55 protein-coding genes and 1 pseudogene (2 of these 56 cut by a window edge) are annotated in these 55,087 nt (G+C 72.0%); 32 read left to right on the forward strand and 24 right to left on the reverse strand.

The window, feature by feature from the left end:
• On the forward strand, window positions 1-221 hold the 3' portion of the coding sequence (locus BV907_RS07210; RefSeq protein WP_077489045.1) for a rhamnulokinase. The gene continues 1,276 nt to the left of window position 1, outside the view; the window shows 221 of its 1,497 coding nt (coding positions 1,277-1,497); its start codon lies off the left edge, out of view; the stop codon is at window positions 219-221.
• Window positions 222-227: 6 nt separating this feature from the next.
• Here the strand turns inward: BV907_RS07210 and BV907_RS18785 are convergent, their stop codons facing one another.
• Together BV907_RS18785 and BV907_RS07215 are read right to left on the reverse strand one after the other, a co-directional pair.
• Complete coding sequence (locus BV907_RS18785; RefSeq protein ID WP_175637401.1) at window positions 228-365, reverse strand: hypothetical protein; 138 nt, start codon at window positions 363-365, stop codon at window positions 228-230.
• Window positions 366-475: 110 nt separating this feature from the next.
• Window positions 476-1,204, reverse strand: a complete 729-nt coding sequence (locus tag BV907_RS07215) for a GntR family transcriptional regulator (protein WP_077489046.1) — start codon at window positions 1,202-1,204, stop codon at window positions 476-478.
• A 127-nt stretch (window positions 1,205-1,331) separates the two neighbouring features.
• Between BV907_RS07215 and BV907_RS07220 the strand changes: the two genes are divergently transcribed.
• From BV907_RS07220 to eda, 6 genes are read left to right on the forward strand one after another with little or no spacing between them, the layout of a single operon-like run.
• Entirely contained in the window at window positions 1,332-2,699 is a 1,368-nt protein-coding gene (locus BV907_RS07220) for an MFS transporter (protein ID WP_077489047.1), read from the forward strand.
• Window positions 2,696-3,757 carry an L-idonate 5-dehydrogenase gene (locus BV907_RS07225; RefSeq protein ID WP_077489048.1) on the forward strand — a complete coding sequence of 354 codons (1,062 nt, stop codon included), beginning with the start codon at window positions 2,696-2,698 and terminating at the stop codon, window positions 3,755-3,757. The genes BV907_RS07220 and BV907_RS07225 overlap by 4 nt, the downstream gene beginning before the upstream one ends.
• Before the next feature lie 18 nt (window positions 3,758-3,775).
• Window positions 3,776-4,984, forward strand: a complete 1,209-nt coding sequence (gene manD / locus BV907_RS07230; protein WP_077489049.1) for a D-mannonate dehydratase ManD — start codon at window positions 3,776-3,778, stop codon at window positions 4,982-4,984.
• Entirely contained in the window at window positions 4,981-5,991 is a 1,011-nt protein-coding gene (locus tag BV907_RS07235; RefSeq protein ID WP_077489050.1) for a PfkB family carbohydrate kinase, read from the forward strand. The genes manD and BV907_RS07235 overlap by 4 nt, the downstream gene beginning before the upstream one ends.
• Window positions 5,979-7,454, forward strand: a complete 1,476-nt coding sequence (locus BV907_RS07240; RefSeq protein WP_077489051.1) for a mannitol dehydrogenase family protein — start codon at window positions 5,979-5,981, stop codon at window positions 7,452-7,454. Before BV907_RS07235 ends, BV907_RS07240 begins: the two co-directional genes overlap by 13 nt.
• On the forward strand, window positions 7,447-8,100 hold the full coding sequence (eda, locus tag BV907_RS07245; RefSeq protein WP_077489052.1) for a bifunctional 4-hydroxy-2-oxoglutarate aldolase/2-dehydro-3-deoxy-phosphogluconate aldolase: 654 nt from the start codon (window positions 7,447-7,449) through the stop codon (window positions 8,098-8,100). The genes BV907_RS07240 and eda overlap by 8 nt, the downstream gene beginning before the upstream one ends.
• A gap of 43 nt (window positions 8,101-8,143) precedes the next feature.
• On the opposite strand, the gene mmsB is transcribed toward eda, so the two are convergent.
• From mmsB to chvE, 3 genes are all read right to left on the reverse strand, one after another.
• Window positions 8,144-9,421: a multiple monosaccharide ABC transporter permease gene (mmsB, locus tag BV907_RS07250; protein ID WP_077489053.1), complete on the reverse strand. Its 1,278-nt coding sequence runs from the start codon at window positions 9,419-9,421 to the stop codon at window positions 8,144-8,146.
• A 3-nt stretch (window positions 9,422-9,424) separates the two neighbouring features.
• Entirely contained in the window at window positions 9,425-10,951 is a 1,527-nt protein-coding gene (gene mmsA, locus BV907_RS07255) for a multiple monosaccharide ABC transporter ATP-binding protein (protein ID WP_077489054.1), read from the reverse strand.
• 73 nt (window positions 10,952-11,024) lie between these two features.
• Window positions 11,025-12,155, reverse strand: a complete 1,131-nt coding sequence (chvE, locus tag BV907_RS07260) for a multiple monosaccharide ABC transporter substrate-binding protein (protein ID WP_425441613.1) — start codon at window positions 12,153-12,155, stop codon at window positions 11,025-11,027.
• A 310-nt stretch (window positions 12,156-12,465) separates the two neighbouring features.
• Between chvE and araB the strand changes: the two genes are divergently transcribed.
• From araB to BV907_RS07295, 7 genes are all read left to right on the forward strand, one after another.
• Window positions 12,466-14,178: a ribulokinase gene (araB, locus tag BV907_RS07265; RefSeq protein WP_077489055.1), complete on the forward strand. Its 1,713-nt coding sequence runs from the start codon at window positions 12,466-12,468 to the stop codon at window positions 14,176-14,178.
• A complete protein-coding gene (locus tag BV907_RS07270; protein ID WP_077489056.1) occupies window positions 14,175-14,855 on the forward strand; it encodes an L-ribulose-5-phosphate 4-epimerase in 681 nt (226 codons plus the stop codon). The genes araB and BV907_RS07270 overlap by 4 nt, the downstream gene beginning before the upstream one ends.
• A 26-nt stretch (window positions 14,856-14,881) precedes the next feature.
• Window positions 14,882-16,411: an L-arabinose isomerase gene (gene araA / locus BV907_RS07275; RefSeq protein WP_077489057.1), complete on the forward strand. Its 1,530-nt coding sequence runs from the start codon at window positions 14,882-14,884 to the stop codon at window positions 16,409-16,411.
• Window positions 16,412-16,437: 26 nt separating this feature from the next.
• A complete protein-coding gene (locus BV907_RS07280) occupies window positions 16,438-17,349 on the forward strand; it encodes an aldose 1-epimerase family protein (protein ID WP_077489058.1) in 912 nt (303 codons plus the stop codon).
• Between the two features lie 31 nt (window positions 17,350-17,380).
• Window positions 17,381-18,406: a LacI family DNA-binding transcriptional regulator gene (locus BV907_RS07285; protein WP_245827836.1), complete on the forward strand. Its 1,026-nt coding sequence runs from the start codon at window positions 17,381-17,383 to the stop codon at window positions 18,404-18,406.
• 100 nt (window positions 18,407-18,506) lie between these two features.
• Window positions 18,507-18,986 (forward strand): hemerythrin domain-containing protein, encoded by a 480-nt coding sequence (locus BV907_RS07290; RefSeq protein ID WP_245827837.1) that lies wholly within the window; start codon window positions 18,507-18,509, stop codon window positions 18,984-18,986.
• 149 nt (window positions 18,987-19,135) lie between these two features.
• Entirely contained in the window at window positions 19,136-21,838 is a 2,703-nt protein-coding gene (locus BV907_RS07295; RefSeq protein WP_077489059.1) for a trehalase-like domain-containing protein, read from the forward strand.
• 91 nt (window positions 21,839-21,929) lie between these two features.
• Here the strand turns inward: BV907_RS07295 and BV907_RS07300 are convergent, their stop codons facing one another.
• The 4 genes and pseudogenes from BV907_RS07300 to BV907_RS07315 all read right to left on the reverse strand — a co-directional run bounded on the left by BV907_RS07300 (window position 21,930) and on the right by BV907_RS07315 (window position 25,196).
• On the reverse strand, window positions 21,930-22,574 hold the full coding sequence (locus BV907_RS07300; RefSeq protein WP_175637402.1) for a hypothetical protein: 645 nt from the start codon (window positions 22,572-22,574) through the stop codon (window positions 21,930-21,932).
• A 112-nt stretch (window positions 22,575-22,686) separates the two neighbouring features.
• Window positions 22,687-23,397, reverse strand: coding sequence for an ANTAR domain-containing protein (locus tag BV907_RS07305; RefSeq protein ID WP_077489060.1), 711 nt, complete (start codon window positions 23,395-23,397; stop codon window positions 22,687-22,689).
• A 293-nt stretch (window positions 23,398-23,690) separates the two neighbouring features.
• Window positions 23,691-24,047 (reverse strand): annotated as a pseudogene (locus BV907_RS19320) (IS481 family transposase); the annotation flags it as partial.
• Between the two features lie 126 nt (window positions 24,048-24,173).
• Entirely contained in the window at window positions 24,174-25,196 is a 1,023-nt protein-coding gene (locus BV907_RS07315) for a LacI family DNA-binding transcriptional regulator (protein WP_077489061.1), read from the reverse strand.
• A 510-nt stretch (window positions 25,197-25,706) separates the two neighbouring features.
• Between BV907_RS07315 and BV907_RS07320 the strand changes: the two genes are divergently transcribed.
• The 3 genes from BV907_RS07320 to BV907_RS07330 all read left to right on the forward strand — a co-directional run bounded on the left by BV907_RS07320 (window position 25,707) and on the right by BV907_RS07330 (window position 27,282).
• The gene (locus tag BV907_RS07320) at window positions 25,707-26,843 is read left to right on the forward strand and encodes a 3-deoxy-7-phosphoheptulonate synthase (protein ID WP_077489062.1); all 1,137 of its coding nucleotides are present in this window, start codon (window positions 25,707-25,709) and stop codon (window positions 26,841-26,843) included.
• A 10-nt stretch (window positions 26,844-26,853) separates the two neighbouring features.
• Complete coding sequence (locus BV907_RS07325; RefSeq protein ID WP_077489063.1) at window positions 26,854-27,066, forward strand: helix-turn-helix domain-containing protein; 213 nt, start codon at window positions 26,854-26,856, stop codon at window positions 27,064-27,066.
• Window positions 27,067-27,183: 117 nt separating this feature from the next.
• Window positions 27,184-27,282 carry a 30S ribosomal protein bS22 gene (locus BV907_RS07330; protein ID WP_003792170.1) on the forward strand — a complete coding sequence of 33 codons (99 nt, stop codon included), beginning with the start codon at window positions 27,184-27,186 and terminating at the stop codon, window positions 27,280-27,282.
• Between the two features lie 322 nt (window positions 27,283-27,604).
• On the opposite strand, the gene BV907_RS07335 is transcribed toward BV907_RS07330, so the two are convergent.
• Window positions 27,605-28,414, reverse strand: coding sequence for an HAD family hydrolase (locus tag BV907_RS07335; RefSeq protein ID WP_077489064.1), 810 nt, complete (start codon window positions 28,412-28,414; stop codon window positions 27,605-27,607).
• Window positions 28,415-28,493: 79 nt separating this feature from the next.
• Here BV907_RS07335 and BV907_RS07340 point away from each other — a divergent pair, with 79 nt between their 5' ends.
• Together BV907_RS07340 and BV907_RS07345 are read left to right on the forward strand one after the other, a co-directional pair.
• Entirely contained in the window at window positions 28,494-28,748 is a 255-nt protein-coding gene (locus BV907_RS07340; protein ID WP_077489065.1) for a glutaredoxin family protein, read from the forward strand.
• An 88-nt stretch (window positions 28,749-28,836) separates the two neighbouring features.
• A complete protein-coding gene (locus BV907_RS07345; RefSeq protein WP_077489066.1) occupies window positions 28,837-29,589 on the forward strand; it encodes a redox-sensing transcriptional repressor Rex in 753 nt (250 codons plus the stop codon).
• 3 nt (window positions 29,590-29,592) lie between these two features.
• Here the strand turns inward: BV907_RS07345 and BV907_RS07350 are convergent, their stop codons facing one another.
• From BV907_RS07350 to BV907_RS07365, 4 genes are all read right to left on the reverse strand, one after another.
• On the reverse strand, window positions 29,593-30,276 hold the full coding sequence (locus tag BV907_RS07350) for a hypothetical protein (protein WP_077489067.1): 684 nt from the start codon (window positions 30,274-30,276) through the stop codon (window positions 29,593-29,595).
• 30 nt (window positions 30,277-30,306) lie between these two features.
• The gene (locus BV907_RS19100) at window positions 30,307-31,185 is read right to left on the reverse strand and encodes a hypothetical protein (RefSeq protein ID WP_077489068.1); all 879 of its coding nucleotides are present in this window, start codon (window positions 31,183-31,185) and stop codon (window positions 30,307-30,309) included.
• 5 nt (window positions 31,186-31,190) lie between these two features.
• Window positions 31,191-31,907: a hypothetical protein gene (locus BV907_RS18795; protein ID WP_175637404.1), complete on the reverse strand. Its 717-nt coding sequence runs from the start codon at window positions 31,905-31,907 to the stop codon at window positions 31,191-31,193.
• A 119-nt stretch (window positions 31,908-32,026) separates the two neighbouring features.
• Window positions 32,027-32,575, reverse strand: coding sequence for a YceI family protein (locus tag BV907_RS07365; protein WP_077489069.1), 549 nt, complete (start codon window positions 32,573-32,575; stop codon window positions 32,027-32,029).
• Between the two features lie 202 nt (window positions 32,576-32,777).
• Here BV907_RS07365 and BV907_RS07370 point away from each other — a divergent pair, with 202 nt between their 5' ends.
• Genes BV907_RS07370 through ccsB form a run of 5 tightly spaced genes read left to right on the forward strand, consistent with a single transcriptional unit; the run spans window position 32,778 to window position 37,580 of the window.
• Window positions 32,778-33,446 carry a histidine phosphatase family protein gene (locus BV907_RS07370; protein WP_077489070.1) on the forward strand — a complete coding sequence of 223 codons (669 nt, stop codon included), beginning with the start codon at window positions 32,778-32,780 and terminating at the stop codon, window positions 33,444-33,446.
• 19 nt (window positions 33,447-33,465) lie between these two features.
• Entirely contained in the window at window positions 33,466-34,101 is a 636-nt protein-coding gene (locus BV907_RS07375) for a TlpA family protein disulfide reductase (protein ID WP_175637405.1), read from the forward strand.
• A gap of 1 nt (window position 34,102) precedes the next feature.
• On the forward strand, window positions 34,103-34,861 hold the full coding sequence (locus BV907_RS07380; RefSeq protein ID WP_245827838.1) for a cytochrome c biogenesis CcdA family protein: 759 nt from the start codon (window positions 34,103-34,105) through the stop codon (window positions 34,859-34,861).
• Entirely contained in the window at window positions 34,861-36,588 is a 1,728-nt protein-coding gene (resB, locus tag BV907_RS07385) for a cytochrome c biogenesis protein ResB (RefSeq protein ID WP_077489071.1), read from the forward strand. The genes BV907_RS07380 and resB overlap by 1 nt, the downstream gene beginning before the upstream one ends.
• On the forward strand, window positions 36,588-37,580 hold the full coding sequence (gene ccsB, locus BV907_RS07390) for a c-type cytochrome biogenesis protein CcsB (protein WP_077489072.1): 993 nt from the start codon (window positions 36,588-36,590) through the stop codon (window positions 37,578-37,580). Before resB ends, ccsB begins: the two co-directional genes overlap by 1 nt.
• A 142-nt stretch (window positions 37,581-37,722) precedes the next feature.
• On the opposite strand, the gene BV907_RS07400 is transcribed toward ccsB, so the two are convergent.
• Window positions 37,723-37,989 carry a PLD nuclease N-terminal domain-containing protein gene (locus BV907_RS07400; RefSeq protein WP_077489074.1) on the reverse strand — a complete coding sequence of 89 codons (267 nt, stop codon included), beginning with the start codon at window positions 37,987-37,989 and terminating at the stop codon, window positions 37,723-37,725.
• Window positions 37,990-38,014: 25 nt separating this feature from the next.
• Between BV907_RS07400 and BV907_RS07405 the strand changes: the two genes are divergently transcribed.
• Window positions 38,015-38,359, forward strand: a complete 345-nt coding sequence (locus tag BV907_RS07405; protein ID WP_077489075.1) for a DUF4229 domain-containing protein — start codon at window positions 38,015-38,017, stop codon at window positions 38,357-38,359.
• Window positions 38,360-38,550: 191 nt separating this feature from the next.
• Here BV907_RS07405 and BV907_RS07410 read toward each other — a convergent pair whose 3' ends face one another.
• The 5 genes from BV907_RS07410 to BV907_RS07430 form a co-directional block, all read right to left on the reverse strand.
• Window positions 38,551-39,471: a 1,4-dihydroxy-2-naphthoate polyprenyltransferase gene (locus tag BV907_RS07410; protein WP_281250850.1), complete on the reverse strand. Its 921-nt coding sequence runs from the start codon at window positions 39,469-39,471 to the stop codon at window positions 38,551-38,553.
• A 23-nt stretch (window positions 39,472-39,494) separates the two neighbouring features.
• A complete protein-coding gene (locus tag BV907_RS07415) occupies window positions 39,495-40,676 on the reverse strand; it encodes an AMP-binding protein (protein WP_077489077.1) in 1,182 nt (393 codons plus the stop codon).
• Between the two features lie 20 nt (window positions 40,677-40,696).
• Complete coding sequence (locus tag BV907_RS07420; protein ID WP_077489078.1) at window positions 40,697-41,659, reverse strand: 1,4-dihydroxy-2-naphthoyl-CoA synthase; 963 nt, start codon at window positions 41,657-41,659, stop codon at window positions 40,697-40,699.
• An 84-nt stretch (window positions 41,660-41,743) separates the two neighbouring features.
• Window positions 41,744-42,304, reverse strand: a complete 561-nt coding sequence (locus BV907_RS07425; protein WP_077489114.1) for a dihydrofolate reductase family protein — start codon at window positions 42,302-42,304, stop codon at window positions 41,744-41,746.
• Window positions 42,301-42,846 carry a TetR/AcrR family transcriptional regulator gene (locus BV907_RS07430; RefSeq protein ID WP_077489079.1) on the reverse strand — a complete coding sequence of 182 codons (546 nt, stop codon included), beginning with the start codon at window positions 42,844-42,846 and terminating at the stop codon, window positions 42,301-42,303. The genes BV907_RS07425 and BV907_RS07430 overlap by 4 nt, the downstream gene beginning before the upstream one ends.
• A 70-nt stretch (window positions 42,847-42,916) precedes the next feature.
• On the opposite strand from BV907_RS07430, the gene BV907_RS07435 reads away from it, so the two are divergent.
• Both BV907_RS07435 and BV907_RS07440 read left to right on the forward strand, forming a co-directional pair.
• Window positions 42,917-44,269, forward strand: coding sequence for an MBL fold metallo-hydrolase (locus tag BV907_RS07435; RefSeq protein WP_077489080.1), 1,353 nt, complete (start codon window positions 42,917-42,919; stop codon window positions 44,267-44,269).
• A 245-nt stretch (window positions 44,270-44,514) separates the two neighbouring features.
• Window positions 44,515-46,212 (forward strand): ATP-binding cassette domain-containing protein, encoded by a 1,698-nt coding sequence (locus tag BV907_RS07440; RefSeq protein WP_077489081.1) that lies wholly within the window; start codon window positions 44,515-44,517, stop codon window positions 46,210-46,212.
• Here the strand turns inward: BV907_RS07440 and BV907_RS07445 are convergent.
• Complete coding sequence (locus BV907_RS07445) at window positions 46,157-46,861, reverse strand: YceI family protein (protein WP_139346655.1); 705 nt, start codon at window positions 46,859-46,861, stop codon at window positions 46,157-46,159. The genes BV907_RS07440 and BV907_RS07445 overlap by 56 nt on opposite strands.
• An 83-nt stretch (window positions 46,862-46,944) precedes the next feature.
• Window positions 46,945-47,679 carry a CPBP family intramembrane glutamic endopeptidase gene (locus BV907_RS07450; RefSeq protein ID WP_077489082.1) on the reverse strand — a complete coding sequence of 245 codons (735 nt, stop codon included), beginning with the start codon at window positions 47,677-47,679 and terminating at the stop codon, window positions 46,945-46,947.
• 157 nt (window positions 47,680-47,836) lie between these two features.
• Here BV907_RS07450 and BV907_RS07455 point away from each other — a divergent pair, with 157 nt between their 5' ends.
• Genes BV907_RS07455 through BV907_RS07465 form a run of 3 tightly spaced genes read left to right on the forward strand, consistent with a single transcriptional unit; the run spans window position 47,837 to window position 50,771 of the window.
• Window positions 47,837-49,063 carry an acetyl-CoA C-acyltransferase gene (locus BV907_RS07455; protein ID WP_077489083.1) on the forward strand — a complete coding sequence of 409 codons (1,227 nt, stop codon included), beginning with the start codon at window positions 47,837-47,839 and terminating at the stop codon, window positions 49,061-49,063.
• Complete coding sequence (locus BV907_RS07460; protein ID WP_077489084.1) at window positions 49,063-49,896, forward strand: enoyl-CoA hydratase/isomerase family protein; 834 nt, start codon at window positions 49,063-49,065, stop codon at window positions 49,894-49,896. The genes BV907_RS07455 and BV907_RS07460 overlap by 1 nt, the downstream gene beginning before the upstream one ends.
• A 5-nt stretch (window positions 49,897-49,901) precedes the next feature.
• Window positions 49,902-50,771 carry a 3-hydroxyacyl-CoA dehydrogenase family protein gene (locus BV907_RS07465; protein ID WP_077489085.1) on the forward strand — a complete coding sequence of 290 codons (870 nt, stop codon included), beginning with the start codon at window positions 49,902-49,904 and terminating at the stop codon, window positions 50,769-50,771.
• A 383-nt stretch (window positions 50,772-51,154) separates the two neighbouring features.
• Here the strand turns inward: BV907_RS07465 and BV907_RS07470 are convergent, their stop codons facing one another.
• The gene (locus tag BV907_RS07470) at window positions 51,155-51,904 is read right to left on the reverse strand and encodes a GDSL-type esterase/lipase family protein (protein WP_077489086.1); all 750 of its coding nucleotides are present in this window, start codon (window positions 51,902-51,904) and stop codon (window positions 51,155-51,157) included.
• Between the two features lie 174 nt (window positions 51,905-52,078).
• On the opposite strand from BV907_RS07470, the gene BV907_RS07475 reads away from it, so the two are divergent.
• A complete protein-coding gene (locus BV907_RS07475; RefSeq protein ID WP_077489087.1) occupies window positions 52,079-52,804 on the forward strand; it encodes a tyrosine-protein phosphatase in 726 nt (241 codons plus the stop codon).
• 10 nt (window positions 52,805-52,814) lie between these two features.
• Here BV907_RS07475 and BV907_RS07480 read toward each other — a convergent pair whose 3' ends face one another.
• Window positions 52,815-53,609 (reverse strand): SGNH/GDSL hydrolase family protein, encoded by a 795-nt coding sequence (locus BV907_RS07480; protein WP_077489088.1) that lies wholly within the window; start codon window positions 53,607-53,609, stop codon window positions 52,815-52,817.
• 169 nt (window positions 53,610-53,778) lie between these two features.
• Between BV907_RS07480 and paaZ the strand changes: the two genes are divergently transcribed.
• A protein-coding gene (gene paaZ, locus BV907_RS07485) for a phenylacetic acid degradation bifunctional protein PaaZ (protein ID WP_077489089.1) crosses the window boundary here: on the forward strand, window positions 53,779-55,087 show its 5' portion. The gene runs 815 nt beyond the window's last position; 1,309 of the gene's 2,124 nt are visible here — the first part of the coding sequence; the start codon lies at window positions 53,779-53,781; its stop codon lies off the right edge, out of view.

The following is a 55,087-nucleotide window of genomic DNA, read 5'->3' on the forward strand; positions in this document are numbered from 1 at the left end:
TGCACGTCGTCGGCGGGGGATCGCAGAACGAGCTCCTGTGCCGGCTCACCGCCGCCGCGACGGGCCTGCCCGTCCTGGCCGGGCCGGTCGAGGCGACGGCTCTCGGGAACGTGCTCGTCCAGGCCCGCGCGGCCGGGGCGCTCGACGGCGGGCTGGCCGCCCTGCGCTCGGCGGTGCGCTCGAGCGTCGGGCTGCGGGAGTACGCGCCCGCGGGGGTGTAGCCCGGGCTAGTGCGCCTCGCCGATCCGGCGGGGACTCACCCGCTGGTGCGCCATGCCGTCTCTGCCGGCGAGGTTCTCCGTCGAGTGGTGGTAGCGCGTGCCGGCCACGTCTACCCAGGCGTGCGGCGAATGCTCGCTGGCCACAACCCACAGCCCCTTGCCGTCCGCGGCAAGGGCCCGTGCTCTCTGACGCTACTCCTCGGAGCGCGCGGCCAGAAGGCCTGCCGCGACGGCGCGACAGGCCGCGGGCGGACTCAGGCGAGGCGCGCCACAGTGCGCCGCGTGGGCCGGGCCGGCTCGCTGCCCGCGAAGAGCTCGGGGGAGGCGGCCTGGATGCGCTCGATGTCGTCGAAGACCGCGCGCAGGTGCGTCCGGAGCGCGTCGATCGCGCCCGAGGTCTCCTGCGCCTCGATGCCGTCGACGACGGCGGTGTGCTGCTCGAGCAGGACGGCGAGCGGGCGCGTCCCGGACAGGCTCAGGCGGCGGGCCCGGTCGAGGTGCGCCTTGGCGGAGTTCACGGCCGCCCACGCCGAGACGTGGCCGCCGAGCCGGAGGAGCTCGCGGTGGAACTCCTCGTCGAGCTCGAAGAACCGCTCGGCGTCGCTCGCGTCGACGGCCTCGCGCTGACGGGCGAGGTTGCCGCGCAGGGCGGCAAGCTCGTCGGGGCCGCGCCCGGTCGTGTCCGCGAGCGAGGCACACTCGATCGCCTCGCGGACGAACTGGGCCTGCGAGACCCGCGCGATGTCCACGAGCGAGACGAAGGACCCCACCTGCGGGTAGACCTCGATGAGCCCCTCCTCGCGCAGGAGGATGAGGCTCTCGCGCACCGGCGTCCTGCTCACGCCGAGCTCCTTGGCCAGGTCGTTCTCGGAGAGGGGCTGGCCGGGCGGGAGCTCGAGCGAGATGATGCGCCGGCGCAGGGTGTCGAGCACGCTGTCCCGGGTCGAGGAGCGCGACGACCGCTGCTCGGCTGGTGTTCGCATGCAACGAGTCTAACCTGTTGACACACTAGAATGGTAGTGCTTGTATGGTAGTCGTCAGCGCCCTCAGGGGCCAGATGTCCGTTCCCAGACCCCGCACCCAGACTCATCGCCTGCAAAGGAGCACCTGATGACCAAAAGCATCGCGCCGCCCACTGTGGCAGAGCGCAGGAGTACCCGCGAGCTTGCGAAGGTCGCAGCCTCGGGCTGGCTGGGCACCGCCATGGAGTTCATGGATTTCCAGCTCTACTCGCTCGCCGCTGCCATCGTCTTCAACAAGATCTTCTTCCCCGACGTCAGCCCGGTGATCGGCCTCATCGCCGCTATGGCCACCTACGGGGTGGGATACGTGGCCCGCCTCGCCGGCGGCATCTACTTCGGCCGCATGGGCGACCGGCTGGGCCGGAAGAAGGTGCTGGTCATCACGATCGCGCTCATGGGCCTGTCGACCACGCTCATCGGCGTGCTGCCGACCTACGCGATGATCGGCATCTGGGCGCCGATCCTCCTGGTCGCCCTCCGTCTGGCCCAGGGCTTCGGCGCCGGCGCCGAGATCGCCGGTGCCACGGTGATGCTCGCCGAGTTCGCCCCAGTGCGGCGCCGCGGCCTGATCGCCTCCCTCGTGTGCCTCGGCACGAACTCCGGCACGCTCGCCGCCTCAGCCCTCTGGGCGATCCTCGTGGCCGTGCTCTCCGAGGAACAGCTCCTGAGCTGGGGTTGGCGCATTCCGTTCCTCGGCAGCCTCCTCATCCTCGTCTTCGCCCTGTGGATCCGCCGCTCGCTCAAGGAGAGCCCCGTCTTCGAGCAGCGCGAGGACGTCGTCGACGGCGTTGCCCTCTCCCGCAAGGAGGCCGTCGCCGCCCATGAGGGAACCCTCGAGAAGGCGCTCCACCAGCGCAAGGGCAAGGCCTTCCTCATCGCGCTCGCCCTGCGCTTCGGCCAGGCCGGCAACTCCGGGCTCGTGCAGACGTTCCTCGTCGGCTACCTCGCGACCGTGCTGCTCATGGACAAGACTGTCGGAACGACGGCCATCATGTATGGCTCCATCATCGGCTTCGCCACGATCCCGCTCGTCGGCATCCTCGGCGACCGGTACGGGCGCCGTCCCCTCTACCTCGCCCTCACCGCGGCGACTGCCGTGTTCGCGATCCCGATGATCCTGATGATCACGAGCGGCAATACCGTCCTCGCCACCGTCGCGATGATCGTCGGCCTGAACCTCGGCGTGCTGAGCCTGTTCTCGATGGAGAGCGTCACGATGGCCGAGTTCTTCGGCGCCCGCACGCGCTTCACGCAGCTCGCGCTCGCCAAGGAGATCGGCGGCATCCTCGCCACGGCCATCGGCCCGCTCCTCGCCGCGACCCTCACCGCCGTCACGAGCCACTGGTGGCCGCTGGCCGCGATGCTCATCGGCTACTCGCTCATAACCCTCGTCGCCGCCTTGGTCGGCCCCGAGGTCCGCGGGCGCGACCTCGTCCGCCTCGAGGACGCCGTATGAGGGCCGTCGTCGTCCACGGCCCCCGCGACCTGCGCGTCGAGGAGCGGCCGGACCCCGTGCCCGGACCGGGCGAGGTGGCCATCGCGGTCGAGTGGGGCGGAATCTGCGGCTCGGACCTCGCCTATTTCAAGCACGGCGCCTCCGGCACTGCCAAGCTCACGTCCCCGCTGGTCCTGGGCCACGAGATCGCTGGCCGTATCGCGCGGGTCGGCACGGGAGTGAGCGGTATCGAGGTCGGCCAGCCCGTCACCGTGCACCCGGCCCAGCTCGTGGGTGATGGCGTCATGGATCCCCGCCTCGAAGGCCGCACCAACCTCTACCCCCGGGTGCGCTACTTCGGCTCGGCGGCCTTCGACCCGCACACCGACGGCGGCTTTGCCGGGGTCACGCTTGCCCGGGCCGAGCAGCTGCGCGCCCTCCCGGAGTCCGTGGACACGCTCCGCGGGGCGCTCGCCGAGCCGCTCGCCGTCGCGATGCACGCGGTTCGGCGGGCCGGCTCGCTTGCCGGGAAGGACATCCTCGTCAACGGCGCAGGCCCGATCGGCGCCCTCGTCATCGCCGCGGCGCGGCACGCGGGGGCCCAAAGCATCACTGCCGCGGACATCAGCGACGCCTCGCTGGCCCGCGCGAAGGCCATGGGCGCCGACGCGACCGTCAACGTCTCGGCGGCGGCCCTACCCGACGACGTCGAGGTGGTCTTCGAAGCCACCGGCCTCCCCGCAGTCCTCGGCGCAGTGTTGCGAGCGACGGCCCGCGGCGGAACCCTCCTCCAGGTGGGCAACCTGCCCGGGACACCTGCGCCGTCGGTCCTGGGCGACCTCGTGACTCGCGAGATCACGTGGATCGGCTCTTACCGCTTCATTGACGAGATCAGCGACGCCGTGCGGGTCATGGCCGAGGGGCTCGACGTTGGCCCCGTCATCAGCCACCGCTTCGAGGCCGAGGACGCCCTGGCCGCCATGGAACTCGCCGCCGACCCGGCCGCGGAATCGGGCAAGGTCATGCTCCACTTCGGCGGCCCGCACAGCCCCGCCCCTGACACCGCAGCCAGCGCCTGAACCAGCAGAAGGACCACCGTGAAGATCACCGATGCACGCGTCGTCGTGTCATCCCCCGGCAGGAACTACGTCACCCTCGTCATCGAGACTGAGGACGGGCTGACCGGCGTCGGGGACGCGACCCTCAACGGCCGCGAGCTCGCCGTCGCCGCGTATCTCAGCGAGCACCTGTGCCCCATGCTCATCGGCCGCGATGCGCGCCGCATCGAGGACACGTGGCAGTACTTCTACAAGGGCGCCTACTGGCGCCGCGGCCCGGTGGCCATGACCGCGATCGCCGCGATCGACGTTGCCCTCTGGGACATCAAGGGCAAGGCCGCGGGCATGCCCGTGTACGAGCTCCTCGGCGGGGCGGCCCGCGACGGCGTCATGGTCTACGGCCACGCGAGCGGCAGCACGCTCGAGGCGCTCAGCGCGGACTTCCAGGCCCATCTGGACCTCGGCTACAAGGCGATCCGCGCCCAGGCGGCCGTGCCCGGCCTCGACAAGACCTACGGGATCGCCCCGGCGGACAATATCTACGAGCCTGCGAGCGGCAACGTCCCGCAGGAGGACCGCTGGGAGACCTCGGCCTATCTCGACTTCGCGCCGGCCATGATGCGGCACCTCCGCGACGAGTTCGGCTACGGCGTGCACCTCCTGCACGACGTCCACCACCGGCTCACGCCGATCGAGGCCGGTCGGCTCGGCGCGGCGCTCGAGCCGTACCGCCCGTTCTGGATGGAGGACCCGACGCCGGCCGAGGACCAGTCCGCGTTCCGGCTCCTCCGCAGCCACACGACGACGCCGGTGGCCGTGGGCGAGGTATTCAACTCGATCTGGGACTGCCAGCAGCTCATCACCGAGCGCCTGATCGACTACATCCGCACGTCGGTCTCGCACGCGGGCGGCATCACGCACCTGCGCCGGATCTTCTCCCTCGCGGACCTGTACGGGGTCCGCTCGGGCTCGCACGGGGCCGGGGACCTGTCCCCGGTCTCGCTCGCCGCGGCGCTGCACGTGGACCTGTCCATCCCGAACTTCGGGATCCAGGAGTACATGGGCCACCGCGAGCCGGCGTCAAAGGTGTTCCGCACCTCGTACACCTTCGCCGACGGCTACATGCACCCGGGCGACGCCCCGGGACTCGGCGTCGAGTTCGACGAGGAGGCGGCCGCCGCCTACCCGTTCGACCCGAAGTACCTGCCGATCAACCGCCGGCTCGACGGGTCGGTGCACGACTGGTGAGCGCGAGAGAAGCCGCCGCCGGCGGCACCCAGCCGTTCGACGTCGTCGTGCTCGGCGAAGTCCTCCTCGAGATCGCGACCGACGTGCCCGCCGCCCAGGGTACCCCGGCGACGCTCGGCGTCTCCGGCGACGCGCTCAACGTCGCGGCCGCCTCGGCCGCGGCGGGCGCCCGGGTGGGCCTCGTGGCGGTCCTGACCGACGACGAGCTCGGCCGCTCGATCGCCACCCGGGTCGCGGAGCTCGGCGTCTCGACCGAGCTGCTGCGCTTCCGCCGCGGCCAGCAGGGCATGTACCTCCTGCACTGCGACCCGAGCGGCCAGCGTGAGTTCTCCTACGCCCGGGCCGGCAGCGTCGGCTCGACCCTCGGCCCCGCGGACCTCGACCGGGACGTGCTCGCCGCGGCCGGAGCCGTCGTGGCCAGCGGCATCACGTGCGCCATCTCGGCGACGGCCCGCGCGGCGGTGCTCGAGGCCGCCCGCCTCGCGCGGCGGTTCGTCTACGACCCGAACCACCGGCCCCGGCTCGCGTCCGCCGAGGCCGCCGCGGCCGACCTGCGCGAGATCGCCCCGCGCGCCTTCCTCGTCACTCCGTCCTCGCCGGGGGAGACCGCCGCGCTGCTCGGAGCCGGCACGCCTACCGAGGCGGCCGCCGTCCTGCGCGGCTGGGGCGCGCGGAACGTCGCCGTCACGTGCGGCGCCGAGGGCGTGCACGTGGAGGGGGAGAGCCTGGGAAGCGCGCACGACGGCGGGGCCTGGGTCGAGGCGGTCCCCGCGCCGGCCGTCGTGGACCAGACGGGGGCCGGGGACGCGTTCCTCGGGACCGTCACGGCCCGCCTCGTGCTCGGCGACGGCCTGCTCGACGCGGTCCGGCTCGGCGCGGCGGCGGCCTCGCTCGTCGTCGGGGGCAGGGGCGGCACGTCCTCGCTGCCGAGCCTCGAGGCGACCCGTGCACACGCGGGCGCGGCCGGCACTCACTTGGGGAAGGGGTCCGCGGCATGGAGCGCCTGAGCTACGCGTCGCTCGCGCGCACCTCCGGCCCGCAGCCGCGGTTCGGGCCCGGCGAGGTCACGCCGGGGATCGTGCATCTGGGCGTCGGGAGCTTCCACCGCGCCCACACCGCGGTCTTCACCGAGGACGCGATGGCGGCCACGGGCGAGCACGCGTGGGGGACCGTCGGGGTCACCCAGCGCTCGGACGCCGTCGTGCGCCAACTCGCCCCGCAGGACTGCCTCTTCACCCTCTCCGAGCGCGGCGACGGCGCGGCCCCGCTGCGCGTCGTCTCGGGCATCACCGGGATGCTCGCGGGGCGGGCCGAGCCGGGTGCCGTCGTGGCCAGGATCGCCGACCCCGGCATCCACGTCGTGACGCTGACGGTCACCGAGAAGGGCTACCGGATCGACCCGCTCACCGGCGGGCTCGGCCTCGACGACCCCGAGGTCCGGGCCGACCTCGCGGGCGCCCCGCCGGTCACGGCGATCGGGCAGCTCGCCCGCGGCCTCGAGGCGCGGCACCGCGCCTCGGACGCCCCGCTCACCGTGGTCCCGTGCGACAACCTCCCGGGCAACGGCGCGCTCACCCGGCGCCTCGTGCGGGCGTTCGTCGAGGCCCTGCCCGCCGGCGCCGCCCCCGGCCTGGCCGACTGGATCGCCTCCTCGGTGGCGTTCCCGAGCACCATGGTGGACCGCATGGCGCCGGCCACGACGCCCGCGGACCTGGACGCCGTCGAACGGGCGCTCGGGCTGCGCGACGAGGCCGCCGTCGTCGCCGAGCCCTTCCGCCAGTGGGTCATCGAGGACGCCTTCGCCGGCCCGCGCCCCGCGTGGGAGGCCGCGGGCGCCGTCCTGACCGACGACGTCGAGCCGTGGGAGACGGCGAAGCTGCGCATCCTCAACGCTGGCCACTCGCTCCTCGCGTACCTCGGCCTCGCCGCAGGCCACGCGACGATCGCCGAGGCCGTCCACGACGAAGCCTTCGAGGCCGCGTGCCAGGGCCTCATCGGGGAGGAGGTGCTGCCGACGGCGGTCCTCCCCGACGGGCTCGATGGCGAGGACTACGCACGCTCCGTCGTCGCCCGCTTCGCCAACCCGGCCCTCGGGCACACGACGGCGAAGGTCGGCAGCGACGGATCGCAAAAGCTCGGGCTGAGGATCCTGCCGACCGCCGCCGCCTGCCTCGCCGTGGGCCGCGAGCCGCGCTGGGCCGCGCTCGCCGTCGCGGCCTGGATGCACCACGTGGCCACGGCGTCGGCCGCCGGCGGCGCCCTGGCCGACCCCCTCGCCGGGACACTGGCCGCCGCCCTCCGCGACCGGCCCGCCCGCGCCTCGGCGGTCGACGCGCTGCTGGCCCTGCCGGAGGTCGTCGACCCGGCCCTCGCGGCCGACCCGCGCTTCGGCGGCCCCGTGCGGCACTGGTACGAGCTCCTCGACGCCCACGGCGCGACGGGCCTGAGAAGGGAGATCCTCCATGGCTGACGCCCCTGTTCCCGCGGACGCTGCCGACATCCTTGGCGTCTCGCCCGTCATCCCGGTCGTGACCCTCGACGACCCGAACGACGCCGTCCCCGTCGCCAGGGCTCTCGTCGACGGGGGAGTGCCCATCATCGAGCTCACGCTCCGCACCGAGACGGCGCTTTCCTCGCTCGAGCGCATCGCGGCCGAGGTCCCCGACATCGTCCTCGGAGCCGGAACGGTCCTCACGCCCCGGCAGGCGAAGGCGGCCGCGGACGCGGGGGCGCAGTTCCTCGTCTCCCCGGGCGCGACCCCCGCGCTGCTCGACGGCGCCGCCGAGGCTGGCGTGCCGCTCCTGCCGGGCGTGGCCACCGTGAGCGAGGCGCTCCAGGCCCTCGAGCACGGCATCACCGCGCTCAAGTTCTTCCCGGCGGGCCCCGCGGGGGGGCCCGAGTACCTCGCCGCGCTCGCGGCCCCGCTCGCGGGGGTGACCTTCTGCCCGACCGGCGGGATCAGCGTGGCCACGGCCCCGGACTACCTCGCGCTGCCCAACGTTGCGTGCGTCGGCGGGAGCTGGCTCACCCCCCGGGACGCCGTGGCGGCACGGGAGTGGGGCCGCATCGCGGAGCTCGCCCGAAGGGCGGCGGCGCTCGGGGTCAGCGCCGGCTGACTCCCGGCCGCCGGGGTGGACCCGGCGGCCGGGGGTCGTGGCCCTACTTGGCGGCCGCGACCGGCTCCTTCTCCTCCGCCACGGGCCTCGAGTCTGCCGACGGCGACGTGCGCCTCCGGAACGTGAACCACTTGCCCACGCCGCCGGCGCCCGAGCGGTTCTTGTTGAAGATGTCGAACGCGACGGCGAGCAGGAGGACCATGCCCTTGATGAGCTGCTGGTAGTCCGTGCCGAGGCCCAGGATGGACATGCCGTTGTTGAGCACACCCATGATCAGGCCACCGATCATGGCCCCCGCGACGGTGCCGATGCCACCCTGGACGGCTGCGCCGCCGATGAAGGCCGCGGCGATGGCGTCGAGCTCGAAGCCCGTGCCGCCGGCGGGCTGGGCCGAGTTGAGGCGGGCGGTGAAGATCAGGCCGGCCAGCGCGGACAGGACGCCCATGTTGACGAAGAGCCGGAAGGTCACGCCCCTCGTCTTGACGCCGGAGAGCTCGGCCGCGTGCAGGTTGCCGCCGAGGGCGTAGATGTGGCGGCCGAAGACGCTGTTGGCCATCACCGCGCTGTAGCCCACGACCAGCACGGCGAGGACGACGAGGACGATCGGCGTGCCGCGGTAGCTCGCCAGCAGGAACGTCATGACGAGCATGAGCAGGGCGCTGAAGCCGATCTTGGTGAAGAACCAGGCGGGGGGCTCGTTCTCGAGGTTGAACTTCAGGCGGATGCGGCGCTGGCGGACCTCCTGGACGAGGAACGCCGCCGTCGCCCCGACCCCCAGGATCACCGTGAGCCACTCGAGGACCGAGGTGCCGCCGCTGATGTCCGGGAGGAAGCCGCCGCCGAGGGCCCGCAGCTCGTCGGGGAAGGGTGTGATCTGCTGGTTCTTCAGGGTGATGAGCGTCAGGCCGCGGAAGATCAGCATGCCGGCGAGGGTCACGATGAATGCCGGGATGCCGACGTAGGCGATCCAGTAGCCCTGCCACGCGCCCACGAGAGCCCCGACGAGGAGGCAGGCGGGGATGGCGACCCACCAGGACCAGCCCCAGTGGACGATCATGACGCCGGCCACGGCGCCGATGAACCCGGCGATGGACCCCACGGACAGGTCGATGTGGCCGGCGATGATCACCATGACCATGCCGATGGCCAGGATGAGGATGTAGCTGTTCTGCACCACCAGGTTGGTGACGTTCTGGGGCTGCAGCAGGATGCCGTCGGTGAGGCCCTGGAGGAGCAGGACGATCAGGATGAGGGCGACGAAGATGCCGACCTGCCGGAGCCGGTTGGCCAGGAAGCCCAGGGATTCTCGGAGGGCGGACATTGGCTATTCCTTCTCTTGGGTCATGTAGTGCATGAGGGTCTCCTGGGTGGCCTGCTCGATCGGGACCTCGCCCGTGACGCGGCCCGCGGCCAGGGTGTAGATGCGGTCGCAGATGCCGAGGAGCTCGGGCAGCTCGGAGGAGATGACGATGATCGCCTTCCCCTGCGCGGCGAGCGTGGCGATGATCGAGTAGATCTCGTACTTGGCCCCGACGTCGATGCCCCGCGTGGGCTCGTCCAGGATGAGCACCTCGGGGTCCGAGAACATCCACTTGCTGAGCACGACCTTCTGCTGGTTGCCGCCGGAGAGCTTCCCGACCACCGCGGCGACTGAGGGTGCCTTGATGTTCATGCTCTTGCGGTAGCCCTCGGCGACCAGCGTCTCCTGGTTCCTGTCGACCCACCCGCGCTTGACGAGCTTCCGCAGCCCCGCCATGGAGACGTTGCGCTGGATATCCTCGATGAGGTTCAGCCCGTAGTGCTTGCGGTCCTCGGTGGCGTACGCGAGTCCGTTCTCGATCGCGTGCGGGACCGTGGTGGTGTTGATCTCGCGGCCGTTCTTGAGGACCCGGCCGGAGGTGGCGTGGCCATAGGTGCGGCCGAAGACGCTCATCGCGAGCTCGGTGCGGCCGGCGCCCATGAGCCCGGCGAGGCCGACGACCTCGCCCTTGCGGACGGTGATGGTCGCGTTCTGGACCACCATGCGGGTCGAGTCCTGGGGATGCTGGACGGACCAGTCCTCGATCCGCAGCACCTCCTCGCCGATCTGGGGGTCGCGGTCCGGGTACAGGCTCTCGAGGTCGCGGCCTACCATCCCGCGGATGATGCGCTCCTGGGAGATCCCGTGCTCGAGGCGCAGGGTCTCGATGGTCTTCCCGTCGCGGATGATCGTGACCGCGTCCGCGACGCGCCGGATCTCGTTGAGCTTGTGGCTGATGATGATGCTCGTGACGCCCTGGCCCTTGAGGTGCAGGATCAGGTCCAGGAGGTGTCCCGAGTCCTCGTCGTTGAGGGCTGCGGTGGGCTCGTCGAGGATGAGCAGCTTCACCTGCTTCGAGAGGGCCTTGGCGATCTCCACGAGCTGCTGCTTGCCGACGGTGATGTGCTGGATCGGGGTGGCGGGGTTCTCGCTCAGGCCCACGCGGGCGAGCAGCTTGGACGCCTCGAGGTTGGTCTTCTGCCAGTCGACCCAGCCGCGGCTGGCCTGCTCGTTGCCGAGGTAGATGTTCTCGGCGATCGACAGGTAGGGGCTCAGCGCGAGCTCCTGGTGGATGATCACGATCCCGCGCTTCTCGCTGTCGGTGATGTTCGAGAAGTGGCAGGGTTCGCCCTCGAAGAGGATCTCGCCCTCGAAGCTGCTGTGCGGGTAGACCCCGGAGAGCACCTTCATGAGGGTGGACTTGCCGGCGCCGTTCTCGCCGCAGATGGCGTGGACTTCGCCGCGGTTGACGTCGAGGTTCACGTCCTGGAGCGCCTTGACGCCCGGGAAGGTCTTGGTGATGCCGCGCATCGACAGAATGGGTGTCTGCATCTGGTTCTCGCTGACTCCTGCGCTGCAGGGGTAGGGCGGGGGCGCCGGCCTGCCGAGGCCCCCGCCCGGGACGCTACTTGACGTCGGCTGCCGTGTAGTAGCCGGAGTCGATGAGCTCCTTCTGGTAGTTGTCCTTCGTGATGATCACGGACTTGAGCAGGTAGGCCGGGACGACCTTGACCTTGTTGTTGTAGGTCTCGGTGTCGTTGACCTCCGGCTCCTGGCCCTTCAGGACGGCGTCGACCATCTTCACGGCCTGGGAGCCGAGCTGGCGGGTGTCCTTGAAGATCGTCGAGTACTGCTCGCCGGCGATGATCGACTTCACCGAGCCCTTCTCCGCGTCCTGGCCGGTGACGACGGGGAGGCTGCCCTTGGCGTAGCCGCCCGTGCTGGTCAGGGCGGAGATGATGCCGATCGAGAGGCCGTCGTAGGGGGAGAGCACGCCGTGCAGCTTGGTGCCGGAGCTGTAGGCGGAGGTCAGGAGGTCCTCCATGCGCTTCTGGGCGACCGGGGCCTGCCAGCGCAAGATGGCCGCCTGCTCGAAGTTCGTCTGCCCGCTGGGGACCGTGAGGGCGCCGGAGTCCAGATAGGGCTTGAGCGTGTCCATGGCTCCGTTCCAGAAGAAGCCGGCGTTGTTGTCATCCGGGCTTCCGGCGAAGAGCTCGACGTTGAACGGGCCCTTGCCCGAGACCTGCTTGCCGCTCGCGTCAACGAGTCCGAGGCCCGTCAGGAGTGAGGTGGCCTGCTGCACGCCCACCTGGTAGTTGTCGAAGGTCGTGTAGTAGTCCACGTTCGGCGTGCCGTTGATGAGCCGGTCGTAGGCGACGACCTTGACGTTCTGCTCCTTGGCCTTGGCCAGCACATCGGTGAGGGTGGTGCCGTCGATGGCGGCGATGATGAGGGCCTTGGCGCCCTTGGTCAGCATGTTCTCGATCTGCGAGACCTGGGTCGGGATGTCGTCGTTGGCGAACTGAAGGTCCGTCTTGTAGCCGAGCTTCTTGAGCGACTCCTCGACGTTCTTGCCGTCCGCGATCCAGCGCTCGGAGGTCTGGGTCGGCATGGAGATGCCGACGAGCGAGGTGCTGGGATCCGCGGATCCGCCCCCTCCGCCGCCCGCGACGCTGCCGCGGCTGCCGCAGCCCGTGACGGCGAGCATGAGGGCCAGGACGACGGCGAGCGCGCCCCAGAGCTTCTTGAAATTCACGATGTGTCTCCTCCCGCGGATGTCGTGGTCCGCGAACTGGGTGCTGTGGGAAGCGCCTTTGCTGGCCCGACTCGCCGGGCTCCCGGGCGAAGGGGAGCGGGATTCACTCGTTTCGGCGCTACCGGCGATGAGAGCGTTCACAACGGCACCACGATAAGGGCGCCCCAGATGTGAGTCAAGCAACATGTGAACGTTCACCAGATGTCGCGTCCCGGCCTTGACGCGGGCTCCTGTGAGCGTTCACACTGATCGCGATTCCTTTCATCCCTTCCTCTCTCCGGCTTCCCAGCCGACCGACTGGAGAATCCCCATGAGCACACCACCGGCCGGGGCGACGCCGCCCCGCTACGTCATCGGCGTCGACTACGGCACCCTCTCGGGGCGCGCCGTCGTCGTCCGCGTCGAGGACGGGCGCGAGATGGGCAGCGCCGTCCACGAGTACGCCCACGCCGTTGTCACGGACCGCCTCCCCGGGGGAGGGGAGCGGCTGCCCGCCGACTGGGCCCTGCAGATCCCGGACGACTACCGCGAGGTCCTGCGCCGCGCCGTGCCTGAAGCTGTGAAGGCAGCGGGCATCGACCCGGCCGACGTCGTCGGGATCGGCACGGACTTCACGGCGTGCACCATGGTGCCGACGACGGCGGACGGCACGCCGCTGTGCGAGCTGGAGCAGTTCCGCGGACGGCCGCACGCGTACGTGAAGCTGTGGCGCCACCACGCCGCCCAGCCGCAGGCGGACCGGATCAACCGGCTGGCCGAGGAGCGCGGGGAGGCGTGGCTGCCGCGGTACGGCGGGCTCATCTCCTCCGAGTGGGAGTTCGCCAAGGGCCTTCAGCTGCTCGAGGAGGACCCCGAGGCCTACGCCGCGATGGAGCACTGGGTCGAGGCGGCCGACTGGATCGTCTGGCAGCTCACGGGCGAGTACGTCCGCAACGCCTGCACCGCCGGCTACAAGGGCATCTACCAGGACGGGACATACCCCGACGAGGACTTCCTCGCCGCCCTGAACCCGGGCTTCAAGGACTTCGTCTCGGCCAAGGTCGAGCACCGCATCGGCCAGCTCGGCGAGGCCGCGGGGACCCTGAGCGGGCAGGCCGCCGAGTGGACCGGCCTGCGCCCCGGAATCGCCGTCGCCGTCGGCAACGTCGACGCCCACGTGACACCGCCCGCCGCGAAGGCCGTCGCGCCGGGGCAGATGGTCGCGATCATGGGCACGTCCACGTGCCATGTCATGAACGGCGAGGAGCTGCGCGAGGTCCCGGGCATGTGCGGGGTGGTCGACGGCGGCATCCTCGCCGGGCGCTGGGGCTACGAGGCCGGGCAGAGCGGGGTGGGGGACATCTTCGGCTGGTTCGTGACGAACGGCGTCCCGGCGTCGTACGCCGAGGAGGCCGCCCGCCGCGGCGTGGGCGTGCACGAGCACCTGACGGGGCTCGCCTCCCAGCAGCGCATCGGCGAGCACGGGCTGCTGGCCCTGGACTGGCACAGCGGCAACCGCTCGGTGCTGGTGGACCACGAGCTCTCCGGGCTCATCGTCGGCCAGACCCTGGCCACGAAGCCCGAGGACATCTACCGGGCGCTGCTCGAGGCGACGGCCTTCGGGACCAGGACCATCATCGAGGCCTTCAACGCCTCGGGCGTGCCCGTGAAGGAGCTCATCATCGCCGGAGGCCTCGTGAAGAACCCGCTGCTCATGCAGATCTACGCAGACGTCACCGGGCTGCCGCTCTCCACCGTCGGCTCCGCCCAGGCCCCCGCGCTGGGCTCGGCCATCCACGCCGCGGTGGCCGCCGGGGCGTACGACGACGTCGAGGCGGCCTCCGCGGCGATGGGCGCCGACGCGGCCGCCGTGTACACCCCGATCCCCGAGAACGTGGCCGCGTACGAGGCGCTGTTCGCGGAGTACACCGCGCTGCACGACTACTTCGGCCGCAGCGGCAACGAGGTCATGCACCGGCTCAAGGCCATCCAGCGGCGGGCGCACTCCCTGAATCAATCTGCCATGACGGGGGCCCCCGCATGAGCGTCCTCCTGGACACCATCGCGCGCCTCCGCGAGGAGGTCTGCGCCCTGCACTCCGAGTTGACCCGCTACGGGCTCGTCGTCTGGACCGCCGGGAACGTCTCGGCCCGGGTGCCCGGGGAGGAGCTCATGGTCATCAAGCCCTCCGGCGTCTCCTACGACGACCTCACCCCGGAGTCCATGGTGGTTACCGACCTCCACGGAACCCCGGCGGACGGCGAGTGGGGCAACCCCGCCCTGGCACCGTCGTCGGACACCGCCGCCCACGCCTACGTCTACCGGCACCTGCCCGAGGTGGGCGGCGTCGTCCACACCCACTCGACCTACGCCACGGCGTGGGCGGCCCGCGGCGAGCCCATCCCGTGCGTGCTGACCATGATGGGCGACGAGTTCGGCGGCGAGATCCCCGTGGGCCCCTTCGCGCTCATCGGCGACGACTCGATCGGCCAGGGCATCGTCGCCACGCTCAGGGACTCGAACTCCCCGGCTGTGCTCATGCAGAACCACGGCCCGTTCACCATCGGCAAGGACGCGCGCTCCGCCGTGAAGGCCGCCGTCATGTGCGAGGAGGTCGCCCGCACGGTGCACATCTCCCGGCAGCTGGGGGAGCCCCGGCCCATCGACGAGCAGCTCATCGCCTCCCTCCACGCCCGCTACCAGAACGTCTACGGCCAGTAGGCCGCCCCGAACCCAGGAGAGCCCCCGTGAACAGTGCGCGCAGCGCAGCACACCTGCCCCTCGACGGCTACGAGGTCTGGTTCCTCACCGGCAGCCAGCACCTCTACGGGCCCGAGACCCTCGCCCAGGTCGCCGAGCAGTCCCGCCGGATCGCCGAGACCCTCAACGCCTCCCCCGACGTGCCGGTGCGGCTCGTCTGGAAGCCCGTCCTGACCGACTCCGACGCGATCCGGCGCACCGCCCTCGAGGCGAACGCCGCGGACCACGTCATCGGCGTGACCGCGTGGATGCACACCTTCTCCCCGGCGAAGATGTGGATCCAGGGACTCGACGCGCTGCGCAAGCCCCTGCTGCACCTGCACACGCAGGCCAACATCGAGCTGCCGTGGTCGGAGATCGATTTCGACTTCATGAACCTGAACCAGGCCGCCCACGGCGACCGCGAGTTCGGCTACATCCAGACGCGCCTCGGCGTGCCGCGGAAGACCGTCGTCGGGCACGTCTCCACCCCCGAGGTGGCCCGGCAGATCGGCACGTGGCAGCGCGCCGCGGCCGGCTGGGCCGCCGTCCGGACCCTCAGGCTGACCCGCTTCGGCGACAACATGCGCAACGTCGCCGTCACCGAGGGGGACAAGACCGAGGCCGAGCTCCGCCTCGGCGTCTCGGTGAACACGTGGTCCGTCAACGAGCTCGCCGAGGCGGTGCACTCCGCCTCCGAGGCCGACGTCGACGCCCTCGTCGCGGAGTACCAGGACGTCTACGACGTGGTCCCCGAGCTGCGCAAGGACGGCGACCGGCACGAGTCCCTGCGCTACGGCGCGCGGATCGAGCTCGGCCTGCGCTCCTTCCTCGAGGGCAATGGCTCCGCCGCCTTCACGACCTCCTTCGAGGACCTCGGCGAGCTCCGCCAGCTCCCCGGCCTGGCCGTGCAGCGGCTCATGGCCGACGGTTACGGCTTCGGCGCCGAGGGAGACTGGAAGACGGCGATCCTCGTCCGCGCCGCGAAGGTCATGGGCGCGGGCCTGCCCGGCGGCGCCTCGCTCATGGAGGACTACACGTACCACCTCGTCCCCGGCCAGGAGAAGATCCTCGGCGCGCACATGCTCGAGGTCTGCCCCTCGCTGACGACGGCGAAGCCCCGCCTCGAGATCCACCCGCTCGGCATCGGCGGCAAGGAGGACCCGGTCCGCCTCGTGTTCGACGCCGACCCGGGCCCGGGCGTCGTCGTCGCCCTCTCCGACATGCGCGACCGCTTCCGCCTCGTCGCGAACGCCGTCGACGTCGTCGACCTCGACGAGCCGCTGCCGAACCTGCCGGTGGCCCGCGCGCTCTGGAAGCCGCAGCCGGACTTCGCCACGTCCGCCGCGGCATGGCTCACCGCCGGCGCCGCCCACCACACCGTGCTGAGCACTGCCGTCGGCCCCGAGGCCTTCGAGGACTTCGCCGAGATGGCCCAGACCGAGCTGCTGCTCATCGACGCGTCCACGACGCTGTCCCAGTTCAGGAAGGAGATCCGGTGGAACCAGGCGTACTACAGGCTCGCCGGCGGCCTCTGAGCCCCGGATCGGCGCGGATCCGCTCGATGAACGGGGCGCTCGAGTACGAGATCGCGGCCGGCGACTACACCGCCGTCGTCACCGCCCGGGGCGCCGCACTCCGGACGCTGGCCCACAGGGGCCGCGACCTCGTGGTCCCCTTCGCGGCGGGCGGCCCGATCCCGGACTACCGGGGCGTCATCGCCGCGCCGTGGCCGAACCGGATCGCCGACGGCGCGTACACGTTCGACGGCGCCGAGCACAGGCTGCCCGTCAACGAGCCCGAGCGGGGGTGTGCCCTGCACGGCCTCGCCTTCGACCGGAACTGGGCGCTGGTCGACGCCGACGCCCGCTCGGTCGTGCTGGCCCTGGACCTCGCGCCCACGCCGGGATATCCCTTTGCCCTCCGGCTCGAGGCCGGCTACCGGCTCGGCGAGGACGGGCTGGACTGGGAGGTCCGCGCGGTCAACATGGGCCGGAGCCCCGCGCCGTACGGCGTCTGCCCGCACCCTTATCTGGTGGCCGGCGAATCGCCGCTGGACGAGTGGGAGCTGTGGCTCCCGGCCGACACCTTCCTCGAGGTCACCCCGGACCGGCTGCTGCCCGTCGCGACCCGGTCCGTCGACCGGCATGCGTTCGACTTCCGCGCGCGGCGCAGGATCGGCACCACGGAGATCGACCACGCCTTCACCGATCTCGGCTTCGATGCCGCCGGAAGGGCCCGGCTCGAGCTCTGGGACCCGGCCGGCACCGGCGTCGCCATGGAATGGGACGCGTCCTGCCCGTGGCTCCAGCTGCACACCGCGGACAAGCAGCCACCGCTTCCGAACCGCCTCGGCCTCGCGGTAGAGCCCATGACCTGCCCGCCGGACGCCTTCAACAGTGGCACTGACTTGGTCCGGCTGCCGCCCGGAGGCGATCACCGCGCCCGCTGGCGTATCTTGGGCCTGAGCAGATGAGGCATTCCGGAGCGGGTGGAGAGAGGGCCAGATGTCGCTCGAACCGGCCGTGAAGCGGGCCCCCGTCATGAAGGACGTCGCCAAGTTGGCGGGGGTCTCCTACCAGACGGTCTCCCGCGTGCTCAACGGGCATCCGAACGTGAGCGCAAGCGCCCGTGAGCGGGTCGAGGCGGCCATAGCCGCGCTCGGCTACCGGCGCAACCCCGTCGCGCGCAGCCTCGTCACCCGCCGCTCCCAGACCGTCGGCGTCCTGGCGTCCGAGCTCGGGCAGTACGGGCCCTCGCACACGCTGCTGGGCCTCGAGCAGGCCGCGCGCGACGCCGGGTACTTCGTCAGCATCGCCAGTCTGCGCGAGGTGACGACGCCGGCCGTGCAGGACATCCTGGGGCGCTTCGCGGATCAGGCCGTGGACGGGATCATCGTCATCGGGCCCCACCCGGGGCTGCTCGAGGCGCTGGATGCCATCGAGCATTCCTTCCCGGTCGTCGCGGCGACCTCCGACCCGGATCGGCCGGCGGGAGCCGGCGTGGACCAGCGGCTCGGCGCCCGCCTCGCCGTCCGGCACCTCGTGGAACTCGGGCACACGCGCATCGGGCACCTCTCCGGGCCCTCGGACTGGTACGACGCCGCCGAGCGCGTCGAGGGGTGGCGTGAGGCCATGGCCGAGGCCGGGCTCGCCGCCGAGGTCCTCATCGAGGGGGACTGGACCGCGAGGCGCGGCTACGAGGTGGGCCTCGAGATCGCCGCGTCCCGCCCGGCGACGGCCATGTTCGTCGCCAATGACCAGATGGCCCTCGGCCTGCTCCGCGGGGTCCAGGAGTCGGGGCTCGCCGTCCCCCGGGACCTGAGCATCGTCGGCTACGACGACCAGCCCGAGGCCGCCTACTTCTTCCCGCCGCTCACGACGGTCCGGCAGGACTTCGAGGCCCTCGGCCGGCGCTGCATCGAGGCGCTGCTCGCGGCCTTCGACGAGGACCACGCCCCCGCGCGGAGCGTCGAGCCGCAGCTCGTCGTGCGGTCGACGACGGCGGCCCCTCCCCAGGTCGTCGCGCGCTAGGCGTCCCCGGGCGCGAGCCATTGTGCAGCCCGGCGGCACACCCTACGATGCTTCCCGGGAGAGGGACTGGTCTCGCCCGATCCTGCCTGAGGGGCGTCCCATGTACCCGCAGCTCGCGAAGCGGGCACCCGCGTGCGCCCTGCACGTGGAGCAGATGCTCGAGCAGCACCGGCAGGTCGCGCGGCGGCTCGAGGCCATCGAACGGCTCCGGCTGCGCTGGATGGAGACGGCGGACGCCGACGTCCGCGACGAGGTCGCCGAGCGCTACGAGGAGCTGTCCGCCGTCCTCAAGGTGCACCTCCGCCGTGAGGTCACCGAGGTGATGCCCGCCGTCGACCGGGTGATGACCGCGAAGGGGCTGTCCAAGGCAGCGCAGCACGGGACCGGCAGCTTCGACAAGCGGCTCATGATCGCCTACCTCGGGATGGTGCTGGCCACGAATCCGCCCGGCGAGCGCGAGGAGCTCTTCAAGGAGATCCCCGCGCCGGTCCGCCTGGCCTACCGCCTCGTGGGGCGCAGGATGTGCCGGAAGCAGTACGCGACGCTCTTCCCGGGGCGCGCCATCCCCGAGACGCTGTAGCCACTGGTCCATGGCCCCGCGGACTCAGACCCGCGAGGGCCGCGCCTTTTACGGCCCCGCAACAAGCCCGCCGCTGCGACGAAACGACGGCGCCCGAGACTGGCTTGAGCCCCCGCGATCCACTGGGGGCCCAGGACAGGAGGTCGGGCATGGCCACGTCGTTCACCACGGGCGCGGGGCCGGCCCTCGCTCCCGCCGTCCCCCCGGCCAGGCTGCGGTCCGCCCTGCACACGGCGCGGGATGGGGCGGCGCACGTCAGCGCCGCGCACGACGGCGCCGGGCTCAGTCCCGAGCTCCTCGCCGAGCTGCGAGTCCTGGCCCGCCAGCCTGGGCTCCTCGTCGCCTGCAACTACGGCGGCACGCTCACGGCGGTCGACGGGCAGACGACTGAGACGCTCCCGCTCGACGCCGCCGCCGTCGCCCTGCGTGCCCTCGCCTCGCTCCCGGAGACCCATGCGGCGGTCGTGTCCGGCCGCTCCCTGCGGGACCTCGCCGCCGTCTCGCGGCTCCCCGCCGAGGTCCACCTCGTGGGCTCGCACGGCCACGAGTTCGACCTTGGCTTCGCCTACGGGGTCCCGCTCGCACTCGAGGCGCGCCTGGCGTCCGCCGCGTCGGCGCTCTCCGAGGCCGCAGGCGCGCTCGGCGGCGTCGCGATCGAGCGCAAGCCCGCCGCCGTCTCCCTGCACCTGCGCGAGGCCGATCCGCCGTCGGCCGCGCGCGCCGTCGAGCTCGCGCACTCAGTGGCCGCAGCCCACGGGCTCGAGCCGCTCGAGGACGGGGCCGTGCTCGACCTCCTGGGGCTCCCGCCCGCCAAGGACGCGGCCCTCGCGCGGCTGCGAGGCCAGCTCGGCGCGACGGCCGTGCTGTTCGCGGGCGACGCCGAGAGCGACGCGCGGGCCATCGGCTCGCTCGGCCGCGGCGACCTCGGGCTCTTCGTCGGCAGCAGGCCCGGGGGAGCGGGGGCCGCCCACCGGCTCGAGGACCCGGCGGCGTTCGCGCACGTCCTCGCGACCCTGTTCGAGCTGCGCCGCGCCTGGCTCTTCGGCGAGGAGGCCGTGGGCCTCGAACGGCACACGATGCTCGGCGACGGCTCCTCGACCGCGCTCCTGACCCCGGACGGGACGCTGTGCTGGATGACCCACCCGCTGCCGGACTCGGGCTCGCTCTTCGCCCACCTGCTCGGCGGCGAGCCGGCGGGGCACTTCACCGTGGGGCCGGCAGCCGAGTCCCGGCTCCTGGGCCAGCGCTACGTGGACGGGACCATGGTCGTCGAGACCCGCTGGGCGGACCTCACGGCCACGGACTACCTCGAGCCCTCGCCCGAGGGGATCACGCAGCTCGTGCGCGTCCTGGCCGGGCCCGGGCGGGCGAGGATCGTGTTCGCGCCCCGGCCCGACTACGCGGGTGCGCCGTTCGGGATCGAGGCCCGCGGAGAGTTCCTGCACGTCGTCGGCACGTCCGAGCCCGTCGTCCTGCACGCCCCCGGCCTGCGCTTCGCCGTCGCGAGCGACGGCCGGCACGCGACGGCCACGGCGGAGTCGGACCTCTCGGGCGGCCCGCTCGTCCTCACGCTGCGCTGCGGCGACCCCGACCCCGCCGAGCCGGACCCGGCCCACGAGCCCCTGCGCCGCGCCGCCGTCATGCGGGCCGCCCGCGAGTGGGTCGGCTCGCTCGAGCTGCCGGCCGTCAAGCCCTCGCTCGTGGCCCGCTCGGCGCTGACCCTCCGGCACCTCGTGCACGAGCCCACCGGCGCCGTCCTCGCCGCCCCGACGACCTCGCTGCCCGAGGGCATCGGCGGCACGCGCAACTGGGACTACCGGTACTGCTGGCTCCGCGACGCCTCGCTCACGGTGCGGGCCCTCGTGGACCTCGGCTCGACCGCCGAGGCGGACGGCTTCCTCGCCTGGCTCGGCGGAATCCTCGCCGCGGCGGCGGGACCCGAGTGGCTGCATCCGCTCTACTCCCTCACGGGCGCGCCGCTGGCCACCGAGGCCACGGTCGAGCACCTGCCCGGCTACGCGGGCTCCCGGCCCGTCCGGGTCGGCAACGCCGCGGACCACCAGGTCCAGCTCGACGTCTTCGGGCCCGTCGCCGAGCTCATCGACGCGCTCTCGGAGCGCACCGGCGAGCTGCCCGAGTCCCACTGGGACCTCCTGTGCCAGCTGGCGGCGGCCGTCGAGGCCCGCTGGCACGAGCCGGACCACGGCATCTGGGAGGCCCGCATGGCCCCGCGGCACCACGTCTACTCCAAGGTCCAGTGCTGGGCCACGCTCGACCGCGCCCTCGCCGTCGCCCGCCGCCACGGGCGCGAGCCGGGCCGGGGCTGGGAGCCGCTCGCCGCCGCCGTGCGCGAGGAGGTGCTGCGGCGCGGATGGCACGAGGGCTCGGCGTCCTACACGGTCGCGTACGGAAGCCCCGACCTCGACGCCGCCGTGCTGCACGTGGGCCTGTCCGGGATGCTCGATCCGCTCGACCCGCGCTTCCTCGCGACGGTCGCCGCCGTCGAGCGCGAGCTGCGGGTGGGGCCGACGGTGTTCCGGTACACGTACGACGACGGCCTGCCGGGCCTCGAGGGCGGCTTCCACCTGTGCACGTCCTGGCTCATCGAGGCGTACCTCGCGGTGGGGCGGCGGGAGGACGCCGAGGAGCTCTTCGCGCGGCTCGCGGCGCTCATGGGCCCGACGGGCCTCCTGCCCGAGGAGTACGACCCGGCCACCGAGACGCACCTGGGCAACCACCCGCAGGCGTACTCGCACTTGGGCTTCATCCGCTGCGCCCGGCTGCTCGACGAGGCCCGGCCCGCGGACGGCGGCGGTGCGACGCGCGACGGCGGGGGGCCGGCGGCGGCCTGACGCGCTTGGGGGCGGTCCGCGAGGGCGACCGCCGGCGGGTTGGCATCGGAAGCTGCAGTCCGTGGGCAGGCCGCCCGCAACCGCTGTGAACCTAACTCCCTCGGCCTCCTGTTCCGGTGCCGCCGGTTCCATCGGCCGTGCCCGTCCCGCCGGTTCCTGCGCCCGTGCCCCTCCCGCCCGTGCCTGCGCCCGTGCCCGTCCCGCCGGTGCCTGCGCCGGTGCCGGTTCCGCCGGTTCCTGCGCCGGTTCCGCTGCCTCCGGTGCCTGCGCCCGTGCTGCTGCCGCCGGTGCCTGCCCCGGTTCCTGTGCCGCCGGTTCCTGCGCCCGTGCTGCTGCCGCCGGTGCCTGCCCCGGTTCCTGTGCCGCCGGTGCCTGCGCCGGTTCCTGTGCCGCCGGTGCCTGCGCCGGTTCCGCTGCCGCCGGTTCCTGCGCCGGTTCCTGTGCCGCCGGTGCCTGCGCCGGTTCCGCTGCCGCCGGTGCCTGCGCCGGTTCCGCTGCCGCCGGTTCCTGCGCCGGTTCCTGTGCCGCCGGTGCCTGCGCCGGTTCCGCTGCCGCCGGTTCCTGCCCCGGTCCCGCTGCCGCCGGTGCCTGCGCCGGTCCCGCTGCCGCCGGTGCCTGCCCCGGTCCCGCTGCCGCCGGTGCCTGCGCCCGTTCCCGTCCCGCCGGTGCCTGCGCCCGTGCCGCCGCCGGTGCCTGCCCCGGTGCCGGTGGCCCCTCCTGCGGCCTTGCTGTCCATGATGGAGAATAACTCCGCCCGACAGACTTTGATGCTCGATGGCGGAGAGGATCCCTCGTCTATCGCGGCACTGCTCGGACCTGATGCGCCCCTCGGTGGCGCCGCCCGCGCCTCAGTCAGCGAAGACCGTCTGCGGCGGCGATGGATGGACGTGCTGGACGATCTCCGCCGCGACGTCCCGGAGCTTGACGTTCCGGTTGTTCGACGCCCGCTTCAGGGCGTCGAAGGCCTCCTTGGTGGAGCACTGGCTGCGCGCCATGATCACCCCGATGGCCATGTCGATCACCGTCCGGTTGAGCATGGCCTTCGCGCGGTTCTCGGCGCGTTCCCGCTCGGCGGCGTAGCGCACGGCGAGGTGCAGGGCCCACGAGGTCTCGTTGCGGAGCCTGCCGATGGCCGCGAGGAGCTCGCGGCGCCCCGCAGGGCGAGTCGGGACCTCGCCGACCACGGCGACTGCCCCGCGGGCATCCCTCCCCGCGGGGGCCGGGACCACGAGGAGGCCGTGGCCATCCTGGGCGCCCCAGTCCTCGGGGGCGGGGTGCGCATGGGACGACGCCGGGCCGCCGAAGACGGCCCCGAGGTGAGGGTCCTTGCGTGTGAGCCGCTCCTGCAGCGAGGCCTCGAACGCCTCGTTGCTCGCGGCCGTAAGCGTCGGCTGGTTCCTGCGCTGCAGGACGATCCCGCACTGGTACCTCCCGAGGGGCGCGAGGCGGACATGGGTCCGGTGGGCGAGCGCCGCCATGAGCGGGGGGAGGTCTGACGTGGCCAGCAGGAGGTGAATCAGCTCGTGCGCGGCCGGATGGTGCGCTGGCCGGGCGGCCATGTGTCGCTCCTTCGGGCGGGGCCCCGGCATGCGCCGACGCCTCGGATGGACCGTGCCCGATTCTTGAGCGGTGGAGACCCCGCGTCACGGGGTGCTGCGGTTCATCTTGGCCTGCGGCGCGGGACGGGTCAAATCGATGGCCTGGAAGACACCGCCGCCTGGCCCCGGAGCGCGATCACCCGACGAACAGCTGTGACCCAGCATCGTTGAGAGGTGACCCCACATCGTTGGGAGGTGACCCCGCATTGTGATGTCTCGGGAGATCGGTGACAGTTCTGCCTCAGGACATCGGTGATCCGCGCCAACGACGCCGGCGACGGGGCCTCCATCCCGAGGGCACGCATCCGGTCGTGGACGCTGATCGGGCCGTGGTCCAGGCACGAGCGCTCGAGCGCGGCCCGCACCGCGACCGCCTGCCGCCGCACGTCATCCATGATCTTCGTCGGGCTGCTCCTCGGCCGCCGGGAGCGCGGCTCCAACACGGCCGCCGGCCCCTCCGCAGCGGCGCGCCTGCGGATCTCGTAGAACGTCTTGCGCGAGAGCGAGTGCTCGGCGCAGAACGTCGTCACCGACCCGCGCGGCGCATCCGGCGGCCACTGCGTGATCGCAAGACGGACACGGGGATCAACAGGCTCGTTATGCTCACCCAGCAATCTGAGCCGCAGAAGTGTCACCACCAAGAACCCCAGAAGCGTCACCGATGTCCTGAGGCAGAACTGTCACCGATGTCCTGCGACATAACAGAGGTGACCCCGCGTAGAGAGGTGACCCCGGTTTCAGGCGTCCGCTCGGACCCGCCCCGTGCTGGCCCGCACGACGAGGCTGGGCTTCACGTCGACGTCGTGCTCCGGCTCCCGGCCCTCGAGGAGCGCCCACAGCCGGACCCAGGCCTGCTCGCCGAGGTGCGTCTGCGGGACCGAGGCCGTCGTGAGGGCGGGGGAGGTGTAGCGGGCGAACGGGATGTCGTCGAAGCCGGTCACGGAGAGCCGCCCGGGCACATCGACGCCCTCCTCGTGCAGCGCCCCGAGGAGGCCCATGGCCACGAGGTCGTTGAAGCACACGGCCGCGGTCGCGCCCGAGGCGAGGACGGCCTGCGCGGCGGCGTGCCCGTCCTCGAACATGGCCCCGCAGGGGATCTCGATGACCTCCGCCCCCTCGACGGGGTGCAGGGGACGGCTGAGCCCCTCGCGCCGGGCCTTGTCGCCGTGGCTGGCCGCAGGGCCGGCGACGTAGGCGATCCGCCGGTGCCCGAGATCCTGGAGGTGGTCGACGATGCTGCGGATCCCCGAGGCGTAGTCCACGGAGAGGACGGGGATGCCGGGGACGGCGGAGGCCCTGTTGACGAGGACCGCCGGGGCGAGTTCGGGCAGGAGCGCCTCGAGCTGCTCGGCGTCCATGCGCGGGGCGACGAGCACGAGCGCGTCGCAGCGGCGGCGCGCCTCGCGGGCGAGGATGACCTCCTCGGCGGGGTTCTCGACCGAGTCGGCGACGAGAACGCGGTAGCCGTCCCGCGCCGCGGCGCGCGAGAGCCCACGCAGGGTCTCCTGGAACATGGGGTTCGCGAGATCCGGCACGACGATTGCGACCGTCTGCGTCCGGCCGATCGCGAGGCTCCGGGCCACGGTGTTGGGGGAGTAGTTGAGCTTCGCCGCGGCCGCCCGGACGCGCTCGCCGATGGCCGGATCGACGCTCGCGAGCCCGTTCATGACCCGGGAGACCGTCGCGCGGGAGACCCCGGCCTCCGCCGCGACGTGGGCGATCGTCACGCGCCCCGCGGCGCGGGTGCTCATGCGGGCCATGGGTCCTCCGTGGTTGTGCTGCGCGCAGCGGTCGTACCCGCGCGCGGCGTCGTGCTGCGCACAGCATAGCAACCGGTTACGCATGCCCGGAGGGCCCACGCGCCCGGGGCCTTGACCCCTGAAATTGTGGGCTGAGCAACGCCGACGTGGGCTGCCCTGAACCGCTGGAGGAAGGTCATGGACCACCCCGACGCGTGGCTGCACCTGCCCGCGGGGTGGGCGGACGACGGCCTCGCCCTCCAACGCCGCATCGCAACACGCCGTTCTGAGCCCGGTGTGACGGCGTGTTGCGATGCGGCGTTTGCCTTGCGGGCCAGGGCCGGGCTATCGTCCGACGCATGATCAAGCGTTGGTATGCGTATTTTGCGTTGGCTCTGGAGGGCCAAGCGTAGTTTCACGCGTACCGACTCCAGAGCCAACAGGGCAGGGACCTTCCGGTCCTTGCCCTTTGCCATTCCAGCGGCAGGCTCTGGTCCCTCGAGGGCCTGTCACAGCAAGGACAGGAACCCGATGAATCCCCAGGCCCCCAGCACGCCGGCCCCCGCGACCTCCGCGACGGGCAACCTCCGCGTCGCCGAGTTCACCGCCCTCCCCACCCCGGGCGAGCTCCTCGCCGAGCTTCCCCTCACCGCCGCGGCCGGGCAGACGGTCACGCGCGGCCGCGGCGAGGTCCGCGCCGTCATGGACGGCCTTGACGACCGCCTCCTCGTCATCGTCGGCCCGTGCTCGATCCACGACCCCGAGGCGGGCCTCGACTACGCCCGCCGGCTCGCCGCCGTCGCCCGCGGCCTGCGCGAGGACGTGCTCGTCGTCATGCGCACCTACTTCGAGAAGCCGCGCACCACGGTGGGGTGGAAGGGCCTCATCAACGACCCGCACCTCGACGGCAGCCACGACATCGCGGGCGGACTGCGCGCGGCGCGCGAGTTCCTCCTCGGCGTCCTCGGCCTCGGCCTGCCCACCGCGACCGAATTCCTCGAGCCGATCAGCCCGCAGTACACCGCGGACGCGATCGCGTGGGGCGCCATCGGGGCCCGCACCTCGGAGAGCCAGATCCACCGCCAGCTCGTCTCGGGCCTGTCCATGCCCGTGGGCTTCAAGAACGGCACCGACGGCGGGCTCCAGGTCGCGCTCGACGCATGCGGGGCCGCCGCCGCGCCGCAGGCCTTCCTCGGGATCGACGGCGACGGCCGCGCCGCCCTCGTCGCGACTGCCGGCAACCCGGACACGCACCTGATCCTGCGCGGCGGTTCGGACGGGCCGAACTACGGCGCGGAGCACGTCGCCGCGGCGTCCGCCAAGCTCGCGGGCGCGGGCCTCAACCCGCGGCTCATCGTGGACGCGAGCCACGCCAACTCGGGCAAGGACCACCACCGGCAGGCCGAGGTCGCGCTCGAGATCGGGGCGCAGTTGGCGGCCGGAGGGGACGCCGCCGAGGCCGTGGCCGGCGTCATGCTCGAGAGCTTCCTCGTGGGCGGGGCCCAGCCGCTCGACGTCGCGGACCACGCTGCGGGGCGTACGCAGCTCGTCCACGGGCAGAGCGTGACCGACAAGTGCATGGACTGGGACGTCACGGAGGAGGTCTTGAGGCAGCTCGCGGGGGCCGTCCACGCCAGGCGCGTTCACAAGAACCACTCCAGCCACTAGAGTTCTTTGTATGACTGCGATGGGTGACTTCTCTTCCTCGCGCTTCCTCACTGTGGCCGAGGTGGCGGAGGTGATGCGCGTCTCGAAGATGACCGTGTACCGCCTCGTTCACGCGGGGGAGATGCCGGCCGTGCGCTTCGGGCGCTCCTACCGGGTCCCTGAGGCAGCCGTCGAGCAGTACCTGCGCAGCTCCGTCGTCGAGGGCCGGAGCGAGACCGCCTGACGCGTACGGTATTGTTGGTCAGGAACGTTTTACGTCACGTCACCAGCAGTTGGTTGAAAGCCGCCCTGAGCGCGCGCCCGGCCAGCGGCCCGGGACATCAACTGTAAGGAACTTTCTGTGGGTTCGGTTATCAAGAAGCGCCGCAAGCGCATGGCCAAGAAGAAGCACCGGAAGCTGCTTCGCAAGACTCGTCACCAGCGCCGCAACAAGAAGTAGGCGCCGCCTCGACGAGGCAGGTGACGCGAGGCCCGTCCCTCTCCCGAGGGGCGGGCCTCGCCGCATTAACGCCGGACCGCCGAGGTGGGGGTCTGGGTCGCCGACGTGGGGGCTTGGAACGCCGAGGTGGGGCCTGGGTCGCCGAGATCGGCCGACGGACGACGGCGATTCCCTCCCGTGGTGCGGGTGCTCGCCGTCGTCGATTCACACCTGAGACCCATTTTCAGCGTCCGGGGCCCCGATCCCGGCGTCTCTGGACCCCCACGTCGGCGTCTCTGGACCCCATTTCGCGGTCACAGGCCCCCATCTCGGCGCGTGGCGCCTAGCGGCGGATGCGCGCGAAGCCCTTCCAGAGGCCGTACGCCACCCCGCCCACGGTCGCGAGCTTGAGCCCCAGGGTCGCGGCCCGCCGCCCCGAGCGGAAGTCGTAGACCGGCCAGTTGTGTGTGCGCGCATGCGCGCGCAGCCGCACGTCAGGGTTGATCGCCACGGGATGCCCCACCAGCGACAGCAGCGGGATGTCGTTGTGCGAGTCCGAGTATGCCCAGCAGTTCCGCAGATCGAGCCTCTCGCGCTGAGCGAGCTCGGCGACGGCCGCCGCCTTGGCGGGCCCGTGCAGCATTTCCCCGACGATCCGGCCGGTGTAGGCGCCTTCCTCGATCTCGCCGACGGTCCCGAGCGCGCCTGTGAGCCCGAGACGGTCCGAGATGACCGAGGCGATCTCGATCGGCGTCGCGGTCACGAGCCACACCCGGCGGCCCACGCGCAGGTGCTGCTCGGCGAGCGCCTTGGTGCCGGGCCAGATGCGCGACTCGAGGAACTCGTCGTACACCTCGTTGCCGAGGGTGCGCACGTCGTCGGTCAGGAGGCCGGTCGCGAGCGTGAGCGCCGCAGCCTGGATCGCGTGCACGTCGCTGAGGTTCTCCCCGCGCAGGATGAACGCCGCGTGCTTCCACGCGAAGCCGGCCGCGTCCCGCAGGCTGAACGCCCCGCGGGCGTACATCGTGCGGGCGACGTGGAACAGGCTCGCGCCCTTCATGAGCGTGTTGTCGACGTCGAAGAAGGCCGCCTCAGCGGGCCGCTCGGGCCGTGCCGGGCGTTCGCGGGCCAGGGCCTTCTTCTCGTCAGGCATGCCACGAGTCTAGCGACGACGGCGGCCAAGGCCCGGCGCCCCGCCCCGGCGCCCGAGGGCGGCGCGCTACCGTAAGGGGGTGCACACGCCCGAGATCGTCCTCGTCACCAAGAACCAGTGCCACCTGTGCGCGGCGGCGCGCGACGTCGTCGCCCGCGTGGCCGCTGAGGCCGGGCTCGGGTGGTCAGAGCGGAGCATCGACGACGATGCCGAGCTGCACCGCCGCTTCGCCGAGGAGGTCCCGGTGGTGCTCGTCGACGGCGTCCAGCGCGACTTCTGGACCATCAACGAGGCCCGCCTCCGCCGGGTCGTCGCCGCTGCCCGCGAGCGCTGAAGGCCCCCGCCGGGCTTTTGCACCCGCTGCGGCCCGGTCCTAGAGTGAATCAGGCCGCGGGGGCGGCACAGGCCGAGGGAGGACTCACGTGACGGGACAGGGGAGGACGCCGGGGGAGCCCCCAGCTGCGCCTGCCGGGAAGGGCCTCCCGCCCGCCGTCGTGGCCCGCCTCACCGTGTACCTGCGCGCGCTCAACGGCTTCATCGCCGACGGCGTGGAGCGCGTCTCCTCGGACGCCCTCGCCGAGGCGTCGGGCGTGAGCTCGGCAACGCTGCGCAAGGACCTGTCCCAGCTCGGCTCCTACGGCACGCGCGGTGTCGGGTACGAGGTCGAGAACCTCCAGCAGCACCTCTCCGTCGCGCTCGGCCTCACGCGCGACTGGCGCGTCGCCATTGTCGGCGCCGGAAACCTCGGCCGGGCGCTCGCCCGGTACGGCGGGTTCGGCACGCGCGGCTTCGACGTCGTCGCCCTGCTCGACACGGACCCGCAGATCATCGGCAACGAGGTCGGCTGGCTGCGCGTCGCGGACGCGGCCAACCTCGAGGCCATCTTCCGCCGGACCCGCACGAACATGGCCGTCCTCGCGCTCCCCGCCTCGGTGGCGCAGGCGGTCTGCGACCGGGTCGTCGCCGCCGGCGTGCGCAGCATCCTCAGCTTCGCCCCGACCATCCTCCAGGTCCCGGAGGGCGTGACCTTGCGCAAGGTAGACATGGCCACCGAGCTGCAGATCCTCGCCTACCACGCCCAACGCGGGGAGTCTGGCGGGCAGAGCGGCGAGCCCGCCGACACGCACGGCGCGCCGGACGACGACGGGCGGGGCCCGGGCGGGAACGCCGACTGAGCGTCAGCGCATGAAGCTGGCGCCGATGCGCGCGGCCCTGCGGGCCGCGAAGTAGGCGTTGGCCGAGGGTAGCCAGGCGACGACGACCGAGGCGAAGAAGCACGCAGAGGCCGCATAGCTTGGCACGTACATGAGGACGGGACCCGCGAACACCATCCCCAGGGGAATGCCGAAGCCGATGAGCAGCGCGAGGCTGCCGAGGAGCGAGAGCAGCACCAGGGACGCGAAGATTGTCGCGACGATGCGCACCCAGTTCATGCCCGCCCGGATGCCGAGGGCCAGGAGCACGTACATCCCCGTCTGGACCAGGGACGAGATCCACATGCCCGGCACCATGGAGGCGGTGATCTGCTCGATGAGCCCCGGCGGCAGCGGCTGCCCCGACATGGCCGAGGCCTGGATGAAGATCTCGCGCATGTACTCGAGCATCCACTCTAGGACCAGCGGCACGGCGATGAGCGGGAGGACTCCGGTGGCGATCATGAGCCAGAACGACACCGTCACGCTCGCCGGGCGCTGGACTCCGGAGGACGGCATGCCCGGGAACGTGCCGCTCGGCAGCTGGCTCGGCCACGGGCCCTGGTAGGCGTCTGACTGCGCGCCGACGCCGGCGGGATGCTGCTCCGTTCCCTGCGGGTAGGCAGGGCCGTGCGGGTGGGCTCCCGCCTGGGGGTTGTGCTGCGTCATGGTGTCACCGTCCCTGATCTCGTGATGGGTTCACTGTCCGTACGGATTGCCGAGCGTTGGGCCGCGCGGTGCGGAGGGCCCCGGGAAGCCGTCCTGGCCCGCGAGGAACGCCGTGACCGGCGGGCGGAACAGGAGCACGATGGTCGTGATCGCGAGCGCGATCGTGATGAGGGCGAAGATGCTGCCGCCGACGATGGTCCCAAGTGTCAGGCAGAGGAAGATCGTGCCGAGGGTGCGGGCCCAGCGGCGGCCCTTGCGCAGGAACACGGAGCACAGAACGAGCACGGCCGCGTTCACGATGACGCAGGCGAGCACGAACCACAGGGCGGCGGCCGTGACGCTACGGAACTCCTCGAAGGTCACGCCCATCGCAGGTCCGCCCGCCTGCTCGAAGAGGAAGCGGAACTGGTCATCGGGCAGGCTGAGCAGCATGGCGGTGGCGGTGGCGGCGATGACGACCTCCGCCACCGCCGTGAGGATGAGCATGAGCGAGGCTGTCCGGACCGCGCTCTGGGAGGCGGCGTCTGGCGGCATGGAGCCGAACTGGCCGTAGCCGGGCTTCCCGTACTCGGGTGGCTGTTGGCCGTAGCCGCCGAGCGGGGGCTGTTGCCCATACTGCGGCGGCTGCTGGCCGTACTGCGGGGGCTGCTGGCCGAACGGGGGCGGCTGCTGCCCCGGCTGCCCATACTGCGGGGGCTGGCCGTACTGTGGCGGCTGGCCCGGCTGGCCCGGCTGGCCCGGCTGCCCCGGTTGGGGTGGCTGCGGCGCGTACTGCCCGTAGCGCGGTGCCGGGCGGCCGCCGGGCTCCGTGCTACGGGCGCCATTCGTGCCGTTCGTGCCATTCGTCCCGTTCGCGCCCTCGTCGCGACCCGGACCGCTGCCGGAGGGAGGGGAAGAGTCGCCCGCCATCCGCCTCAGGCCTGTCCTGCCACACGCTGGAACCACGCCTGCGAGTTCGGCAGCCACATGAGCACGGTGGCCGCCGCGGCGACGGCGAATCCGACGAAGTTCGCCCCGCCGTCGCCGCCCAGGGCGATGAGGGACAGCAGGAGGGACACGGCCGTGAGGACAGTCAGCGCGAGGCGGGCCCACTGCTTGCCCTCCTTCATCCGCATCGCGAGGATGATCTGCGCCGCTGCGAGGACGATGCCCAGGAGGACGAGCACGAGCTGGAACGCGCCGAATCCGCCGACGGCCGCGATGAGGGCTAGTCCGGCGAGGAATCCGAAGAGGCCGAAGACCACTCCCAAGGCACCGCTCACGAGCCAGATCCAGTACGAGATCTGGATCTCGGTGGGCAGGCCCTGCGTCGTGAAGATGCCCGAGAAGCCGCCCGCGGGCATGACGTCCTGGAAGGATCGCGGCCGGTCGGCGGGCATCTGGAACGGGCTTCCGGGCTGCCCCTCCCCGTACGCGCCCTGCTGGGGCTGCCCGTACGACGGCGGCTGGTTGCCGTAGGGCGGCTGGCCGTACGACGGCGTTTGGCCGCCGGGGGGCGGCTGGTTGCCGTAGGGCGGCTGGGCGTAGGGACTCTGGCCGTAGGGGCTCTGGCCGTAGGGGCTCTGGTACGGGTTCGGCCGGGGCTGTTCCTTGGGGTCCTCGGGCCCGGGCTGCTCTTCAGGGGTGCTCATGCCGCTCACTGTATCCGCGCGGGCACGTGGCGACTAGGGTCGGCGGACGCGTGTGGCCCCGCCCGGCGCGGGCCGGGACGGGGCCATGCCGGCGGGCAACGCCGGAGGGGCGGCGGGAGTCAGGACTGCGGAGCGATGAACGCCAGGTCGAGGGAGATCACGACCTTGTCCGAGACGAGCACGCCCCCGGTCTCGAGGACCGCGTTCCACGTGAGGCCGAAGTCCTTGCGGGAGATCGTGGTCTCGCCGGAGAGGCCGGCGCGCGTGTTGCCGAACGGGTCGAGGGCGGTCCCATTGAACTCGGTCTCGATCGTGACCTGCCGCGTCACGCCCTTGATCGTGAGGTCGCCCGTGACGTCGAAGTCGTCGCCCTTGGCCTCGATCGAGGTGGACGTGAAGGTGATCTCGGGGAACCGCTCGACGTCGAAGAAGTCGGCGCCCTTGACGTGCGCGTCCCGGTTCCCGTCGCCGGAGTCGAAGGACGCCGTCTTGATGACGGCGGTGGCCTGGGTGCCGTCCGCGCCGTGGCCGGCCTCGACAGACCCGGCGGCGTCGGTGAAACGGCCGCGGACCTTGCTGATGCCTGCGTGGCGGACCGTGAAGGCGATGTCGCTGTGCGAGGGGTCGAGGGTCCAGGTGCCGGTGGTGAGCCCGTGGATGATGGTCATGGTGTCCTCCTGTTTCGTTGAAACATCAACTAACTGATGTACCCATGTAAACATGCATATGCATCTATCGCAAGGGAGGGTGATCGACGTCACTCAGGAAACTCCCGGCTCCGCATGCTACTTCTACAGTTTGTAGAAGCACGCGTGCCCCGGGCCGTCGGCGATTTCGCTGCTGCCCGGTACCTTTGAGAAACTGGATGCTATGCCCTCCTCAACCGTCCACCTGCTGCGTCACGGCGAGGTGTACAACCCTGCCGGCGTGCTGTACGGCCGGCTCCCGGACTTCCACCTGTCCGAGCTCGGCCGCCGCATGGCCGTGTGCCTTGCAGAGCACTTCGCGCGGCAGGCGCACGACGGCGCGCGGTTCGCCTACCTCGCGGCGTCGCCGCTCACGCGGGCGCAGGAGACGGCTGCCCCGACCGCCGAGGCGCTCGGCCTCGCCGTCGAGACCGAGCCGCGCATCATCGAGGCGCAGAACCACTTCGAGGGGCTCCGGGTCACGAGGGCCGAGCTCATGAAGCCGCGGCACTGGCGGTATTTCGCGAATCCCCTGCGGCCCTCGTGGGGCGAGGCCTACGAGGCGCAGGCCGCCCGCGTCCTCGAGGCTGCGGCGGACGCGGCGCGCATCGCCGTTGAACGCGGGGGCGACGGCGCGCAGGCCATCCTCGTGGCCCATCAGCTGCCCATCTGGGCCGCCCGGCTCAAGGCCGAGGGCCGCCGCCTCGCGCACGATCCGCGCCGGCGCGAATGCACCCTGACCTCCGTGACGAGCCTCGACATCGACACCTCGACCGGCGCCGTGACAGCGGTGCACTATGCGGAGCCGGCGGCCTGGCTCCTCCCCGGCGCCTCCACGACCCCCGGCGCCTGACGGCGCGAGAGAGCAGAGCATGACCCAGCACGAACCCGCCACCGGAACCACCCGCGGCCTCTCCCGCCGGCGGGTGCTTGCCGCCGCCGGCGCGGCGGCTGCCTCAGGTATCGCCGCACTCCTCTCCGGCTGCGCGGCCGAGGATCCCCTCGCGGCGCAGGCCCGGGCCGGCGACAACAAGAACTACGTCGCCGGGGACGGGTCGGTGACCGAGTACACCGCGGCCCAGCGCAAGGATCCCATCGCGTTCACCGGAACGCTCTACGACGGCACGCGCGTCTCGTCCTCCGATTTCGTCGGAGGGGTCACGGTGCTGAACTTCTGGTTCGCCGCGTGCGCGCCGTGCCGCGTCGAGGCCCCCGAGCTCGAGGCCCTTCACGCCGAGTTCGCGCCTCAGGGCGTCCGATTCTACGGCGTGAACCTCCGGGACGAGCAGGGCACCGCCGGGGCGTTCGAGCAGACCTTCGGGGTCTCCTACCCGAGCTTCAACGACGCAGACGGCCAGGTCCTCCTCGCGGTCGCGGGCATGGTGCCGCCGGGCGCCGTCCCGACGACGCTCGTGCTCGACAAGCAGGGCCGCGTCGCCTCGCGCGTCCTGGGCCAGCTCGAGCGGGGCACCCTCAAGGCCCTCATCTCGTCCGCGGCGGCCGAGTAGCGTGGGCGTCCCGGCCAACAGCTTCAGCGACGCCGTCCTGAACGGCTCGCTGCTCATCGCCCTGCCCGTCGCCCTGCTCGCGGGCCTCGTCTCCTTCCTCTCCCCGTGCGTCCTCCCGCTCGTCCCGGGCTACCTCGGCTACGTCACGGGCCTGACCGGCGTGGACCTCGACAAGCAGAGGCGTGGGCGCATGGTCGGCGGCATCGGGCTGTTCGTGCTCGGATTCACCGCGGTGTTCGTCGCGACCGGAGCCGTGTTCGGCCAGCTCGGCTCGTGGCTCGCCATCTCCTCGGGCTGGCTCACGCGCGTGCTGGGCATCGTCGTCGTGCTCATGGGCATCGTCTTCATGGGCGGGCTCGGCATCTTCCAGCGGGAGGCGCGCGTCCACGCACGCCCGCCCGCGGGGCTGTGGGGCGCGCCCCTGCTCGGGGTCACGTTCGGCCTCGGCTGGGTCCCGTGCATCGGCCCGACGCTCGCCGCCGTCCAGCTGCTCGCGTTCTCGGACGGCGCGAGCGCCTACAAGGGCGCGCTCCTGACCTTCGTCTACTGCCTCGGCCTCGGCATCCCGTTCGTGCTCATCGCCCTCGGCGTGCGGCGCGGCCTGGGGGCCATGGCGTTCTTCAAGAAGCACCGCCGGGCCCTCCAGGCCTCGGGCGGCGGCCTGCTGATCCTCGTCGGGGTCCTCATGGTCTCCGGCGTGTGGAGCCACTGGATCAGCCAGCTGCAGATCTGGATCGGAACCGTGGAGCTGCCCGTCTGATGAGCGAGAAGAACACGTCCCCGACCGAGCCCGCGCCCGCGGCGCGGGGCAAGCAGTCCCAGCGCGGCGACGTCGCCCTCCCCGCCCTCGGCGTGCTCGGCATGCTGCGCTGGGCGTGGACGCAGCTGACGAGCATGAAGACGGCGCTCTTCCTGCTCCTGCTGCTCGCCGTCGCCGCCGTGCCGGGCTCGCTGTTCCCGCAGCGCCCCGCGAACCCCGCCGTCGTGACGCAGTACCTCAAGGACCACCCCGACTACGGCCCGGTCCTCGACACGCTGCAGATGTTCGACGTCTACTCCTCGGCGTGGTTCTCGGCCGTCTACCTTCTCCTCTTCATCTCGCTCATCGGCTGCATCATCCCGCGCGCCATCGCGCACTGGAGGCAGTGGCGCTCCCAGCCCCCGCGCACGCCCGCGCGGCTGAGCCGCCTGTCCGAGTACGGAACCCTCGTGGTGCCCGCCGAGAAGCGGCTCGGCGCGGCGCACGCGGCGGAGCAGGCTGCCGCCGTGCTGAAGAGGCGCGGCTACCGCGTTGACCTCCGCCCGGGCGACGCTCCGAACGCCTTCAGCTCGGTGGGCGCCGAGAAGGGCTACCTCAAGGAGCTCGGCAACCTCTGCTTCCACGCCGGCCTCGTCGGCGTGCTCGTCTCGGTCGCGATCGGCGGGCTCTTCGGCTACAGCGGCCAGCGCACGCTCGTCGAGGGCGAGACGTTCGTCAACACGCTCGTCGGCTACGACACCTTCACGCCGGGGACGAACTTCCAGTCCTCCTCGCTCTCCCCCTACTCGCTCCAGCTGGACAGGTTCGAGGTCCGCTACGACCGCGAGTCGGTCAAGCAGTTCGGCCAGCCGCTCGACTTCACGGGGTACCTGACCACGACGGACTCGCCGGACGCCGAGCCCCGGCAGCGCATCCTGAAGGTCAACGACCCTGTCATGATCGGCGGGACGAGCGTCTACCTCGTGGGCAACGGCTACGCCCCCGTGGTGACGGTGCGCGGCGGGGACGGGCAGATCGCCTACCAGGGCCCGATCCCCTCCATCCCCACCGACGCCGTCTACACCTCGACGATCGTCATCAAGGCCCCGGACGCTCGTCCTACGCAGCTGGGCTTCGTGGGCTTCTTCCTCCCGACCTCGGTGGAGGGGAAGGACGGCGTCGCCTTCAGCGCCGACCCGGACCCGCTCAACGTCCAGCTCAACCTCAACTCCTACGTGGGCGATCTGGGCCTCGACGCCGGGACACCGCAGAACGTCTACGCGCTCGACATCGCGAAGCTCACCCAGGTCAACGGCCGGGACAAGCCCGCGGGCGGAATCGTGCTCGGGGCGGGCGAGTCGTACACGCTCCCCGACGGGCAGGGCTCGATCAGCTTCGACGGCCTCAAGCGCTTCGTCGCGCTCGACATCCACCACAACCCGGGCCAGCTCGGCGCGCTGGCCTTCTCGGTCTTCTCCCTCATGGGCCTCGTCATCTCGCTCTTCCTGAGCCGGCGGCGCCTGTGGGTGCGCGTGGGCCAGCACGAGGACGGCCGCACGATGGTCGAGTACGGCCTCCTCGCCCGCGGCGAGGACTACGGGCTCGCCGCCGAGGGTCGCGCGGTCCGGGCCGCCCTCGCCGAGGCCTGGGGCCTCCCCGCCGGCCCGGAACAGACGCCGTCTGCAGGACAAGGCACAGCCGCCGACGCGACGCCCACCACTTCCACCCCCACGCACAAGGACGCATGATGCCTGAGATCAATCCGCTCCTCGGCTCGTACAGCGAGCTGTTCATGCTGCTGACGGCGGGCACCTACGCCGTTGCGTTCTTCGCCTTCGCGTGGGACGTCGCCACGAGCGGGCGCGTCGCCCAGCTCGACGCCGCGCGGCTGGCCGGCCAGAAGGCGGCGGCCCAGACGGCGGGCGCGCAGGGTGCCGTGGCGACCGCCGTCGTCGCCGATCCCGGCCTCACGTACGTGGGCACGCGCAAGGCCGCGCGCGTCGGCGTCGCCCTGAGCATCCTCGGCCTCGCGCTGCATGCGGCCGGCGTCGTGACCCGCGGCATCGCGGCCGGGCGCGTGCCCTGGGGCAACATGTACGAGTTCTGCACGACCGGCGCGTTCCTCGTCGTCGCCGTCTTCCTCGCCGTCCTGATCAGACGCGACCTGCGCTTCCTCGGCATCTTCGTCCTTGGCCTCGCGACCGTCATGATGGTCGCCGCCGCCGTCGCCTTCTGGACGCCCGTCGGCCACCTCGTCCCGGCGCTGCAGAGCTACTGGCTCATCATCCACGTCTCGATCGCCGTGCTCTCCTCGGCGCTCTTCACGCTGACCTTCTCGCTCGGCGTCCTGCAGCTCATCCAGGGCCGCCGCGAGGCCCGCATCGCGGCGGGCGAGGCCGAGCGCAGCGGGTTCATGCGGATCGTGCCGAGCTCGCTCACGCTCGAGACCCTCAGCTACCGGATCAACACGATCGCGTTCGTCGGCTGGACCCTGACCGTCATGTTCGGCGCGATCTGGGCCGAGAAGGCGTGGGGCCGCTTCTGGGGCTGGGACACCAAGGAGGTCTGGAGCTTCGTGATCTGGGTCGTCTACGCGGCCTACCTGCACGCGCGCGCGACCCGCGGCTGGAACGGCGCCCGCGCCGCGTGGCTCTCGATCGTCGGCTACCTCTGCGTGATCTTCAACTTCACGATCGTGAACATGTACTTCTCGGGGCTGCACTCCTACTCGGGGCTCTGAGGGCTCGCCGGCCCCTCGGGCCCGTCGACGGCGTCGATCGCGATCTCGCCATCCGGGCGTTCATGGATTCCGAGGACCAGAGTCTGTGGGGCCAGATGTTCGCGATGTCGGTTCTGCCCCTCGCCCCGATCATCGGCTGAGCTCAGAGCCCGCGCAGGAAGTCGGGGTCGTCGTCCGGGGCAATCGGGCGGCGGCCCCGCCCCCTGCCCGTGGAGGGCGGGGGAGTGGCCTTGCGCGGGCGCCCGAAGATGAACCAGAGGGCCGTGCCCACGGCCGGCAGGAGGGACACGAGGAACCAGCTCGTCTTGGAGATGCCGCCGCGCACCGCGCGGCGGTCGCTCATCGCGCAGTCGACCATCCCATAGAGCCAAAGGGCGACGATCAGGATGATGGGCAGAACGCGGATCATAGGACCATTTTAGTAAGCTCGTCCAGTGGCATCCCTGAAGTACTTCCTGATTCGCACCATACTCTTCGTCGTCCCGTTCGCCGTCTTCATGGCCCTCGGGATCAGCCCGCTCCTCTCGGCACTGTACGCCGTGCTCATCGCCTTCGCGATCAACTACCTGTTCCTGCTCCGCCAGCGGGACGACGCCGCCCAGGAGGTCCGGGAAGTCTTCGGCGGCCGGAAGCAGGTCCGCTCGAGCCGGGAGCTCGAGGACGCCGAGGCCGAGGACGCGCTCGGCGGGGAGCCCCGGCCCGAGGGTGGGCCCGCGGCCGGCCACGCTGACGGCAAGGACAAGCCCGAGGGCAAGGACAAGCCCGAAGACCAGGCCTAGACGTACTTGCCGGCCCCTGGAGAGGGGGCCGGTCCGGCCGGCCTCGATGGCACAGCGTGCGCATCGCGAACCTGCAGCTTTCCTGCGACACACCGGTGAATGCACCGCGGAAGGCTACGGTGTCGCCGGGAACCTACGGCCTCGTCGGGGCGTGAGTCTCCCGGAATCGCCTCGCTCCGCCCCGAGCCAGCCTAGACCGCTGCCCCCAGCACGATCGCGAGCGAGAACAGCGCGGCATAGCCGAGGTTCATCAGCCCGGTCTGCTGCAGGACGGGGACGAGCCGGATCCCGCGCTTGCCCCCGAGCATGAGCCATGCGGGCGTGAGGCACGCGGGCACGAGCAGGAGCACGAGAAGCATCCACGGGTTCCACGGCGCGAGCACGAGCGGGGACAGCACCGCGATCCCGAGCATCCACACATACGCCTTGCGGGCCCGCGTGTCGCCGAGGCGCACCGCCATGGTCCGCTTCCCGGAGACACGGTCCGTGGGGATGTCCCGGACGTTGTTGGCCATGAGCAGCGCATCCGCGATGAGGCCCGTCCCGATCGCGCCGATCCACGCCGCGGGGCTGAGCGTGCCCGCCTGCGTGTAGGTCGTGCCGAGCGTGGCCACGAGGCCGAAGAACACGAACACGAACACGTCCCCGAGCCCGAGGTAGCCGTACGGGTTCTTCCCACCCGTGTACCCCCACGCGGCGGCGACGCAGCCGAGCCCGACGAGGAGCAGCCACCACGTCTGCGACAGGACCACGAGGGCGAGGCCGAAGACCATCGCCGCGCCGAACGCGGCGAATGCCGCGCGCTTGACGGCGGCCGGCTCGGCCGCGCGCGAGCCCGTGAGCCGGAAGGGGCCCACCCGATTGTCGTCAGTGCCGCGCACGCCGTCGGAGTAGTCGTTCGCGTAGTTGACGCCTACCTGGAGAAGGAGGGCGACGAGCGCCGCGAGGACGGCGTTGACGGGCCTGAAGGCGTCGAGACCGAAGGCCGCGGCGCTGCCGATCACCACGGGCGCGACGGCCATGGGCAGGGTCCGCGGCCTCGAGCCGGCGATCCACTGGGCGGGAGTTGCCACGCGTTTGGTCCTCTGGGTCTGGTTCTTGCGATGGTTCATGGGGGCCGGGCCGTGCGCTCGCCTCATGGCTGCGAGCGGTGCGCGGAGCGCAGGATCTCGGTCAGGGCCGCGCGGTCGGGCTTGCCGGTCGCCAGATGGGGGAGGTCCTCGAGCGTGACCCATACCCTGGGCGCGAGCCGGCCCAGGCGCACGACGGCGTCGGCCCGGACCGCCTTCAGGTCCGCCTCCGGGACGAGCACCACCGCGGCCGCGAGCGCCTGGCCCCACTCCGGGTCGTCGACGCCGGCGACGAACGCCTCGCGCACGGCGTCGAGCGCCTCGAGCTCGGCCGCGACACGCGCGGCGGAGGCCTTGACGCCGCCGGTGATGACGACGTCGTCCGCGCGCCCGAGCACGTGGAGGCGCCCGTCGTCGCCCATCTCGCCGACATCCGAGCTCACGTACCAGCGGATGCCGTCCTCGTCCGTGCGGAAGTGCTCGGCCGTGCGGTCCGGGTCGCCCACGTAGCCGGAGGCGACGACGGCGCCGCCGAGCCACACGCGCCCGTCCACGAGCTCCACCTCGACGCCCTCGAGCGGCTGGCCGTCGTACACGCAGCCGCCGCACGTCTCGGCCGAGCCGTACGTCGTCACGACGTGCACGCCCTCCTCGCGGGCGCGCTCGAGCAGCCGCGGAGGTATCGGGGCCCCGCCGAGCAGGACGGCGTTGAAGCGCCGCAGGGCCGCCATGGCGCGCGGCGAGGCGTCGTCGAGGAGCCGGCGCAGCTGCGTGGGCACGAGGGACGTGTAGCGGATCGGGTCGGTGAGCTGCTCGGCGGCCTCGGCGAAGCCCTCCGGCGTGAAGCCCTCCGAGAGGTCCATGGCCCACGGGCGGGTCCCCGCGAAGAGCGAGCGGACGAGGACCTGAACGCCGGCGATGTACTCGAGCGGTAGGGCCAGCAGCCACTGGCCCTCGCCCTTGAGCGCGATCGCCGTGCCCATTGACGAGGCCGCGAGCGCGTCGACCGTGAGGGCGGTCGCCTTGGGCGCGCCCGTCGAGCCGGAGGTGCGCACGACGACGGCCGTCCCCTCGGGCAGCCCGGCGGCGGCCTGCGAGGGGCGCCAGAGCCGCCACGCGTCGTCGTGCGCCTCGCCTCGGTGGGCGGCGCGGCCGGGCACGCCGCCGCCCGCAGGGCCGAACTCGACGGCGGGCCCCTCGCCCGCGAGCGCCGCGGCGAGGGCGGTGAGCACTGGGTTCAGGTTCACGGCTGCCTTCCGTTGCGGGGTCAGAAGTAGTAGGGGAACGGGGTCCAGTCCGGCTCGCGCTTGGCGAGGAACGCGTCGCGGCCCTCGACGGCCTCGTCAGTCATGTAGGCCAGGCGTGTGGCCTCGCCCGCGAAGACCTGCTGGCCCGCGAGCCCGTCGTCGGCGAGGTTGAACGCGAACTTGAGCATGCGCACGGCCTGGGGGGACTGGCGCGCGATGTCCGCGGCGTACTCGAGCGCGACCTCCTCGAGCCGCGCGTGGTCCACGGCCTCGTTCACGGCGCCCATCGCGACCATGTCCTCGGCCGAGTACTCGCGGGCGAGGAAGAAGATCTCCCGGGCGCGCTTCTGGCCGATCTGGCGGGCCAGGAGCGCCGAGCCGTAGCCGGCGTCGAACGAGCCGACGGTCGCGTCGGTCTGCTTGAACTTCCCGTGCTCGCGGCTCGCGATCGTGAGGTCCGCGACGACGTGCAGCGAGTGCCCGCCGCCGGCCGCCCAGCCGTTGACGACGGCGATGACCACCTTGGGCATGGTCCGCATGAGCCGCTGGACCTCCAGGATGTGGAGCCGGCCTGCTCGGGCCGGGTCGATCGTCTCGGCCGTGTCGCCGGAGGCGTACCTGTAGCCCTCGCGGCCGCGGATGCGCTGGTCCCCGCCCGAGCAGAAGGCGTGGCCGCCGTCTCTGAGGGACGGGCCGTTGCCGGTCAGGAGCACCGTCGCGACGTCGGGCGTCATGCGCGCGTGGTCCATCGCGCGGTACAGCTCGTCGACCGTGCCGGGGCGGAAGGCGTTGCGCACCTCGGGGCGGTTGAACGCGATCCGCACCGTGGGCAGGTCGCGGACGACGGCGCCGGACGGGTCCCGCTCGACCTGCCGGTGGTAGGTGAGGTCCTCGAAGCCGAACCCCTCGACCTCGCGCCAGCGGGTCGGGTCGAAGGTGTCGGAGACATTCTCGGGCAGGGCACTCGACGCAGTGGTGGTCACGGGAAGCCAGTCTAGTCGGGGGCCATGGCCGCGCGGGCGACGGGCGTCATCACCGCTGGCGGCATCAGAAGCCGGGCCAGACCTTCATCGGTGGACTGCGTAGGTTGCATTGACCATGCCGTTGCCGCTCGTGGTGCTGGAGAGAAGACGTAGTTGGACGTCGTGATCAAGGAAGCCGAAGAGCGGAAGCCCGTGTCCGAGGAGCACGGGGGCCCACCCGATGCTGATCTCGTCGATGAGGTCAGCGCGCAGAAAGGTCTGGATGACTTTGCCGCCGTCGACATAGACCTGACGGGCACCGAACCGATCGAGTGCTGTGATGGCCTCGTCAAGGTCTCGAACGACAGTGATGCGGTCATCGTCGGCCCGGAGGGTGGTGGACAAGACGATCACGCGCTTGTGCGCGTACGGCCATGCGCCGAAGGTCAGCACCTTCTCGTAGGTGCCTCGTCCCATGACGAGGTGATCAATCATCGGGAAGAAGGAGTCCCAACTCAGTGCCTCTGCGCTGTTGGTGGCAGTCGCACGGTGCGGCACCGGTGCGGGGTCGGTCAGCCAGCCGATGTCGCCATCGGGACGGGCGATGAAGCCATCGAGGCTTGCGCCGATGAAGACTCGGCCTGTCCAGCCGCGGGTGTGGGTCATGACCATACCTCCAGGAGTTCGTCGAGAATCTGAACCGGTTCAGGGGCGTCCGCCTCGGTGGCTCGACGCAGCATTGCCCCATTCAGGGCGTCGAAGAGCAGGCGGGCCCCGCGGTGCGGGTCGCCAAGGCGGGGCAGCTCGGTCAGGTCCAGGAGCGACGCGACGTATCCGATCTCCTTGGACCAGCCTTCAGCAAGCAGCTCACGCAAGCGCTCGTCAGTGAGGTCGTCAAGCAGGTTGATCAGGCCTTGGGCCACCCGGTCAGGCCCACTGGGGGAGAATCGCTGCTCAACCCAGGACCGTAGCTCGTCGCCCGAGGCCCTCCCCTGGGGGCCGTCCGGGATCGAGTCGAACCATCTGCGGCTCAACGCCAGAAGGATCCCCTGCCGCGAGCCGAACCGCTTGAGCAGGCCAGCGGGGCTCAGTCGGGCTGCGGGTGCGATCTCTGCCAGCGTCCAGGGGTCAAGCGACCGCCGCCGCTCCAGTGTCGACGCGATGCGGTTCAGGAGTACGGATTCGTCGTCTCGTCGAGGCCTGGCCACATGTTTAGTAAATCACGATTCACTAATTGGCGCCCTATCGGGGTCCCGGCTCCTGGGGGACGATGGTCGCATGGAGGTCGTGCCCGTCGAGACACCCCAGCTCGGGGACCGCAGCTACCTGGTCCACGACGGCGAGGTCGCGCTCGTCGTCGATCCGCAGCGGGACACGGACCGGATCGAGGCGGCGGCTCGGGCGGCGGGCGTGCGGATCACGCACGTCGCCGAGACCCACCTGCACAACGACTACCTCACGGGCGGCCTGGTCCTGGCCCGCGCCCACGGCGCGGCCTACCTCGTCGGGGCCGAGGAGCAGGTCGCCTACGAGCGCGAGCCCGTCGCCGACCGGCAGGAGTTCCGCGTGGGCGCCCTGTCCGTGACGGCCCTCGCGACGCCGGGGCACACGCACCACCACGTCGCCTACATCGTCCGCGGCGGCGGACGGACCGCGGTGTTCTCGGGCGGGAGCCTGCTCTACGGCTCGGTGGGCCGCACGGACCTCGTCGCGCCCGGGGACACGGAGGGACTGGCCCGCGACCAGTACGTCTCGGTGCGCCGTCTCGCTCAGGAGGCCGGGCCCGACGCCGAGCTGTACCCGACGCACGGCTTCGGGTCCTTCTGCTCGGTCGGGCCCGCGTCCCGGGCGGGAACGTCGACGGTCGGCGAGCAGCTGCTCGCCAACCACGCGCTCACCGACCCGGACGAGGACCACTTCGTCGGCGAGCTCCTCGCGAACCTCACCGCCTATCCCGCGTACTACGCCCACATGGCCCCGCTCAACGCCCACGGCCCCGGGCCGGCGCGGCTCGCGGTCCCTGAGCCGCTCGACGCGCACGAGCTCGGACACCGCCTCGAGGCGGGCGAGTGGGTCATCGACGTGCGCCGGCGCGTGGCCTTCGCGAGCAGCCACCTGCGTGGGAGCGTGAGCTTCGAGTACGGGCGCGGCACGAGCTTCACCGCCTACGTCGGCTGGGTCATCCCGTGGGGCCAGAAGCTCACGCTCGTCGGCCCGCGCGGGGACGTCGAGAAGGCCGTGCGGGACCTGACCCGGATCGGGATCGACTCCCCGGACGCGGCCCTCGGCGAGGACCCGGGCGCCCTCGTCCCGGGCGCGGAGCTCGCATCCTACCCCCGCACCGGCTGGGAGGAGCTCGCGAGCGGCAGGCGGGAGGGCGACGTCGTCCTCGACGTCCGCCGGGCCGAGGAGCACTCCGAGGCCCACGTGGCCGGGTCGGTCAACGTGCCCCTGCACGAGCTCCTTGCACGGCTGGGCGACGTGCCGCCCGGGCGCGTCTGGGTGCACTGCACCTCGGGCTACCGGGCCGGGGTCGCGGCGAGCCTGCTGGCCCGCGAGGGGCGCGACGTCGTGCTCGTCGACGACCGCTTCGAGCGCGCGGGGGATCTCGGCGTGCCGCTCGAGCGCTGAGCCGTCCCGCCGGGGGCCGCCGGTGCTGCGGCCCCCCTCTCAACGCCGCATCGCAACACGCCGTGATTCGGACCGGATAACAGCGTGTTGCGATGCGGCGTTGTGGCGGTGGGGCGGCTTGACAGTGCGCCGGGGTGCCGCGACCCTAGAACGCATGGTCCGCTGAGCCGCTTCCCCGACCCCCGTCCGCCCGGGCTCGGCGCGTGCCTGCGCGAGCCCGCGAGCCGCCGAAGCGAGGCCAGACCATGCCTGCATCTCCAGACCGCACCCCCTCCCACGCCGTCGCCCCCTCCCACGCCAGCGCCGGCCCCAGCTCCGTTCACCTGACCGTCACCGGCGTCTCGCACGGCTACGGCGACCGGCTCCTGCTCGACGGCGTGCACCTCGTCGTCGCGGACGGCGAGCGGATCGCCGTCGTCGGCGAGAACGGCGCCGGCAAGTCGACCCTCCTGCGGCTCCTCGCCGGCGTCGAGCGTCCCGACGCGGGCAGCGTCGCGGTGCACGGGCGGATCTCCCGGCTCGCGCAGACGTACGACGCCGGCGCGACCGTCGGCGCGCTCCTCGCCGAGGCGTCCGCCGCCGCGGCCGAGGACGCGACGGCGGCGGAGAGGGAGCTCGAGGCGCGGGTCCGGGCGGGCATCGCGCTCGAGCGGCTCGGCGTCGGCCGGATCGCCCGCGAGGACGCCGACCGCACGCTCGGGAGCCTCTCGGGCGGCGAGGCCGAGCGCGTGTGCCTGGCCCTCGCGCTCGCGGACCCGGCCCCGATCCTGCTGCTCGACGAGCCCACCAACCACCTCGACGCCGCGACGCTCGCGTGGCTCGAGGCGGAGCTCGCGGCGCGCAGCGGGATCGTCGTGGCCGTCTCGCACGATCGCGACTTCCTCGAGCGGTTCGCCCGCGTGGTGCTCGAGGTCGACGCCGACCGGCGCGCGGTGCGCCGCTACGGGACCGGCTACGCGGGCTATCTGGCCGCGAAGGCCGCCGAGCGGCGCGCGTGGGAGCACGAGTACGCCGAGTGGGTCGCGGCCAAGGAGCACGAGCGGGCCAAGGCGGCCGCCGTGTCAGGCCGCATCGCCTACGGCCGCATGACGGACAAGGACATCTCGGGCTACAACTACTTCGGCCAGCGGGTCAGCGCGGCCGTCGAGAGCCAGATCCGCTCGGCCCGCGAGCGGCTCCGGCGGCTCGAGGCCGCGCCCGTCATGCCGCCGCCGCGGCCCCTGCACCTCGCGGCCGCCTTCGAGGTGGAGGACGGCGCGGCCCTGTCCGCCGAGGCCGCCGCCGTGCCGGGCCGGCTCGCTCCCGTGGACCTCGAGCTCGCGCCGGGGGAGCGGCTGCTCGTCACGGGCCCCAACGGTGCGGGGAAGACGACCCTGCTGGGGGTCCTCGCGGGCAGGATCAGCCACACGGGCGCGGTCCGGACGGCGGTGGCCGGGCCTGGCCAGGCGGTGCTCCCGGAGGCTGAGGGCGGCGAGGCAGAGCCGACATCCCGCCGCCCCGCCGCCGTCGCACTGCTCCCGCAGGAGCTGCCGCCGCCAGCGGACCCGCACGCGCGCCTGCTCGCGGCGTACGCGGCGGGCCTGGCGGGCGACCTGGACGAGCACGCCGAGCGGCTCCTGCATGTGGGCCTGTTCAGGGTGCAGGACTTCTTCGTGCCCGTCGGTTCGCTCTCGGCGGGGCAGTACCGGCGACTCGCGCTGGCCCGCCTGCTCGCGGGCCATTCGGAGCTCCTGCTGCTCGACGAGCCGACCAACCACCTCGCGCCGCTGCTCGTGGGCGAGCTCGAGGCCGCCCTCGAGAACTACCGCGGCACGCTCGTCGTGGCGAGCCACGACCGCGCGCTCGGGCGGTGGTTCGCGGGCCTCGAGGGCGGCCGGCGGCTGGAGCTCACTGCTGCTGGAGATGGACCAGGAACTCGACCTGCCCGGCCGGCTCGACCTTAACGAAGCCGAGGTCCGGGGCCTGGATGCCGTAGTCGGAGACCGTCACGGGGATCGCGCCCGAGGCGGAGACGCTCTCGCCGTCGCGCACCACCGAGAGCGTCGCCGTCACGTCGCGCGTCTGGCCCGCGAGCTCGAGCGTGCCGGAGACGGGGACCTCGACCGGGTTCGCGCCGATCTCGGGCAGCGTCACGGGGGTGCCGAGGGCGAAGGTCGCGGTGGGGAACTGGCTCGTGCGCAGGGCCGTCGAACGGAAGTAGCTGTCGCGGTTGCCGTTGTCGGTCGTGATGCTCGCGACGTCGACGACGACCGACGCCGCGGTGAGCACGCCGTCGGCCACCGTCGCGGTGCCGGTGACCTTCTCGGTACGGCCGACGACGGTCACGTCGGCGCCGTTGAGCACCTCGTCGATGCGGTAGCCGGCCTGGGAGCCCGAGGCTACCGTCCACGTGCCGTCGTCCGCGCCGTCGGGGCGTTGCCCCGTGGTCGCGAGGAATGTCGGCGAGGTCGCGGTGGGTGTGGACACGGAGAGTGGGGCCTTGGCTTCGGGCTGCATCGAGGCGTAGATGCGCGGCCCGGCGACGACGGCGACGATCGCGGCGACGGCCACGACGAGGCCTATGAGGAGCCAGAGCTTGCGGTTCTTGGTCACGTGGAGTCCCTCGCTAGGTAGTTGACGTTTCACGTGTTCCACGGCCCGGGTCCCGCAGTGGTTCCCGCCGGTTCCTGTGCTTTCTACTGTGCGAGCGAGGAGATGTCCATCGTGTAGATGAGGACCACCGAGAGTGCGTTCTTGAGCGCGTGCAGGAAGTAGCTGAACATGAGGTTGTTCGCCGTCCAGACGTAGGCGAAGACGAGCACGAGCCCGAACCCCAGGTACGGCGCGAGCGACTGGAAGGTGATGGCCTCCCGGCCGGCGATGTGCAGCGCCGCGAACAGGAGCAGCGAGGCGGCGTAGCAGATCCACCGATTGAGGTAGAGGCTCAGCTTGCCGATGAGCAGGTGGCGGAAGATGTACTCCTCGACGAACGGGCCGATGAGGATGAGCAGAGGGGCCGTGAGGTACCAGGGCACCTGCCTCGCCATGTCCTCGAGCCCGGTCTGGTTGACGGAGACCTGGACACCGCCGGAGAGCATGACGACGAGGACGGTCACGATGAGCATCGCCACGAGCATGAGCGGGAGGATGCCGAGCGTGAACCACGGCCGCGTGCCGAGGATGCGCAGGTCCCGCGCCACGTACCGCCGCGCGGCCAACAACGCGGCGACGAACACCACGGCGTAGATTCCGAGGTTGAGCAGGAACACCGCCGCCGTCGGGTCCGCGGCCACGGCGGCGATTCGGCCGAGCGGAAGGAACGCGGCCGCCAGCGGCAGGATCAGGTAGAGCAGGACGGCGAGGCCGTCCAGCGCCGTGTAGCGGCCGAAGCGGCGCGGCCGGACGGGTGCAGAGGTCGAACGTGGCAGCATCGTCACGTCAACGAACAGGGCAGGCCCCCCGTTCCGGGTTGACCGGGGCGTGGCCGGGTGAGAATCTTTATAGAACGAACGGTCGGTAACTAAAAGGTCGGCAACCCACAGTGGGAGCCCGACGCCCACGCTCGAGACTACGCATAAGGAAGTGCACATGGCTGAGGCCTTTCTGATCGGCGGCGCGCGCACCCCGGTGGGGCGCTACGGCGGCTCGCTCTCCTCCGTCCGTCCCGACGACCTCGCGGCCCTGACCGTCAAGGCAGCGGTCGAGCGCGCGGGCATCGACCCCGCGGCCGTGGACGAGGTGATCCTGGGCAACGCGAACGGCGCGGGCGAGGAGAACCGCAACGTCGCGCGGATGGCGTGGCTCCTGGCCGGGTTCCCGGACAGCGTTCCGGGCGTCACGGTGAACCGGCTCTGCGCCTCGGGGCTCTCCGCCATCATCATGGCGTCCCACATGGTCAAGGCGGGCGCGGCGGACCTCGTGGTCGCCGGCGGCGTCGAGTCGATGTCCCGCGCGCCGTGGGTCATGGAGAAGCCGGTGGCGGCGTTCGCCAAGCCCGGCGCGGTCTTCGACACCTCGATCGGGTGGCGGTTCACGAACCCGGCCTTCCTCTCCGGCGAGCTCTCCCGCGACGGCAAGGCGACGTTCTCCATGCCCGAGACAGCCGAGGAGGTCGCCCGGGTGTTCGGCACGAGCCGCGAGGACTGCGACGCGTTCGCGGTCCGCTCGCACGAGCGGGCCCTCGCCGCGATCGAGGCAGGACGCTTCGCCGAGGAGATCGTCCCGGTGACCGTGACCGGGAAGAAGGGCGCCCAGACAGTCGTCGACACCGACGAGGGACCGCGCCCGGGCACGACGGCGGAGGTCCTGGCCGGGCTGCGCCCGGTCGTGAAGGGCGGCTCGGTCGTGACGGCGGGCAACGCCTCGAGCCTCAACGACGGCGCCTCGGCGATCGTCGTCGCCTCCGAGGCCGCGGTCGAGAAGTACGGCCTCGCCCCGCGCGCACGCATCCTCGAGGGCGCCTCCGCGGGCGTCGCGCCGGAGATCATGGGCATTGGCCCGGTCCCGGCCACCCAGAAGGTCCTCGACCGGGCGGGCCTGTCCGTCGCGGACCTCGGCGCCGTCGAGCTCAACGAGGCGTTCGCATCCCAGTCGCTCGCCGTCATGCGCGAGCTGAAACTGGATGAAGGCATCGTTAACAACGACGGCGGCGCGATCGCCCTCGGCCACCCGCTCGGATCCTCCGGCTCGCGCCTGGTCGTGACGCTCCTCGGCCGGATGGAGCGCGAGCTCGCCGGCGGGGACCGGAGGCTCGGCCTCGCGACGATGTGCGTCGGCGTCGGGCAGGGCACCGCGCTGCTCGTCGAGGGGGTCTGATGGCAGCCGAGCCGATTCAGGACGACGGCGCTCCGCGCCTTGACCCCTCCGGCTTCGCGACGCTGCGCATCGCCGAGGGCGCGGACCGGCTGCACGCGACCCTGCACCGGCCGGAGGTGCGCAACGCGATCGACCAGGCGATGGTGGACGAGCTGCACGCGGTCTGCGCGCACCTCGAGGCACACCCGAAGGTGCTCATCCTCTCGGGCACCGCCGCGGATCCGGAGACGGGGGCGAAGGGGATCTTCGCCTCGGGAGCGGACATCGCCCAGCTGCGCGAGCGGCGCCGCGACGACGCTCTCGCCGGGATCAACTCAACGGTGTTCGACCGGATCGCGAAGCTTCCGATGCCGGCCATCGCTGCCCTCGAGGGCTACGCCCTCGGCGGCGGCGCCGAGCTCGCCTACGCCGCGGACTTCCGGATCGGCACCCCCTCGCTGCGGATGGGCAACCCCGAGACCGGGCTGGGGATCATGGCCGCGGCCGGGGCGACGTGGCGGCTGCGCGAACTCATAGGCGAGCCGCTCGCGAAGGAGATCCTCCTCGCGGGGCGGGTGCTGACCGGTCAGGAGTGCCTCGAGGCGGGGCTCGTCACCGAGCTCGTCGAGCCCGAGCAGCTCCTGCCTGCCGCGCACGCGCTCGCGGACCGTGTCGCGGCGCAGGACCCGCTCGCGGTCCGCATCTCGAAGGCTGTCTTCCACACCCCGCGGGAGGTCCACCCGCTCATCGACACCCTGGCCCAGGGCATGCTCTTCGAGTCCCAGGCCAAGTTCGACCGCATGCAGGCCTTCCTGGAGAAGGGCAGCACGAAGAAGACCAAGGACGGGAAGTAGCACACATGGGCACCATCAATCTGGCCGAGGGCCTCCCGGAGCGCGTCGGCGTCCTAGGCGGCGGGCGCATGGGCGCCGGCATCGCGCACGCGTTTCTCATGGGTGGGGCGAAGGTCGTCGTCGTCGAGCGCGACGACGACGCCGCCACCGGGGCCCGGGAGCGGGTCGAGGCCTCGGTGGCCAAGAGCATCGAGCGCGGCGGGGTCCAATCCTCCGCCGGGGAGATCCTCACTGCGTTCGCCACGAGCACGGACTATGCCGACTTCGCCCTGTGCGACCTCGTCGTGGAGGCGGTCCCCGAGGACCCGCAGCTGAAGACGACGGCGCTGACCGCCGTCGAGCGCGAGCTGAACCCGCGCGCGTTCCTTGCCACGAACACCTCGTCCCTGTCCGTGACGGGCCTGGCCGAGTCCCTTGCCCGGCCCGAGCAGTTCCTGGGCCTGCACTTCTTCAACCCCGTGCCGGCCTCGACGCTGATCGAGGTCGTCATCGCCGCGAAGACGTCCCCTGAGGCCGAGGCCGCCGCGCGCGGCTGGGTCGAGGCGCTCGGCAAGACCGCCGTCGTCGTCAAGGATGCGCCCGGCTTCGCGTCCTCCCGCCTGGGCGTGGCGATCGCCCTCGAGGCGATGCGTATGGTCGAGGAGGGCGTCGCGACGGCCGAGGACATCGACAACGCCATGGTCCTGGGCTACAAGCACCCCACCGGCCCCCTCAAGACCACCGACATCGTTGGCCTCGACGTGCGTCTCGGGATCGCCGAGTACCTCCACTCGACCCTCGGCGAGCGCTTCGCCCCGCCGCAGATCCTCCGCGACAAGGTCGCCGCGGGCGAGCTCGGCCGCAAGAGCGGCAAGGGCTTCTACGACTGGACCTGACCCCGGGTTGCAGGGACCTGACCCCGCGTCCTTCATGGGGGACGCGGGGTCACCTCTCAACGATGCGGGGTCAGATCCCTAGGATGCGGGGCCACGACTCACCGTCGGCTGGCGGTGCCAGCCGCGGCCGGTCTCGCGACGGACGCCTGGGCCGTAGCCGCTGGGCCCGTCGTGGAGACGTCGATCACCCACCCCGCCCACGGCAAGTGGGCGAGGATCACGGGATGGGTACTGGGGGCCTGATCGGTGCCGTACGTCATCGTCGGTGTCCTTCGTGTCGCTGTCCTTCGGTCCTTCCAGTGTCGGAAGCCGCTGTTTCCGGCAGATGTCGCGTTTGCAACGCCCAGGGAAGAAACGTCTCTCCGGGCTGACGAGTGTCCTTCTCAGAGCCTCCGCTGGATCGCCGCGGCGTAGGCTGCGTACCCGGCCGTGTTCGGGTGGTACGGCCCCGTGAGATGGGTGGGGCCGTTGATCCAGGAATCGGCCGAGCCGAGGCCGTGGCCCAGGAACGGGATGACGACGTCGACATACCGCGCCCCAGCTGCCGTGGCGCCCGCCGCAATCGCTGTGTTGAGGCCGATGATCGTGGCGTTGACCGTGTCGTCCAGCAGCGTGGTCGGATCCTGTTCGAAGAGGAGCGGGTAGCCGGTGACGACGACGTTCGCGCCCCGCGCGCGCTCCTGCGCGGCATCGACAACGGCGGCGATCTCGCCGTCGAGCACGGCGATCGCGGCGAGGGACTGCCGGAACGCCTGGAGGCACGCGAGCGACGAGGCGTCCGGGATGCAGGCCTGGAACACGGCGAAGGCGCCGGCGTCGTTCGCGCCCACCGTGATCGTCACCTCCGTCGCGTTCCTCGGGATGGCGGGCACCTGGGCGGCCAGCACCTGCTCGGCCGTGGCGCCGCCGCAGCCGAGGTTGGGCGCGGCGCCCAGGAGCGCGGCGTAGCCCGCGTCGGTGCGCCCGCAGACGGGGTCGAGGACCTTCCCGGCCCCGACGCCGGCGGCGATGGAGTCCCCGACGGCTGCATAGCGGGTGGGCGGCACGGCCGCGGCGGGTGCGGTGCCCGCGGCAAGGAGTGAGAGTGCGGCCGCGGCGGCAGCCACGGCGCGGCGGAGGCGGGTGATGGCCATGCTGGCTCCTCACGTAAGGGCTCAGCCGCCGCAGTCCGACCCTCTGCCGGTGGACTCCGCCAGCGTCACCGGGCAGTAGTCCTGACCCGCGCCATCCTAGGCCCGCCCGGAGCCGCGGTGAAGGCGCCGCCATGCGCCCTGCTCGCGTTCACGCGGCGGGCTAGGCTGGGCGGCATGGACACCGCCGAGCCGCTCGACCCCGTCGCGTGGGAGGGTGCCGTCAACGCCCGCCGCGTGCGCGGCGAGGTGTTCCGGATGGGCCGCCGGGAATGGCTCACCGAGCGCGGGTGGCGGCAGATGCGCGACGACGGGGTCCGCACCGTCATCGACCTCCGCAACCCGGGCGAGCAGCGCCGGCGGCCGACCGACCCGGCGGTGCGGCCAGACGCGATGGCGGGCATCGCCGTCGTCAACGCCCCGACCGAGGATCCTGCGCATCCCGAGCACGCAGAGCTGTTCGCAGACCGCGTCCCGCCCTATCTCAACCACCCGGACGGCTACGAGCACATCGTGCGGCTCTTCCCGGAGCGCCTCGTGGCGGTCTTCCGCGCGATCGCCGAGGCGCCCGCTGGCGTCGTGCTGCACTGCTCGGCGGGGCGTGACCGCACCGGCCTCGTCGTGACGATGCTCCTGGCGCTCGCGGCACCCGAGGCCGCGCGCGAGGCGGCCGCGGCGCACGACGAGGCGAGCGTGCGCGGGATCAACGAGTGGCACCGGGTCAGCCCCGTCCGGCATCCCTTCGAGCGCTACCAGGACGACGCCGAGCTGGCGCCGCTGCTCGCCGGCCGTCGGGAGGCGCTCGCCGGGTTCGCGGCGGGGATCGACGTCGAGCGGTACCTCGTGCGGCATGGCCTGAGCGCCGCGGAGCTCGAGGCGGTGCGGAGGAAGCTGGGGCGATAGGGGGACCGGCTCAGCGGGCGAAGGCGGGCGTGGTAAGCGGAGGCCCGAGGGCGGCGCCCACCGCCGGGGCATAGCCGAGCCGATGGCCTGCGGACGTCGGATGGAGCGCGACGCCCGCCTCGCTCGGCGCACGGATCCACGGATCTGCTGAGGCGAAGCCGTGCCCGTCGAATGCCTCGGTGACGGAGACGAAGCCCGCACTGTTCGCTTCTGCGGCGCTCCTGATCGAGGAGTTGAGGACGTCCGCCCCGACATTGAGGGCTTGGGCCACGGTCTGGAGGTCCCCACTCAGGTTCTCCTCGTCGAACAGCCGCGGGTAGCCCGTCAGTGTGATCTCCGCACGGGGCGCGGCGGCGCGGACCGCCGCCACCACCCGTGAAAGCCTGCCCGGAAGAAGGGTGGCCGCCGCATGCTGGGAGGCTTCGATCATCTGGGCGCAGTGGACGGAGCCCTCCAGGCATGCCGCCGTCGTCTGGAGTGCTCCGACGTCGTTGCCGCCCACCGTCACGGTCACCGTGCGCGTCGCGGGCCTCAGGGTGGCGGCCTGCTGGATGACGTCTTCAGTGGTGGCGCCCCCGCACGCCCTGGTGACGCCGCCGAGGACGGTGGAATAGGCCTCGGCCGTCCGCCCGCACGAGGCATCGGCGATGGTGTCGCCGCCCACGCCGGCCGCGAAGGAGTCGCCGAGGCCGACGTACAGCGGGGGCGGGGCTGCCGATGCGGGGAAGGCCGCGGCGCCCGCCGCGAGGCCGGTGGCAGCGAGCAGGACGGCGCCGAGCCTGCGGATCCGGGCAGAGGTGTTCATGGGATCTCCTCGTGCGCTCGTGGCACAACCAGAGTAGAGGGCCCGCGCAGAAACCTCCTCTCGTCCTGGAAGGGCTCACCGTGTATTCTTGGTTTATTACCGAACGGCCGGTCAGTAATTACCCGGCCGGAGGAAGTCAGCTTCGCCCTCTCGGAAGGATCCGTCGACGATGACCACTGCCCCGGAAGCACCCGCCACAGACGCCGCTGCCGCCACGGTCGTCCCCAGCTACATCCGCGACTCCTGGTGGACGCCGGCCAGCGGCGCCGGCCGGGGCGCCGAGGTGCGCGATGCGAGCACCGGCAAGCTCCTCGCCGTCGTCAACGCCGACGGCCTCGACCTCGCCGGAATGGTCCAGCACGCGCGCACGGTGGGCCAGCGTGAGCTGGGCGCACTGACCATCCACGAGCGCGCCCTCAAGCTCAAGGAGCTCGCCCAGTACCTCAACGCGCGCCGCGACGAGGTCTACGAGCTCTCCTACCGCACCGGAGCGACCAAGCTCGACTCGATGGTCGACGTCGACGGCGGCATCGGCGTGCTCTTCACCTTCGGCTCGAAGGGCCGCCGCGAGCTGCCCAACACCAACGTGATCGTCGACGGGCCCATGGAGGCCCTCTCCCGCGACGGCTCCTTCGTGGGCGAGCACATCTACACCCGCATCCCGGGCGTCGCCGTGCAGATCAACGCCTTCAACTTCCCCGTCTGGGGCATGCTCGAGAAGTTCGCCCCCGCCTTCGTCGCCGGCGTCCCCACGATCGTCAAGCCCGCGACGCCGACCGGCTACGTGACCGAGGCGATGGTCCGGCTCATGGTCGCCTCGGGCATCCTCCCGTCGGGCTCGATCCAGCTCGTCTCGGGCTCGGCCCGCACGCTCCTGGACGAGCTCGACTACCGCGACATGGTCTCCTTCACGGGCTCCGCCTCGACGGCGAACATGCTCAAGTCGCACCCGAACGTCGTGCACGGCGGCGTCCGCTTCACCTCCGAGACGGACTCGCTCAACGCCGCGATCCTGGGGCCCGACGCCGTCCCGGGCACCCCGGAGTTCGAGGCGTTCGTCAAGTCCGTGGTCACCGAGATGACGGTCAAGGCGGGCCAGAAGTGCACCGCGATCCGCCGCGCGATCGTCCCCGCCGAGCTCGTGGACGACGTCGTCGCCGCCATCGGCGCTCGGGTGGGGGAGCGCGTCGTGGTCGGCGACCCGCGCGCCGAGGGCGCGACCATGGGCGCGCTCGCCTCCCTCGAGCAGCTCAAGGACGTGCGCGGCGCCGTCGAGTCGCTCGTCGCCGCCGGCGGCCGGATCGCCGTTGGCTCCCTCGACGCGCCCGAGGTGCTCACCGCGAGCGGGGAGAAGGCCGTCGTCGCCGACGGCGCGTTCATGTCCCCGCTCGTCCTGACGTGGGACGACGTGCGGGCGCCGGCCCTCCACGGCACCGAGGCGTTCGGCCCGGTCTCGTCGGTCGTCGGCTACACCTCGC

This window comes from Sinomonas mesophila (assembly GCF_001999765.1).
GTDB classification, from domain to species: domain Bacteria; phylum Actinomycetota; class Actinomycetes; order Actinomycetales; family Micrococcaceae; genus Sinomonas; species Sinomonas mesophila.

What these genes read in the sequence shown, in the direction of transcription:
- BV907_RS07285 (WP_245827836.1), top strand. Translation starts at nt 17,381, where the DNA reads ATGTCGCTCGAACCGGCCGTGAAGCGGGCCCCCGTCATGAAGGACGTC.
- BV907_RS07270 (WP_077489056.1), top strand. Translation starts at nt 14,175, where the DNA reads ATGAGCGTCCTCCTGGACACCATCGCGCGCCTCCGCGAGGAGGTCTGC.
- BV907_RS07305 (WP_077489060.1), bottom strand. Translation starts at nt 23,397, where the DNA reads ATGGCCGCCCGGCCAGCGCACCATCCGGCCGCGCACGAGCTGATTCAC.
- BV907_RS07480 (WP_077489088.1), bottom strand. Translation starts at nt 53,609, where the DNA reads ATGAACACCTCTGCCCGGATCCGCAGGCTCGGCGCCGTCCTGCTCGCT.
- BV907_RS07375 (WP_175637405.1), top strand. Translation starts at nt 33,466, where the DNA reads ATGACCCAGCACGAACCCGCCACCGGAACCACCCGCGGCCTCTCCCGC.
- BV907_RS07440 (WP_077489081.1), top strand. Translation starts at nt 44,515, where the DNA reads ATGCCTGCATCTCCAGACCGCACCCCCTCCCACGCCGTCGCCCCCTCC.
- BV907_RS07475 (WP_077489087.1), top strand. Translation starts at nt 52,079, where the DNA reads ATGGACACCGCCGAGCCGCTCGACCCCGTCGCGTGGGAGGGTGCCGTC.
- BV907_RS07460 (WP_077489084.1), top strand. Translation starts at nt 49,063, where the DNA reads ATGGCAGCCGAGCCGATTCAGGACGACGGCGCTCCGCGCCTTGACCCC.
- BV907_RS07225 (WP_077489048.1), top strand. Translation starts at nt 2,696, where the DNA reads ATGAGGGCCGTCGTCGTCCACGGCCCCCGCGACCTGCGCGTCGAGGAG.
- BV907_RS07290 (WP_245827837.1), top strand. Translation starts at nt 18,507, where the DNA reads ATGTACCCGCAGCTCGCGAAGCGGGCACCCGCGTGCGCCCTGCACGTG.
- ccsB (WP_077489072.1), top strand. Translation starts at nt 36,588, where the DNA reads ATGCCTGAGATCAATCCGCTCCTCGGCTCGTACAGCGAGCTGTTCATG.
- BV907_RS19100 (WP_077489068.1), bottom strand. Translation starts at nt 31,185, where the DNA reads ATGGCGGGCGACTCTTCCCCTCCCTCCGGCAGCGGTCCGGGTCGCGAC.
- BV907_RS07400 (WP_077489074.1), bottom strand. Translation starts at nt 37,989, where the DNA reads ATGATCCGCGTTCTGCCCATCATCCTGATCGTCGCCCTTTGGCTCTAT.
- araB (WP_077489055.1), top strand. Translation starts at nt 12,466, where the DNA reads ATGAGCACACCACCGGCCGGGGCGACGCCGCCCCGCTACGTCATCGGC.
- mmsA (WP_077489054.1), bottom strand. Translation starts at nt 10,951, where the DNA reads ATGCAGACACCCATTCTGTCGATGCGCGGCATCACCAAGACCTTCCCG.
- BV907_RS07300 (WP_175637402.1), bottom strand. Translation starts at nt 22,574, where the DNA reads ATGGACAGCAAGGCCGCAGGAGGGGCCACCGGCACCGGGGCAGGCACC.
- BV907_RS07435 (WP_077489080.1), top strand. Translation starts at nt 42,917, where the DNA reads ATGGAGGTCGTGCCCGTCGAGACACCCCAGCTCGGGGACCGCAGCTAC.
- BV907_RS07365 (WP_077489069.1), bottom strand. Translation starts at nt 32,575, where the DNA reads ATGACCATCATCCACGGGCTCACCACCGGCACCTGGACCCTCGACCCC.
- BV907_RS07240 (WP_077489051.1), top strand. Translation starts at nt 5,979, where the DNA reads ATGGAGCGCCTGAGCTACGCGTCGCTCGCGCGCACCTCCGGCCCGCAG.
- BV907_RS07220 (WP_077489047.1), top strand. Translation starts at nt 1,332, where the DNA reads ATGACCAAAAGCATCGCGCCGCCCACTGTGGCAGAGCGCAGGAGTACC.
- BV907_RS18795 (WP_175637404.1), bottom strand. Translation starts at nt 31,907, where the DNA reads ATGAGCACCCCTGAAGAGCAGCCCGGGCCCGAGGACCCCAAGGAACAG.
- BV907_RS07335 (WP_077489064.1), bottom strand. Translation starts at nt 28,414, where the DNA reads ATGCCTGACGAGAAGAAGGCCCTGGCCCGCGAACGCCCGGCACGGCCC.
- BV907_RS07470 (WP_077489086.1), bottom strand. Translation starts at nt 51,904, where the DNA reads ATGGCCATCACCCGCCTCCGCCGCGCCGTGGCTGCCGCCGCGGCCGCA.
- BV907_RS07450 (WP_077489082.1), bottom strand. Translation starts at nt 47,679, where the DNA reads ATGCTGCCACGTTCGACCTCTGCACCCGTCCGGCCGCGCCGCTTCGGC.
- BV907_RS07325 (WP_077489063.1), top strand. Translation starts at nt 26,854, where the DNA reads ATGACTGCGATGGGTGACTTCTCTTCCTCGCGCTTCCTCACTGTGGCC.
- BV907_RS07280 (WP_077489058.1), top strand. Translation starts at nt 16,438, where the DNA reads ATGAACGGGGCGCTCGAGTACGAGATCGCGGCCGGCGACTACACCGCC.
- BV907_RS07320 (WP_077489062.1), top strand. Translation starts at nt 25,707, where the DNA reads ATGAATCCCCAGGCCCCCAGCACGCCGGCCCCCGCGACCTCCGCGACG.
- BV907_RS07370 (WP_077489070.1), top strand. Translation starts at nt 32,778, where the DNA reads ATGCCCTCCTCAACCGTCCACCTGCTGCGTCACGGCGAGGTGTACAAC.
- mmsB (WP_077489053.1), bottom strand. Translation starts at nt 9,421, where the DNA reads ATGTCCGCCCTCCGAGAATCCCTGGGCTTCCTGGCCAACCGGCTCCGG.
- BV907_RS07455 (WP_077489083.1), top strand. Translation starts at nt 47,837, where the DNA reads ATGGCTGAGGCCTTTCTGATCGGCGGCGCGCGCACCCCGGTGGGGCGC.
- BV907_RS07465 (WP_077489085.1), top strand. Translation starts at nt 49,902, where the DNA reads ATGGGCACCATCAATCTGGCCGAGGGCCTCCCGGAGCGCGTCGGCGTC.
- BV907_RS07350 (WP_077489067.1), bottom strand. Translation starts at nt 30,276, where the DNA reads ATGACGCAGCACAACCCCCAGGCGGGAGCCCACCCGCACGGCCCTGCC.
- eda (WP_077489052.1), top strand. Translation starts at nt 7,447, where the DNA reads ATGGCTGACGCCCCTGTTCCCGCGGACGCTGCCGACATCCTTGGCGTC.
- BV907_RS07410 (WP_281250850.1), bottom strand. Translation starts at nt 39,471, where the DNA reads ATGAACCATCGCAAGAACCAGACCCAGAGGACCAAACGCGTGGCAACT.
- BV907_RS07315 (WP_077489061.1), bottom strand. Translation starts at nt 25,196, where the DNA reads ATGGCCCGCATGAGCACCCGCGCCGCGGGGCGCGTGACGATCGCCCAC.
- resB (WP_077489071.1), top strand. Translation starts at nt 34,861, where the DNA reads ATGAGCGAGAAGAACACGTCCCCGACCGAGCCCGCGCCCGCGGCGCGG.
- BV907_RS07425 (WP_077489114.1), bottom strand. Translation starts at nt 42,304, where the DNA reads ATGACCCACACCCGCGGCTGGACAGGCCGAGTCTTCATCGGCGCAAGC.
- BV907_RS07215 (WP_077489046.1), bottom strand. Translation starts at nt 1,204, where the DNA reads ATGCGAACACCAGCCGAGCAGCGGTCGTCGCGCTCCTCGACCCGGGAC.
- BV907_RS07295 (WP_077489059.1), top strand. Translation starts at nt 19,136, where the DNA reads ATGGCCACGTCGTTCACCACGGGCGCGGGGCCGGCCCTCGCTCCCGCC.